Source organism: Echinicola rosea, assembly GCF_005281475.1.
GTDB lineage: Bacteria > Bacteroidota > Bacteroidia > Cytophagales > Cyclobacteriaceae > Echinicola > Echinicola rosea.
The window spans coordinates 5699728-5757398 of sequence record NZ_CP040106.1; the positions used below are offsets into that span (position 1 = coordinate 5699728).

Here is a 57671-nt window from a genome sequence, read left to right on the forward strand (position 1 = left end):
AGTAAGAAAGGAACAAATAATAGTTCGAGGAAAACTATCAAAGGAGCCAGCTTCCTGGAAATCCCGACCGGAAGGGTTTGGTTCTGTATGGCATCTTGAAATTCTCCAAAACCTATCAGCTTTTCCAATCCCGTCATTGTCCATAAAACAACAAATGCAATCACTGCCGCCTGAAATACCCATCGGTTTATATTGATCTTCTTATTAGTTACCATCAAAACACCATCCATCCTTTATGCATCTTCTTATTCGATTTATTGCCCATAAAGTCTAAGGAAATCATTCCTAAACCTGGCCATACATTTGACTTTGTATTTTTGAAGGTAAAACCTAAAACCGATCCTAAAAAAAATTACACCATTGATTTACAATCAATTACCACATAAATCTATTTTCTTGTTTAGAGGGTAAACCATCCCTAATTTGTATTTGAATATTTGAAGGGAAACCTCTCCCTTAGTATTTTGGATATGATTTACTGTTTTGATTTAACAGAATGATGATGATTGTTTCACCTAATTGTTTGCATTATGGGGAAGGTATTGAAGACCGAATTGCTGAAAGAAGCTTTTGACCATTTGATAAAATTACGTCCTGAGATATACAGAAACCTGAGGCCCTATCTTCAGGTCAGCACCTTTCAAAAAGGAGAAATCATTCGTGAGCTGAATGAACCAGAACAATCCGCTCATTTTATTTATACCGGTACAGCTGCCCTGCTTTTTCCTGCCAAGAAAGGACGTGACTACCGAGTAAAGATTTTCATGGAAGGTACTGTGGCCGCTGATCTAAATGCCTATTTTGACCAATCCGATTCTCCTTTCTACCTGAGGGCACTGAGTTACGTTTCTTGCTTTTCATTGAAAAAAGAAGCAGAAATCGCACTTCTAAATGAAATGCCCGAAATCAGCCGCCTAAGCACCTTGATCAACAGGGAATTATTGGAAGAGACCTACAAATACCTAAAATCCTTTCAGCTTCCCATCGATGAGGGCTTCCCATTTTTCTGGGAACAATACAAAGAAGAGAGGGCCTTTCTCTCCAAAAAAGACCTGGCTTTTATATTCAATACTTCCTCAGCCACCATCACCAAGTTGATCAATCAGCTTCCATAAAGCAACACATGTAATGATTGAAGCCCCTACCTGATAAAAAGTCAATTAACCTATTTCTAAAAAAAAATCTATCTTTCACAAAACAGGACTTCACTTATTGTCCTTTATCTCAAAAACAAAAAATCCGCCTTCGAAGGATTTTGCTCCCCTAGTACACGGGGAATCCAAGATGGGAATGGCGTCAGACAATCCTACATCTTGCTGGTGTCCAAAACGACACCCAATAACTTCTTCAAAACCTTGATAATTTCTCTTTGCAATAGCTCTCTTTTGCTTTTTGATGACCGTCAAGACCAAACCTCCCCATTCACTCCTCTTAGATGCCACATAAAAACGGGAAGGAATAAAGGTCAAGGGTGCTGACAGCAGGAAGCATTCATCTCGCCCTTGACCGTTTTCCTGACCGGAATATCTTTGCAGAAAGGGGAAGTGGATACCGATGCAACAGTTATAAAAAACAGCAGATGATCCCCGTTTCTCCTATCCTAGTTTAACTGTTAAAGTTGACTATTTACAAGGATCAGCAACAACGCATTTCACCCATTATGGCCCCGATTTCCTCCCATCAAAAAGCTGCGAGTCCCGAGCACCATTCCCCCGACTTTGAAGGCTGAAAAGAGGGTTTTGTATACAAAACTACATCTTGCTGGCCGCCGGATCGCGGCCCCGGATTGGGACAAACTGGCCTCCGTTTAACAAGTTAAAATGATCGGCCTTTGGAATGCCGAGATCAATTTTCCAAATTCCAAACCCATTGATCAGCTGCCATCACCCAATCACGTAAGGGGCTTCCCGACTCACTTTTCCAGTCCAGTCCCTGATAGTAAAAATAGAATACTTCCGCCTCGGAATCCGGGATGTTCATAAACCGGAAATAGGCCTTCACTTCTTCGATGGTAGGTGGAATTCGGTCGGTAAAATTCGGATGTTCTCTTTGGTCTTTCATGATTGTTTATCGTTTTGGTAAAGTCCAAAGGTGGATCATGAAAGGCTGGAATGGTCACACTGAAAACCGAAGGGGGCAGCACTTAAAGCAAGAATAAAAAAAGGACCTTACAGCCCTCCATCATCTGCAAAGGAATAATATCCTTCGGTTGTGATGATAATATGATCCAATACCGGCAACTCCAATAATTTCCCGGCTTTCACCATTTTTTCCGTTAGTCTTTTATCCTGTTCACTAGGCTTCAAAGTTCCTGAAGGATGATTATGAGCCAGGATCATTCCTGATGCAGATGCTTTCACTGCAGCTCCAAAAATAATTTTCAGGTCTACCACAGTCCCTGCAGATCCACCGGATGAAGCGTTGACAATTCCAAGGACACGGTTAGCCCTATTTAGTAGAATAACCTTAAACTCTTCAATAAATTCTATTTTCGACTCATCCCAGTTGGCCCTTAAAATCCTATTGGCGGTCAAAGAAGAAGTGATTTGGGGCTTTTGGGAAACCTTTGAATTGGCCTTATAACTTAGTACAATTTCTGCTACTTGGCTGGATACGAAGTCTTTGTTGTTGCTATCCATAACATTTCGTTTTTGATGGTTAGAAATTAATTATGGACACCGCCCCGCTTGAGGGCAACCAAAGCCAAGTGGCAACGGAATAAATGAAGGCTTGGCGGGGAGCATGTGTTTATGCCGGACACTCTTGGCTGCCCCGGCTGCCCGAAAGCGAACTTTGTGCAGTGATTAATGAATAATTAAATACCCTCTCCTTTCAAGAATTATCATATGCTTTATTTGAGGAGTGTTAGGTTAAATAACGGCTATCGACAAATCCTCCCATCAAGTCTGGGAATATGCAGCAGGGATAGGAGCGGCATCCCCGGCCTTGCCGGGATACAGCGGATAGCCCGGCCCGTAGGGGCTGCCCAAAACACATTTGATACCTCTCCTCAAATGAATGGTTTAACCGTTCAGCCCAAATTTTAAAAAAATTATCAAGCATGGGATTTCATCAACCAATTGCCATAATTTGAATAAAACTTCAGCAATATCAAAGATAAGCACCAGTCCTACTCCCTTTCTGTGTATGGCTCTCTAGTATGCCAATATTCCATTAGCTATTCCTGTTGGGCAATATTACTTTGGACTCTCCTTTGGATAGCAATTTCAATATAAAAGTCGCTCTGGCCATTATATTTCATTGGCCGATCCTGAAGTGCGAAGCGTATTTTTTTATTAAAAACTTAAATTGGGACAATAGCCTCAAATGATGTCAATTTTATGGCCCTTAGAATTTTTGGATTATTGATTTCCCCAACATTTCGGTTGGCAGAAAAGAAATTACGGAAGACGTATCGAAAAGGCAATCAAGATCATATACCAAATCGTTGCTCATAAGCCAAAACCACTTTAGAAGAGATCCCTTAAACTCCCAACCTATCAATAAGATTCAAATAGTCTTCCATGGTATCTATATCCACTTCACCTTTAGAGAGCGCTAACGTTTCTAAACCTTCAAAATCAGCAAATAATTGTTTGGCTCCCGAATTGCCCTTTAATTCCATTAAGCGTGGGAAACAGCTCCTGTGAAATAGTGCAGGAACTCCTTTCTGGCCGCCATAAAAGCTGGCGACAATCTTTGCCTTTGATTGATATTGGAGATCTATTAAGCCCTTCAAATGCCCACTGGTGACATAGGGTTGGTCACAAAGCATTATTATGGCATATTCTATCGCAGGATAAAGGCTTTGTAGATGGTCTATCCCTATTCTAATAGAAGAAGCAATCCCCTCACTGGAACCAGAATTTAGAGCAATGGAAAGATCCAGTCCCTGTAATTCTTTTTGATGTAAATGGGCCTTTTCCCCCAGCACCACCACAACTTGATCAGGTTTTGCGGCCAAGGCTTTTTTTGAGGATCTCTTGAGTAAAGTTTCCCCTTGGACCCTTAACATTTGTTTGTCCTTTCCAAGCCTGATGGAATTGCCTGCAGCTAAAATAATGATACCGTACTTCCCGGTATTTACATCACAGGATTCTTTATCGGACTTGATTATTTGTTTATTTTTCATTATTTATCTTCAAGTACCTGTTAACACTCCGATAAAATAATCAGGGAAATCAGTTCAGGCAAATCGCACTACACCTATATACCATTTATACTACTGATTTACTTTCCATTGCTCGCTATTGTCATCAAATACTTCTTTGCCCCAAATGGGAAGTTCCGATTTGATCCGTTCCACCAATTCATTGCAGGCCGCTATTGCCGCTTTTCGGTGAGGGGAGGACGTAAATACAAACAAGCAGATCTCGCCCACATTCACTTCTCCCAAGCTATGATAAATATGTAAGCAGGTAAGATCATATTTGGAAAAAGTTTCTTCTCTAATTTCCCTTGCCTTCTCCAATGCCATATCTCTATACGCAGTATATTCAATGGCTACCACCTTCCTACCATTATTTTCATCTGTCCGGATCTGTCCCAAAAATATTGAATGTGCCCCTATGGCTGTTTTGACTCCATGATTGGCTATTGACTTGGCTATTTTATCCGGGGGAATTGCTCCGTTAACAAATATGTCTTTGATATTATTGGCTTTTTCCATTTACTGATTATCTATTTTTTCTCCCAAAGTCAGCTCCTTTTAAGGTGGTGCGACAGCACCGTCTCCAATCCAGGCCAACCAGGCCACTTTAAATTCATCATGGCTGAATGGACTTTACCCATTGTCCAGCCTTCCTTCACTGGCCCAACATTCATGTGTTCTTTCATTCCATATCTTTATGACCATTTTACCCAGTATCCACCAATTGGAGGGTAAGCACTTGTGGTGACTTCCCTTCAAAATCACTATTTGTCCAGTCTTTTTCCTACAACAACTTTCTATCTCCCAACTTCTTAAAAAAGTCCTCCCGATAGTTTCTACTGATAGGATAGAGCTCTTCCCCTATCAATACTTCATTTGATTGGACTTCGTCGATATGCCGCATATTGATTATAAACGACCGGTGAATCCGCACAAACTCACCAGGCAGTGCATTTGCAATGCTGGTCAAAGAGACCAATGACATTACTTTTCTAGTTGGCGTGATGATTTTAATATATTCTCTTTGAGCCTCAATGGCCTGTATTTCTTCAAACAGGAATTTCACAATTCTTGTATCGGTTTTAATAAAAAAGTAATCAAGTATTTCTCTTTTTACCTCGGTAGCGACTTGGACCGAAAGGTATTCTACCGCTTTATCTATTGCTTTTCTGAAGCGTTCGAAAGATACTGGCTTCATCAAATAATCAATCACATCTAATTCATAGCCTTTTACTGCATATTCTTCATAAGCAGTAACAAATATGGTAAGAGGCTTTTCCACCAATTCATCTAGTAAATCCATACCTGTCATCAGGGGCATTCGGATATCCAGCAAAAGAATATCAACAGGCTTCTCCTTCAAAAATACCATAGCCTCCTCTCCGTTGCTGCATACACCTGCCAACTCCAACATTCCGACTTTGGAAACGTAATCTATGAGCAATTTTCTTGCAGGAGGCTCATCGTCTACTATAAGTATTTGGTATTTCATTTTAAATCTATGGTTAGTTTAACTTCAAAGGAAGTAGCGTCCTGATCCAAGATCAGCTCATGCTTTCCTGGATAAATTAGGTTCAATCTTTTTTTCACATTTGACAATCCTACCCCACTTTCCTGTTCTGCAGTCTTACGAGCATCAATTATATCATTCTTAATATAAAAGTGAAGATTCTCTTTTGCATCTATTTCAAGCTTAATATCTATTCTCCCGTCCATGGTGTTTCCATGTTTAAAGGCGTTTTCGAGAAAAACCAGGAAGATCAAATGAGCGATTCTATGTCTGTCTTTGACTCCTTCATGCTTAAAAACAATTATCGGTTTTTCATCCAGCTTTAACCTCCACAGCTCAATGAAATTTTCCATAAAAACAATCTCCCTATTAAGCGAAATAAACCTTCCTTGGTCCTCATATAACATATGACGCATCATTTCGGAAAGCTTCATAATCGCCGATGCAGTATTATGTTCTTTGAAATAAGCCATCGAATAAATATTATTCAATGTATTGAACAGGAAATGAGGGCTCAACTGAAGCTTCAGAAACTTCAACTCTGAGGCCAACTGACTGTTTCGAAGTTCTATTTCTTTTCTCTGCGCCGAGATCATATTGGCAAAAAACCAAATGACCGTGGTGATAAGGTAAAAACCAATAGCCGGAACCGACCTGATAAAATAAGTATAAGTAACGGAGCGGTGGGACATTCCGAGAAGATTTACCCGTAAAAGTACAATGCCCACCACTATTCCAATGGATGCCAAAATATAAGCGCTGTACTTTCCTTTTCTATAAAGCCTCGGCAACAGGACATAATAATTTAAGTAAGCGATGGACGAAGAAGTCAATACATCAGAGATCACTGCGCCCCAAAGTTGCTCAGAAGAATATATCCAACCACTGAGGGCAGCGTATAAAATAGCCCCATAACACAGCCAGAAAAGGAAATGGAGCGCATAGAATGCCGGACGCGATATGAAACTATTTTTCATTTTGGAAATTTAGGCATTTAAATAACATCATATTTCAGCAATCATCCAACTGACAGCTGTGCTCTACGGAAGGCATTTTTTATTCAACAAGTTGTAAATGCAAAAGTCTGAATGTTCCTATCCCTTAGGGGTGTTTTCATTCGTAGATCAAAACAGTTGACTGGGTGAGAGAATCTTGCTGTCTATTGATTTTGTTAAAAATATAGGATTATTATTCGTCTATTGGTAATGTGTCAAAAGGTTAATTGAATACGGGGGAAATAAACCGTAAATCGAAAACCATCAACATAAATTAGGTTCAATTTGCTGAAAGGCTTTGACAAATAAGCACCACAAAAAAAATGAAATGAAAATCGTGAAAAAGCAACTATTTATATTGACCCTCATTATTCTGAGCGCTACTTACTCTTTTGCCCAATCTTCCACTGAGCAGGAAATCAAAAAGCTCTCCATGGACAAGTGGCAATGGATGGCTGATAAAGATGTGGCGAAACTGGAAAAGCTCTTTGACGACAAGGCCAAATTTGTCCACATGAGTGGAAGCTGGAGAAAAGACCGCGAGCTGGAAATCATCGAATCCGGAAGTATATGGTATAAAAATGCAGATGTGCATGACACGGCCCTTGAGATTTCAGGAAATACTGCAGTGGTATGGAACCGAATCACCTTGACTGCTTTCGTAAGAGGCAGCGATGTAACCACTGAGTTTACGGTAACCGAAGTCTACCAAAAGCAGAAAAAAGAATGGAAAATGCTGGCCTTGACATTCAGCAGCGTAAGGGACACTCACGAAATCGAACATTAATCCAAATACCATATTAACCATGCTAAAGACAATTATTGGATGCTTCCTTCTCTTCTTAGCCACAGGAATTAGCTATGCGCAAGACGAGACGAGCAAACAAGAAATCATCGAGCTATCCAAAACCAAATGGCAGTGGATGGCAGACAAGGAAGCTGATAAACTCGCCGAGCTTTTTGACGAAAAAGCTGTTTTCGTCCACATGGGCGGTTCCTGGGGCAAGGAACAAGAAGTGAACATTATCCGCAGTGGTGGGATTTGGTATAAAAAAGCCGATATCCACGAAGTATCCGTGGAGATCATCGATAACACCGCCATCTTGCTGAACCGCATCACCTTGATAGCCGAAGTGGGAGGAAACGAAGTGACCAATCCATTTGAGGTCACGGAAGTGTATATCAAAAAAGCTGAAGGATGGAAGCTCGGGTCTCTCTCCTTCACCAAACTGATGGGATTCGGGGACCAATAAAATTAATTTGCTATGAGATTCTTCCTTCTGTTCATTTTCCTTTTTGGCTCCCTGAGTTGTACCAGCCAGACCCAAACAGAGATCGATGCCAATGCGGTGGAAACAACCCCGGACAAAATCCTCATCGTGTATCTCACACGCACTAAAAACACGAAAGCTGTGGCAAAGATGATTGAGGCAAAAGTGGGAGGCACTTTGGTAAGTCTGGAATTGGAGACTCCCTACCCTGAGGATTATGAAGCCATTGTCGCACAGGTTACAGTGGAAAATGAGACCGGAACACTACCTCCCTTAAAGACCAAAGTTGACCTTTCCCGATACGAAACCATCTTTGTTGGCTTTCCGACTTGGGGCATGCAGCTACCGCCACCGATGAAAACATTCCTAAATGAAAATGATCTCAGTGGGAAAACCGTCATTCCCTTTAATACCAATGCAGGTTACGGAATCGGAAGCAGCTTTGAGACGGTAGCCGAACTCTGCTCGGAAAGCACTATCCTGGAAGGTTACTCTACAAGGGGCGGAATCGAACGCAACGGAGTGTTATTTGTCATGGAAGGAGAAAAAGAGGTGGAAGTGAAAAAAGAAGTCCATGATTGGTTGACCAATTTAGGGTTTTAGTTGTCAGTATTATTTCGTGTAATAAAGAATTATTAAAGCCAATGTTTCAATAAGGACTAAAAACTCAAACGAAGTGCAACAATGAACAACCAATAAATCAGGTAAGACCTTAAATTATAAAATATTGATAGAATAGCTAAAACAGAAGATTATCCAAAAACATGGACTTAATTTTGATTGTAAATGGTGGAGAAAATAGGTAAATTCCATTTTAGGGGCTTCTTCGTTGATAATCTCTATTTTTTAAAATTTCGGATAAAAAATGTGAAACAAATTCATGAAAACCGCTAGCACTAAAATCAACCGTCGTTCATTTTTAAAAGTCACTTCGCTCACTGGAGGAGGAATGCTACTCAGCCTAAATTGGCTAGCGGCCTGCAAACCTAGTCAAGATGAGTCTTTGGGGATGCCCAAGGAATGGTTTCAATTTAATGGATTTATTAAAATCGGTGAAAATGGAAAGGTGACTATTATGTCACCAAATCCAGAAGGTGGACAAAACGTAAAAACGTCCATGCCGATGATCGTAGCAGAGGAACTTGATGTGGATTGGAAGAATGTCATTGTAGAACAAGCAGATTTGGATACCAAGTATTTTACAAGACAGTTTATCGGAGGCAGTCAGGCAATCCGATCTGGATATACCAGCCTAAGAACCGCAGGTGCCACAGCACGTGCAATGTTGGTGGATGCCGCAGCCAAAAGCTGGAATGTTCCCGCAGATGGAATCACGGTGAAATCCAGTACGATCTATCACAAAGCGTCCGATAAATCTGCTAATTTCGGTGAGTTTGCTTCTCTGGCAGCGACGATGCCAGTTCCAGAAGAAGTTCAACTAAAAGCCAACAATAATTTCACTATTATGGGCAGTTCAAAAAAGAATGTCGAAGCAAAAAATATTGTAACCGGAAAACCGCTTTTTGGAATAGACACCCAATGCGAAGGAATGCTAATAGCAATGATCATTCATCCTCCTGCTTTTGGGAAGCAACTAAAATCCTTTGACGATTCCAAGGCCAGAAAAATGCCAGGAATAAAGGATGTTTTTCGAATCAAACCACTTCAAGACGATTACAAAAGAACGTTTTTTGATACCGTTCAATTCACAGACCTAATTGCCATAGTAGGCAACAGCACTTGGGAAGTACTTCAGGCAAAGAAAGTAATCCAGACGGAATGGGAAATTCAGGAAGCCTATGAGGAAAAACGTGATATGTTCGGAAGGGAAGGAACCAGGGTGGTACCAAGGGGATTAGAAAGCACCACTTCCCAAGAGCAAGCAATGAAAAAGGCAGCTAAAACCCCTCGGGTTCAAAGAAAAGATGGGGATCCAGAAACTGCATTCAAGAACGCATCAAAGACTATAGAGAGGACTTACACAGGTCCCTTTTTATCACATAATTGCATGGAACCGATGAATTTCTTTGCCCATGTCCAAGAAGACAAAGTAATCTGCTCCGGTCCTTTGCAAAAACCAGAATTGACAGAAAAGGCACTCTCTTCCAGATTGGGAATCCCCCTTGAAAACATAGAAATTGCTATGACCAGGCTAGGTGGTGGCTATGGACGAAGATCATATGCACACTGGTTAATCGAGGCCGCTGTCATTTCGAAAAAGGTGAATGCGCCAATCAAGCTGATATACACCAGGGAAGATGATATGACAAGCGGTATCTACCGCTCTCGCTACCAGGCAACCTACAGGGCTGCACTGGATGAAAACAATCAATTGGTGGCTTTCCATGTAAATGCCGGCGGGCTTCCCGAGAATCCATTATATCCAAATAGATTTCCTGCCGGAGCTGTGGACAACTATCTGGCAGAAGGTTGGGATGTACCATCCAATATCACTACAGGTTCATTCCGAGCACCTCGTTCCAATTTCATGGCTTGTGTCGAACAATCATTTTTGGATGAAGTGGCCGAGTTGGCAGGAAAAGACCCCATTGATTTCCGTTTGGAACTATTGGAAAAATCAAAGAATAATCCTGTCGGTGAAAGAAATGACTATGACCCTGATCGCTATGAAAAAGTACTCCAACTTGTAAAGGACAAAGCTGATTGGTCCAACCCAACTCCAGGGATATCCAGAGGAGTTTCAGCTTATTTCTGTCACAATAGCTATGCGGCCCAAGTTTTGGATTTGAAGCTGGTAAATGGACAGGTCAAAATAGACAAGGTGACCAATGCCATTGATTGTGGAATTGTCATCAATCCTGATGCTGCCAAAAATCTCTGTGAAGGTGCTGTTGTGGATGGGATAGGAACTGCCATGTTTGGTGAGCTGACATTTGAAAATGGAGTGGTGTCCAAATCCAATTTTGACAGATACAAACAGATTCGAATGGTAGATGCGCCTAAAACCATTGAAACCTATTTCGTGGAAAACGGAAAAGACCCTTCGGGGCTTGGCGAACCTGCCTACCCTCCTGTATTTGCAGCCTTAGCCAATGCGCTATATCAAGCCACAGGAAATCGGTTTTACCATCAACCATTTGTCCATCAACTAAACAGTTAAATGATTATCAAGGCTAATTTGAACAACTAATCACTCAATTATCAAATATTTATGGCTTGAATTTAGTCATTAAAACGAAGTATAAATATTTAGTATAGGCATAAATAAATAAAAAACATATGGCACAGTATAACTTAAACATCAATGGCAAAACACACCAAGTAGATGTGGCTCCTAACACACCTCTTCTTTGGGTATTGAGAGATCATTTAGATTTAGTCGGCACCAAATTCGGCTGTGGAATAGCCCAGTGTGGCGCCTGTACGGTACATGTAGAGGGTAATGCGATAAGATCCTGCTCCTACCCAGTAAGTGCGATAGAAGACAAAAAAGTTATTACTATAGAAGGCCTGTCCGAAAATGGGGATCATCCTGTACAAAAAGCTTGGCTAGAACATGATGTTCCACAATGTGGCTATTGTCAAGCTGGACAAATAATGACTGCAGCTTCGCTATTAGCCAAAACCCCTAATCCAACGGATGAAGAAATTTCTCAAGCCATGAACGGTAATATCTGTCGCTGTGGTACTTATACCCGAATTAAGGCCGCCATTAAAACAGCTTCAAAATCAATTTAACCCACTGCACCATGACATTAATCGAAAAAAAATTAAATAGAAGATCCTTCCTGAAAGTATCTGCCCTGGCTGGAGGTGGGATGATGCTAAGCTTTAGCTGGTTAGCAGGATGTAAACCTACAAATGAGGAAATTTTGACCATGCCTGATGAATGGTTTGAAATTAACAGTTATATAAAAATAGGCGAAAACGGGGCAGTAACCCTCTTCAACCCCAACCCTGAATTTGGGCAGAATGTCAAAACTTCTCTACCCATGATTTTGGCAGAGGAATTGGATATAGATTGGAAAAAAGTGTTTGTGGAGCAGGCAGACTTTTATCCTGATCGTTTTGATAGGCAGTTTACAGGAGGCAGTAATAGTGTCCGGTCAAGTTGGAAACCGCTGCGGACGGCAGGTGCCACTGCCAGACAACTGATTATAAACGCAGCATCCCAAACATGGAATGTACCCGTTGAGGAAATAACTACAAGCATGGGAACTGTGGAGCACAAATCCTCTGGCAAGAAAGCAGGATATGGTGAAATGGCCTCATTAGCGGGAACCTTGGATGCTCCGGATCCAGAAACGGTTAATTTAAAAGAAATACCCGATTTCAAGATTGTTGGTAAATCCAAAAAGAATGTAGATGGAAATAAGATTGTTACCGGAAAGCCACTTTTCGCTCTAGACCATAAGGTGGAAGGAATGAAGTATGCATCTATTGTACATCCTCCGGCCTTTGGAATGAAGCTAAAGTCATTCGACAAAAATTCAGTCACCTCCCTACCAGGGATTCAAGATGCCTTTGAATTGAAAATTTTTAAGGATGACTATGGCAGAAATTTCTTTGACACCACTACTTTTCCAGTCATCATTGCGATCGTAGGCAATTCCACTTGGGAAGTATTACAAGCAAAGAAAAGTCTAAAAGTCGAATGGGAAAAAGCCTCAGACAGTACCTTCCCTATGGCGGGACGAGATGGCCAAAACCGGGAAATCAAGGTACTTGGAGGTTTGGAAAACTCCAGTACACATAAAGAGAAAATGGCCGAATACATTTCCAAACCAGGTAATATCCATAGAAAAGATGGCGATCCGGAAACTGCTTTTAAACAGGCATCCAGGATAATTGAAAGGACTTATTCAGCACCATTTTTGGCACATAATACCATGGAGCCCATGAATGCTTTCGCAGATGTCAAAGATGACCAAGCCATCATCTATGCGCCTACCCAAGCTCCTGAATTAATCAGACAAACCCTTTCCAGTAGTTTGGGCTTACCAGTGGAAAATATACAGATCAACCTTGCCAGAATGGGAGGAGGATTTGGACGTAGAGCTTATAGCCACCATCTGACTGAAGCAGCTTTAATCTCTCAGAAAATAAAGGCTCCTGTAAAAATGGTTTATACCAGGGAAGATGATATGACTGCAGGAGTTTATAGACCTACCTATTCGGCAACTTACAGGGCAGCTTTGGATGAGAACAACAATCTTCTTGGTCTTCATGTGAAGGCGGGAGGAATTCCTGAATCTCCCCTACATGCCAATAGGTTTCCTGCAGGAGCGATAGATAATTACCTGGCAGAAAGCTGGCAAATTGATTCCAATATTACCATTGGTGCTTTTAGGGCTCCTAGATCCAACTTTATCGCTGGTGCAGAACAAAGTTTCTTGGATGAGCTGGCGGAAGAAATGGGGAAAGACCCGATCGAATTCCGCTTGGAACTACTCAAAAGAGCTGAGACCAATCCTGTAGGCGAAAGGAATGACTACGACCCCAAGCGATATGCCGGAGTCTTGGAATTGGTACGCGAAAAGTCTAACTGGTCAAATGTGCCATCCGGTATCGCTAGAGGGGTATCTGCTTATTTCTGTCACAATTCCTATGTCGCAGAAGTAGTGGATATTAGTATTAAAAACAAACAGCCTGTAGTTGAAAGTGTATTTGCAGCAGTTGATTGCGGGATTGTAATAAACCTTGATGCAGCTGCCAATATGGGCGAAGGAGCCATAGTAGATGGAATAGGAAATGCCTTCTTTGGTGAAATGACATTTGAAGATGGTGTTCCTACAAAGAGTAATTTCGATAAATACCGTATGATACGGCATAACGAAGCTCCAAAGAAAATTGAAGTACATTTTGTGGAAAACAATGAGGCCCCCACAGGATTGGGAGAACCACTCTTCCCTCCTATCTTTGCGGCATTAGGTAACTCTCTTTACAAAGCAACTGGCAAGCGCTTGTATGAACAGCCTTTTCAACCACAAATATTACAGATTGAGAACCTGAATATGTAGCCTGATCCAAATTAGAAATGGGAGATGTCCCCGGATTAAGGAGCTTGTCTCCCATGACTTTAGACAAACAATTCCAAGTCTAATCTTTTGATTTATTTGGGAATTTATTCTAAGGGCTGGTTTTGTTCTAATAACAATTGGTATATGACTATATCTATACACTATATTATAGAAATGATGAGCCTTTTTAAATTAATGTAACCTTGAACTCAAATACAAAAATTTATCTAGACTACAACTCTACCACTCCATGCGATGAAAAGGTGGTTGAGGCTATGCTTCCCTATTTTAGTGAGAAATTTGGGAATTCATCTAGCTCAACCCATTCTTTTGGATGGGATGCAGAAGAAGCCGTTGACATTGCCAGAGAACAAATAGCAGAACTGATCAATTCAAAAAGCAATCAACTCTATTTCACCTCTGGAGCAACGGAAGCCATCAACTTAGCACTGATAGGTACTTGTGAGTCCGTCAAATCAAGAGGTAACCATATTATTTCCTGTGCTACAGAGCACAAAGCTGTCCTAAGCACATTACAAGAACTTGAAAAAAGAGGCTTCAACATAACCTTATTGAAGGTAGATGGTAATGGAAATTTAGATTTAGATGCATTTCAAGAAGCCATTCGGCCAGAAACTATCTTGACCTGTATCATGTATGCAAATAATGAAACGGGTATTATTCACCCAATCCAAAAAATTGCGAAAATAGCACATGCTAAGGGTGTTTTGGTCATGAGTGATATTACACAGGCTGTAGGGAAAATACCTTTAGACATAGAAAATTCAGGGATAGATATTGCGACGTTTTCGGCCCATAAGCTTTATGGACCGAAAGGAATCGGCGCCCTGTATATTCGCAATAGGATTCTATTAAATATATCTCCTATCCATTTTGGAGGAGGCCAAGAAAAGGGATTAAGGCCTGGCACCTTGAATGTTCCTTCAATTGTAGGATTTGGCATGGCATGCCAACTATGTATTGAATCAATGTCGCAGGAAAGTCAGCGCCTGAAGAAATTAAGGGATAAGATTGAACAGGAATTATTGACACTTGGTGATATAAAAATCAATTCATTCAACGAACATCGTCTTCCCCATATGTCCAATATGACATTTAAAAGTATCGATGGAAGCAAATTATTACGACAAATGGGCAATTTGGCTATCTCACAGGGCTCTGCCTGCAGTTCTGGAACTATAGAACCTTCACATGTCCTACTAAGCTATGGCCATTCTAAAGAAGCTGCACTATCTTCAATTAGGATATGTTTGGGAAGACCAAGCACCTCCCAAGAGGTTGAGGTAGCAATAAATACCATTAAATCTACCATCAAAAACTTAAGGGAGGTTTTGATATGAGAGAATTGGAACATATATATCTAGCCTATAAAAAAGCAAAAAACAATAGATTGAATTGTGTCCTTGCCACGGTGGTTCATGTAGAAGGCTCTTCCTATAGACGCGCCGGGGCAAGAATGTTAGTGGATGAGCTTGGACAAATGACAGGGGCCATCAGCGGAGGTTGCCTTGAGGGGGACGCCTTAAGGAAATCCCTTCATGCGCTCCATCAAAACCGTAATAAACTCATCACCTATGATACAAGTGATGAATCAGATGCCATAGTTGGAGCCCAGTTAGGCTGTAACGGGATCATACAGATCCTATTTGAACCGATTGACTATAACAATCCGGAAAACCCTGTTGAACTCTTAAAGGAAGTACTGCAAAACAATAATAATTCGGTACTTGTATCCCTATTTAATCTCCAGAAAAACCAGGTACAGATAGGCACTTCCCTTTTATTTAATATTGGAGGAAAAACCTTAGGAGATGGCAGAAGTACTGAGTTTTTACAAAAGATAAAATCCGATGCAAAATTCGCCCTTTCAGCCCATAAATCCTGCTTCAGAACATATCGGTCAAAGAAAGGAGAATTACAGGCTTTCTTCCAGTTTGTTCCACAACCCATCCATCTGGTAATCGTGGGTGCTGGCAATGATGCCCAGATTTTAGCATCTATGGCAGACTCCTTAGGATGGAATATTTCTGTAATTGATGGTCGCGCTACCCATGCAAATAAAGAAAGGTTTCTCGGTTCATGCCAGGTGGTTGTCACAGAGCCAGAAAAAGCATTGGAAGCATTGGATATCAATGATAACACGGTATTTGTCCTAATGACACATAACTACAAATACGACCTTGCCATCCTGGAATTATTGCTACTCAGGGAATCCCTGCTCTATATCGGTATCCTCGGCCCTAAAAAGAAATACAAGCGCATGCTTGAGGATATGGCCGAAAAGGGCATACACCCAAGTGCCGAACAAAAAAACAGGATTTATGCACCAATAGGGTTGGATCTTAATAGTGAAACACCGGCAGAAATAGCACTTTCAATCCTCTCTGAAATCCAAAAAGTCTTTTGTGATTCAAGTGCCGACCATTTGAGGGACAAATTAAACAGGATTCATGTAGATGAGCCCAGTGAATTTCAATTGGTACAATTAGAAAACCAGTAAATAAATGTAAAAACCATTAGAATTTCCAAGCTCGAATACTTATTAAAATATTCAATTATGGATATAACTATTAAATACTTTGGTGCTGTAGCAGAACAGGCCGGTACATCTACAGAATTCCTAACTCTCTCTCAAGCGGAGATTGAATTGGACGATCTCAAAGCCTTATGTTTTAAGAAATACAATATAACCAATATGGGCTCCGTCAAAACGGCTATCAATCGTGAATAAAGGAAACTGGGTATATCAAAAGTGGGGATGAGGTGGCGTTTTTACCGCCATTTGCCGGTGGATAATGAAAACCCATAAGTTGACAGCGCTTAATTTTACATTGAAAACAAAGTTAATTTGAACCGCACAAATTGTTTGTTTTCTAAAAAACACCTTCAATGATTCAAAGGAACAATACATTAATAAAGCCGCAAATAAAGGACCGTTTTGGAAGACCACATACTTATCTGAGGATTTCCCTGACCGATAGGTGTAACCTCAGGTGTTTCTACTGCATGCCTGAAGACCGAATTCAGCTAACAGAAAAAGCCAATATCATGACCCTTGAGGAAATTATCATGATAGCCAAGGTTTATCACACATTGGGCGTTAATACTTTTCGACTAACAGGAGGTGAGCCTCTAGTCCGTAAAAACCTAGATTATCTAATCCGTGAACTCGCAAGTCTCGGCGTGACCCTCAAACTGACAACCAATGGTATACTCTTGGATAAATACCTTGAACTATTTAAAGAGGTGGGGTTAAAACACATCAATATCAGTCTGGATACACTGGATCAAGCAAAGGCACTGTTTATTACCAAGCGTGATTATTACCACAGAATCATGTCAAACATACAGTCAGCAGTTGATCATGGACTAAGGGTAAAATTAAATGTGGTACTCATAAAAGGAGTAAATGATCAAGAGATCAATGATTTTATTGAATTGACTAAAAGCAATCCAATAACGGTTAAGTTTATAGAATTTATGCCCTTCAAAGGGAATAAATGGGATTGGAGTAAGGGAATTGGCCAACAAGAAATCTTGGAAACCATTAATCAAAAATTCAAAGGTATTGAAGCTATTGATAATCCAAAACACAGCACTTCCGTCAATTTTAGAATAAAAGATCACCTAGGGACTTTTGGTATTGTAAGCACAATTACCAACCCATTTTGTTCAGAGTGCAATAGAATCCGACTTACTGCTGATGGAAAAATGAAAAATTGCCTTTTCGCCAATTCAGAAACAGACCTGTTAGGCCCATTACGTGAAAACAAAAATATCAGGGATTTAATCCTTGAAAGCATCAAGACAAAGAAATTCTCACGTGACGGTATGGATGAAGAAATGGAATCTGCCATATATGAAAATAACCGATCGATGATTTCAATCGGTGGTTGAGGGTTTCAAGTTAGATTAGGGCTTATTCTAGTCAAGCTTTTCCATAAATAAGTAAGGACAATAAACCAGAAAGTTTTAACCCAAAACTGGATTGTTTTTAGTATTCTCTTCGAAATAACTCATTCGAATCAAAAGGGCATTTGACCACATTTTTCATTAAGTAATCCATGAATAAAAAAAGCTACAGAAGAAAATCTCCAGTAGCTTCTTAACTACCTAATTTAAATATATAACACTTATAAGTGTTGAGGGGTAGGACGAAACAATAAATCATTGATATCTACATCTTCCGGCTGACAGATGGTAATAGCTACCACTGTGGAAGAGGAATCAGCAGTAATCTTTCCAAATCCGCTACTGGCTCCGGTAGTTACGACAAATTTACATTATATATTTTCCATTTTAAAATACTTTGTATTTATTATCAATTCAGTAAATAGAAAAACAAAAAAGTCGTTTCAACATCCTATTTCAAAGAGGCATTATATTCCCTATCAGAGACTTGGTCCAGCCATTCCGTGGGGCCGCTTCTCCTGCTGGTAATGGCTACTTGGATGAATTGGCTTTCGGCACTTGCACCATGCCAGTGGGGAGTATTTGCTGGACATTTTACAGTCTCCCCTTTCCTTAAGATTCGTTTTGGGCTTCCTTTTTCTTGATAATAACCTTCTCCATCTATCGCCAAAATGATCTGACCATTGGGATGTGAGTGCCAATTGGTCCTTGCTCCGGGTTCAAAGGTGACACTTCCAACTGAATTTTGGTTTATACTATCAGCATCGACCAACATTTCCAGATAGGCTGTTCCTGTGAAATTGCTATTTTTTATTTTCTGCCCTTTGGGGAAAACCAAAGACTGCTGGATTTCAGAGATAGTGGAGTCTTCATTTTTGCAGGCTAATATTGACATTATCATCAAAAAAAGAATTGCTCTAAATTTTAAATTCATCTTTTCGGATTTTACAGGTTATTGGTATAAAATTCCCCCAACTTATCAATAGCTTGATTCACATATTCCGGTTTCCAGTAGGTTTGGATATGGGTTGCACCGTCTATGAGAAACAACTCCTTCGCCTTGGCATTGATCGCCTTTTCGTAAGCTTTATCGGTCATATAATAAGTATCGGCTTTGCTTCCTGCGATCATCAGTAAAGGTTGATCCAAAAGTTCGATTTCATCGGTGGCATCCCAAGTCATCAGGTCCAAGAGACTGCTCATGGTATAGCCTCCCCCCGAATTTGGGTGTGCATGTGTTTTATTGTAATAGATATAGCCTTCCCTGTACAGGTCAAAAGGAAGTGAAGCTATTTGCTCCTTGGTCAAAGATGGTGTACCGCCACCCACATACAAAACCTCTCCTCCATTAGCTTCTTGTGCCCTTGCCTTTGAGGCTTGGTCCAATCGTTCCTGGATAGTGGCTGTTTGTGATTTTAAAAACCCATTTCGCCTGACTTCACCTGAATTGAACATACTCAATGTGGCAATGGCCTCAAAACGCTTGTCGGATTGGGCTGCTTTCAACGAATAACCACCACCGCCACAAATGCCTAACAACCCTATCTTGGCAGTATCAACTCCTTCAAATTGTGAAATAAAATCTGCCATACCGTGAATATCATCCACACGATTTTGAGGTATATCAACGTTTCTTGGTGTTCCGCCACTTGCTCCTTGGTAGGCGGCATCTGCTGCAATTGTTATATAGCCCAGTTCTGCCAAACGTTGTGCGTACAATCCCGCCACTTGTTCTTTCACACCACCATTTGGGTGGGCTATAATTATAGCTGGATACTTTTTATTGACGTCAAAACCTGCTGGTGTATAAACATTGGCGGAAATATCAATACCGTTTAATTTGTAGGTGACCGAATGTATATTTACCATGCCTTTTTCATTTTTAGTAATTGCATTGGCATAAACCAAGGTGAATGGATTTCCATTTTGTACTTGGGCAATTCCTTGGGCTTTTAAATTAAATGTAGCCATTAATGCTATTATCAATATAACTGAATACTTCATTTTGAGACTTCTTATTTTTTTAATTGTTCTGCTACGGCATCGTAATATTCCTGGGTAACCACTTCTGTCCAGGTAGTTGGATTTTCACCTCCGTATAATGCCAAATAGGTTACATCACTCTCCTTGGTAGAAGAATGCCAATGTTCGACGTCTTTTGCACATTTTATCACATCGCCGGCTTTGAGGATTACGGGATCCTTTCCTCTTTCCTGATAATAGCCTTCACCTTCCACGTAGATCAATACCTGTGCTGAGGAATGCTTATGCCAGTCAAGCGTGGAGTTTGCCTTAAACGTTGCTTTGGTGATGCTATAGCCCAATTCACTATCGCCTGTCAACAGCCCATTTAGCCAAGCTTCTCCGATGTAATGGGTGTTAGGCGCTTTAAAGCCTTCGTTCAGGTATGAGGAAACTTCGTAGCCCCCTTGTTGGGCAAAAACACTCACGGGAACGATGAACAATAATGTAATGAGTAAGTTTTTCATATTTTTCAGCTTTTAGTTAAGTCCTTTATCATTAAGCCACCCATTCATTAGGTTGGCAATTTCTGCATTGTTGAGATCTGACATTGGGAAATGGGTATTCCCTTCGATTCCAATTTTCGGTAAGTGTACCACTTTGGCGTCACCCCCATATTTGTTGATAGCTTTCACAAACAATTTTGCCATTGCCAAACGAGGACGCCAATTATCCGTACCATAAAAGCTTTCCTGCGTTTCAGGGATAAAATCACCATAATAAATGATGATCGGAATTTTGGTCAGTTTCAGAAAATCCAGTTTGGAAACTGGCACTGCCTCCAATGTTCCTGCCGAACTCTCCATTGGGTCGGGCACTTCGCCTTCGGGATAAACAAAGCCACTTCCAGGTTCATAAGAAACAATGGCCTTGATATTACTGTTTTTAATGGCGGTGGCCCAACCTTGCCCCCCACTATGGGAATGGGTTATTAGGATACCATCACCGATTTTGTCAAACAGGGCTGATACTGCGTTTGTATTTACTTCAAAATCTATAGCCCCCAGATCCGGACTGATTTGTCTGTAAAATTGATTGAGCGTTTCCGGACTTTTATCAAATTGTACATTGGGCATAAATTCATCCCCTTTGGCAATCCTGAACATTCCCAACCAATACTGTTCATTGGGTGTTGCGGGAATGGAGGATTCTTCTGGCCCTCTTCCGCCTTGCCCCCTACGTGGTTGGTCGATTAGATATACAGAGAAGCCCTTTCTTAGAAAAATTGTCTGAAAACCTTCACGGCCATCGGCCGTTGTCTGCCAGGTTCTTGCTGTTTGGCCGAACCCATGCCAAAATACCAAAGGCAATTTCTTGGCATTGCTCGGTATCTGATACTGCACTGTCGCATGGTCGACATGCAGTGTTTGACCTTCTTTTTGTGGATTGTTTGGGTTATACTCTCCCTCGGCTTTGATGATTACTCCACCGACTGCAAATACACCTTGTTCCTGTAGGCTTATTGGTTTTCTTCCTTCAGTTTGTGCCAATATGCTGCTTATAGATATAAGTGCTAGCAGCGTCAAAATAATCCGTTTCATTTAACTGATTTTTAAATTGTTATTACAAATTTCAGAAAAAAAACAAAGAGTATATGTAGATGAATTACTGAGGTACTTACCAATATTACAGGGATGTTCTATTTTACCCTTTTTTAGGGTAGTTCTGAAATTATTATTTTAGCAGATTTCATTTTCTTTTCGTCTAAATAAAGCCTTAGACTCTCAACTAAAAGATCTAACTGACCTTTGGTAAACCCTTGGTTCAAGCATATTCCCAAATGCCCTCTCAGCATGGGTTCTACATCGCCCATGGCCATCAAAGCCGATATGGTGGTCAATTCTCTTTGCTGATAGGTCAGCACATCCCGCTCAAAAATATCCGCAAAGAGATGCTCCTTTAGGAACCTATCAATTTCGGGGGAAAACTGTTGGTAAGCAGCTTTGGTCTCAGGTAAAGGGCTTTTGATGAGCTCCTCCAATACTTTTTTGCCTCTGTCGTATTTGGGCAGTGTGTCATCAATTGGAGAAGCTTCCTTTCCCCAATTATCGTTGATTCCGTCAGCTTCTCGTTCTTCTAAAACCGAAAGAAAAATGTTTGCAGTCCCATGATGCTTTTAGGAAACCCCACATAAGCGTACAGGTGCACCAATTGCTCCTTTATTTGGTTCACCGTCAATCCATTGTCAAGACCTTTCGATAATTCAGGTTTCAGCCCTTCCCAATCGCTTATTGCCGTAAAGGCCGCTATTGAGGCCATGCTTTTCTGTTCCTTATCGAGTTGCTGTGCTTGAGAGCGGTAACAAACATTGAATAGCAATAGCACAGCTATTATCTTAAACATTCTCATCTGTCTATCATTTTTTGGGCTGCAGCGGAATACCTTTCGCCCACAAGTTGGATATTTTTTAAAGCAGTGGATACCTGGAATAAATCATCATCGGACAGGTTGATTTTTGTACTGCCCACATTTTCTGTCAGACGATGTTGCTTGGTAGTTCCAGGAATTGGGAGAATGAACGGTTTTTGGGCCAATAACCATCCCAAGGCAATTTGGCCGGGAGTGGCCTGCTTTTGTACCGCTATTTTCTTGACCAAATCTACCAATGCCTGGTTTGCCTTTCGGTTTTCCTTTGAAAAGCGAGGTACCGTATTCCTGAAATCATTGGGATCGAATTGGGTGCTTTCTGAAATAGCACCCGTCAAAAAACCTTTGCCCAGAGGGCTGAATGGAACAAAACCTATCCCAAATTCTTCCAATAAGGGAATAATCTCCTTTTCCGGCTCCCTATAAAAGAGCGAATATTCACTTTGCAATGCTGCAAGCGGCTGAATGGCATGCGCTTTCCGGATGGTAGTTGCACCTGCTTCAGACAAGCCCCAGTGTCCTATTTTCCCTTCCTTAATTAGATCACTCATGGTACCCGCCACATCCTCCATTGGAACGGATGGATCCACTCTATGCTGGTAAAAAAGATCTATATGATCTGTGTTCAATCGTCTTAGGGATGATTCGGCGACTTCCCTTATCCTCTTGGGACTGCTATCAAGGCCTTTTTTGGAATCACCGTCCTTAAAGCCAAATTTGGTAGCAATCACTACTTCCTTTCGGAAAGGGGCAATCGCCTCTCCCACCAACTCCTCGTTAGTAAATGGGCCATAGCATTCCGCAGTATCAAAAAAGGTTATGCCCTGCTCAAACGCAGAACGAATCAGTTTGATCGCTGCGTTCTTTTCTGTGGGAGGCCCATAGCCAAAACTCAGGCCCATGCAGCCCAGTCCAAGCGCGGAAACTTTCAATCCCTGATTTCCCAATGTCCTTTTTTCCATGGTTCCTAATATTTTATATATCCAATTTTGTTTCACTCAGCCATTTGACCATTTCTGGGTTTCTATGGTCAAAAAACAAGGTAGATCCTGTATCCAAGGCTGCTATGGAATGCATGTCTTCTTTTGAAATTTCGAAATCGAAAATCCTAAAATTCTCCTCTATCCTTTCCTTATGGACCGATTTTGGAATGGCAATTACATTTCTTTGGATCAGCCAGCGCAGAATCACCTGGGCTATGGATTTGTTGTATTTCCTTCCTATTTCGGACAACACTTCATTTTGGAAGATACCGTTCTTCCCTTCGGCAAATGGGCCCCAAGACTGCATCTGTACATTGTGATCGATCAGAAAATCATGGCTTTCCTGCTGTTGATGAAAAGGGTGTGTTTCGATCTGGTTAATGGCCGGGGCAAACCCACTGTTTATGGTAAGGTCCACAACCCTGTCAGGTTGAAAATTTGCCACTCCTATGGCCTTGATCTTCCCTGCCTGATATAGTTCCTGCATGGCCTTCCAGGAGCCAAAGACGTCCCCATAGGGTTGGTGGATAAGGTAAAGGTCGAGGTAATCGAGCTGTAACCTTTCAAGTGTCCTTCTAAAGGCAGCTTTAGTGCTTTCGTAGCCCATATCCTGCACCCAAAGTTTTGAGGTAATAAACAGTTCCTTTCTGGCTACCCCACTCTTTATTATCGCATTTCCCACCGCCGCTTCGTCCATATATGCAGATGCAGTGTCTATGAGGCGGTAACCTATATTTATGGCATCCATTACTGCCCGTTCACATTCCTTTAAATCAGGTATCTGAAAAACCCCAAATCCCAAGAGGGGCATTTCCAATCCATTGTTCAATTTGATCTTTTTCATAGTTTCCGTGTTATTTTATTTACAAAGGTCCCTGTTTTTTATTCTATTGGGCTTATGCAGGTTACAGGTTTACATACCATTTTCACTGATTCCGATCCAGTAGCACTGAAAGTCCTTCTGACTGCTTTCCTTTTGACTCTCCGTGCTCTTTTTTTCTAAAAGCCTGTATTCTAAGGTAAGTCAAAGAACGCCACAACCATTCCAATGGGCCGTACAAAAAATGCCTGAGCCAATACCTGCTGAGCAGAATTTGCACAGTGTAAATCAAGATCCCCACCAAAAACAATTTGGTCGGGTTTGCCCCACCGAAGAACGGCCCAAATGCCCACATAGAAAAAAGAAAGCACCCTACCGAGCCCTGCATCAGGTAATTGGTAAGCCCCATACGGCCGTAAGGGGACAGGATTTTCAACACACTCCCTCCCACTGTAGTTTGATAAAGGACAATAAAGGCCATCATCAACGCCCCGGAGAAAAATACCAATTCAATATCCTCCAAAGTCTTGACGGCCAAAATCCTGGCAGAAACGACATTTCCTGCAGGATTGAACAGCATACGCGTCTCCACTGAAGGGAACATGCTCTGGACGAGCAAGGTCAGGAGCAAACCCAACAAAAAGCCAAAAAACAACAGAAGGTTACGCCTTTTGTGGACCTGCAAAGATTCAAAGAACCGGAGACGGCCTACTACCAGTCCCATTAGAAAAAGTGCCAAGGTAACATATCCCCTCCCCACCATACCAAACTGGTAATTGAGTTTTCCCATATATCGCTGGTTATAATTATGCTTGGCAGTATTGAAGAATGAAGGATTGACTATATGTTCAGGGGTCCCTTCAGCAACCTCTTGGCTACTCCTATCCACCTGTTCTACAGGAGGATTACCTAATGCATGGTTGTTTATTGTGGCTTGAATGGTTCTAGGGACACCAACCAGTAGTAGACCGGAAAGTAACAACAGCACCCAGTTTTTGGTCTTGTAAAGCGGAATCATTATCAGCCCAAAGACGGCATAGACGGAGATGATTTCGAGGGGATAAAAGGAATGGGCCAATACACCCATAACAAACAAAATGACCATCCTCCATGCAAAGCGCCCTCTAAAATCCACTCCTTTTCGACTCGCACTGTCCATTTGTATAAAGAAACTAAGCCCAAACAAGAATGCGAAAATATTGATAAACCTTCCCATAATTATATGCTGCCCGATCCACTGGACCGTTTCGTCCAAAGGCGGGAACCAAGGGAAGGCCTGCTCACCTGCTCTGGAATAAATCCCAAAATGCTGGAGCATGTGGATTAGAACCACACCCAATAAGGCGAAGCCTCTTAGAGCGTCCAATACGTTGATACGTTTGAGGGGGTTTGATAATGTTTTTGCAGCTTCCATATAGTAAACTTCTTGATTTTAGAGAGGAGAAATTTTCCCATTTAACATTTGTGTTTACAAACATCCCTCTTTTATTCCGTCAAGGGCTTATACAGATTACGGGGACTCCTACCAGTTTTACTGATTTTGATCCTGGTCACTCCACCAACTGGATATAAATCCGTAATATTGAAGCATATAAACCAAGAACGGTCATGGAAAAACTAAGAAGATTTGAAACGGTCAATGACTATAATGTTTTCAACAACAATGAAACCCTTCACCCGTTGGTGAGCATTGTGGATTTGTCAAAAGCAGACCAAAGAAGGGCATCCAACATGTACTTTGGATTCTATACGATATTCCTAAAAGAAGTGAAGTGTGGAAATCTGCGATACGGCCGTCATACCTATGATTATCAAGAAGGGACACTGGTATTTATAGCCCCCGGCCAAGTGGTGAGCGTGGACAATACCGGTGAGCTATACCAACCCCAGGGGAAGGCCCTTATTTTCCATCCCGACCTGATTTTGGGATCTTCCTTGGCCGGCCACATGGACAACTACACGTTCTTCGGTTACCAATCCAATGAAGCCCTCCATTTATCCCAGCGTGAAAGGAATTTGATCTTGGAGTGTTTTTCCAAAATCTCTTACGAGCTGGAGCAGTCCATCGACCATCACAGTAAAAAGTTGATTATTTCAAATATTGAGTTGCTTCTAAATTACTCCGTGCGTTTTTATGACCGCCAGTTTATCACGCGGGAAAATGTCCATCAAGGAACACTGGAAAAATTCGAATCGCTTTTAAATGGCTACTTCAAATCTGATAAGCCTGAAAAATTAGGACTACCTACCGTTACCTATTGTGCAGATGAACTCAACCTATCTTCCAATTATTTTGGAGATTTGATTAAAAAACAAACAGGAAAAAGTGCACAGGAATACATACAGTCCAAATTAATTGCCATAGCTAAAGAAAGAATATTTGATATTGATAAGGGAATCAGTCAGGTGGCCTATGAATTGGGGTTCAAATATCCACAGCATTTCACCAGGCTTTTCAAAAAAGCTGTAGGACAAACTCCAAATGAGTATAGAAACAACCGATTAAATTAAGCAGAAAATATTTTTTCAAGTTAGCCTGAACTAGTCACTGCCATAGTTTATATTACTTCTGTTATTTCTTCTCTTACATATAATTGGTACAAGTAATCTATCATTTCCATTTCTTCCAAAAAAGAGTTCGATCCGCGTACCGCCAGCTCCACCCAATGAGAGTTAGACGATATTTTTGTTTTTTCCAAATTCACTTCAACACATAAACCATTGTTTATCTGACAGATACACTCACCAATAAAATCCATTCTTCCGGTTCGATAAGTTGAATTTGAAAAACCCAGTTATTCCAGACATATCGAACCAGTTAAAGTCAATAATCACAAAACCACTTTATATTACGCCCTTATTGACTCCCACAAATTAGTTCTATTATTAAAACAAGAGTAATTTCACTCTCAACCATATAAATCCTACAGATTTTCTCCTACTGGTTCAATTCTATAACCACGAATTATCCACCTATATAAATATTACCAACATTCATCCATACAACCAGATCCATTCATTGGCAAAAGCCTTCCAATTTTGTATTAAGTTACCATTTCGATGCCTCCAATTGATTTGATTACAGTAAACTAGAAACTCCTCTACCTGCTTCTTACTTGCCCCCTTCTCCATCAGATAAATGGTTACATGTAAATCCGAGGGAGGTATGTTATTTGATAGTCCTCTGTTAAAAGCAAGATCATTCTTTGGTTTGGTGGGCATATTATATTACTGTTTGTTAGCCTCCATCATTTCTTGTATATCCTGAGTGTCATAATAAATCACTCCACCAATTTTAGTGAAAGGCAAGTCTCCATTCAGCCTCATATTTTGTAGTGTACCAGAAGAAACTTGAAGTATTTTTTTTGCTTCCCGAGATTTGACATACCTCTTTTGCGAATGGCTCCTCCTATTATCTAATAAAACTGACAGTTCCTCAATCAGATCAAATTTTAATTGATCCAAATCCTCTTTAGTTATTATATTTACTTCCATAGTAGTTGTTTTTATGTAAATCAATGAAAAACCACCCATTAACATTCACATCAAAATCAGAAGTGGGAAGAGCCTATTTTGTCAATAAATTCTTCAGTACTTTCATATCCTCACTTATTTTTTTCTCAACTACTCGCGCATAAATCTGAGTGGTAGCTATTTTTGTATGTCCCAGCATTTTACTAACTGATTCAATGGGAACACCGTTCATCAATGTAATAGTAGTCGCAAAGGTATGCCTGGCAGTATGGTGTGTAAGTTTTTTTTGGATTTCGCAAAGGTCTCCAATCTCTTTAAGGTAACTGTTCATCTTTTGGTTTGAAATAGGTGGCAGCAATGTGCCGTTAGCTTTGGCCCTCGGGTGATTTTTGTACTTTTCTAAAATTTCAATGGCTTTGGGGAGTAATGGAAGCTTTACCGGTTCATCAGTTTTCTTCCTATGGGAAATAATCCATAATTCCCCGTCAATACCTTTGGCTATATTTGCATGGGTCAAGTTGATAGAGTCAATATAGGACAATCCCGTATAACAACTGAATACGAACAAATCCCTTACCCAGTCCAAACGGGAAATAGAGAATTCCTTTTCTTCAATACGCTTGAGTTCTTCCATTTCTAGGAAATGACGCTCCACCTTCTTGTAACTGAACTTATAATTTAGAAAAGGGTCTTTTTTCATCCATTCCATTTTAAAAGCCAGGGTCATCAACTTCTTTAATCTGATCAAATGTTTCATAACACCATTGTTGGCAACAGGCCTCCTTCGATGGTCCTTTGGCTTGAATGTCCTAAGGTGGTTTTCATAATCAGTAATAAACTTGTAGTCAATTTCCGACAAGGGAATATCAGACTTCCGTTTTCTAGTTTTTAGAAATTCCTGAAGATGTCGTTCAGTAGTCTTATAATTTTTGAGTGTACCTTCAGCAAGAATACCAATGTTATGTTTATTATGAAAATCAACAAGTTCCATCAGTGTATGCTCCTCTTCCTCGATTCCCAAAAACCTATTTTTTATTGCTTCAGGGGTAATATTCCTTTTTTCAATAAATAGTTCTTGATAGCATTCCAGTATTCTAGAGCGCATATAATCCAGGTAGCGATTTGAGGACCTGGACTCTGGGTTATTCCCTTTTACCCTACCTTTTCCAAAATCCCATTCTGATCGGGAAATTACTTTGTTTGCAGAAATCTCAATTCTCTTTCCATTTACAGTAACCCTTGCCACCACGGGAGAAAGCCCTCTTTTGTTCACTTTGGAAGATTTAATAACAAACTGAATACCAAGTGTTTTAGCGTTTTTCATACAATTTCCGGTTAACTTGGAACCATTAAAAAAGGGTCCCAAAATCCAATGTTTTTTAAGCTCAATTCGGCCTAAAAACACCCCAAAATCAAGATCAGAAACAACCTATAGATCAATGACTTAAGGCCTAAAACGGGACCCAAAATAGAAAATTAAATTGGGTCACCGAATAGGTCCCATTTTCTTTGAAATTGTATGTGGTTTTTTGTTGTATAAAAAACAAAAAACCCTCCAAATCATACGATTTGAAGGGTTTTGGTGGGAATTGCACCCCATTTTGTCGTCCTCCCGGGACAATTTTCGAACCATTTTTTGGAAGATTTAAAATTATTAGCCTCGAAAAACGATGCGTAAGTAATTAAAAATCAACCACATATATTGAATTTATTTTTCTTCGTATACAATCAGAAAGAGAAAGATTCGTCTTGGTTCGAACTAACCGGTGCAAAAGTATGAAGAAAATATCGAGAAGCAAGGAGACACCGCTGTTTCTTATCATTTTTATTTTGACAGGCTAAATTTACGCTTCCTTTCAACAAGAGATGTAAAGCTCCAATTATGAGGTTGCAGCAAAAAAAAATCTCCCAACTTGGGTAGAACTTGGGGAAATATTGTGCTCAAAATCATAAAGTTTGTACTTCATTTGGGAATACTTGTCTCTAAAAAGCCTGTAGCCCCATAAAATTGGCGGATATGAAACACGCTCTACAAAACATCATTTTGGAGATACACCAAAAGGAAGACAAGATTTCATCGCAAGGCAAAACATTGATTGATGAGGCCTACGAAATGACACTGTATCTCCAAGACCTACTATTCTCGGCTAAAGGACACATTATCGAGAATGGCTTCTGCAACGATGCTGAAGAAATCAACTTCTTCCGAACGATAAAACCGCAGATACTCGGTAAACTAATCTACTACAACAAGGTTTACCGCATTGAAACAGCCTGCCCCGTGGACAACGGGAAAATGTATTATGGATATTTTTCAACGCAGTTGGCCAACCTAAAACGGGAATACATGGCACATGTCTGTAATACCGATTTTTACCGTTATTACCGCTCAGGACGAACGGATCGTGACGACACCTATTTTAAGCGTGGAAATATCAATTACCACGATGGACTTAACAGTATAGTGTTCGAGATAGATCCGTTATTCTCAACTTTTTTTGATTACAAGATCGCAAGGATCATTGCCAATGAATTGCTTTATTCCTACCTGCTGACCAAAATCAATCCTGAAGAAAACCCGGACACCATATTGCAGAAGCCGGAAAGTTCCAATGACGTTTTCTGGACAGACAGCAAAAACGCGCTCATTGAATTGGTTTATGCACTTCACGCTTCCGGTGTTATTTCACATGGTAAGATCGGCATCCGAAAAATAAGCCTGATGTTCCAGATACTTTTCCGTATTCCTCTCGGAGACCTGCATCACGCTTTTCTCCGGATGAAAACCCGGGCTGGTTCGAGAACCGCATTTCTGGATCAGTTGAAATTATCTCTCGAAGAATACATGGATAAAGATCTTTGACAGCATCCAAAAGGTCAAGTTCAAGGCAGTGCATTTTATGTGCTGCTTTCTTTTTGCCCATATCCGCCAATTGGTAAAATCTCTGTTCCGTTCTCCAACGATATACTCTACAAGAATTAACCCATTGTTTTTCAGCTAATTCTCATTACTGCTAAAATTTTAAAAAAACAGCTAAACCAATTGGCTAGCCTTGGCAGACAAACCCTTCCACACTCCTGAATTTTGTAATGAAACAAAAACGGAGTCCTTATGAATATTGATAAAGTGGAATTTACGGCATGGATGGAACGCATTATGGGGCGCTTTGACATACTTAGCGACCATTTAGAGGATGTGCAGAAAAAACGCAACTGCATAGATGGTGAGGAGTTGCTCGACAATCAGGATCTGCTCCAGATGCTAAAAATAAGTAACCGTTCCCTGCAACGCTACCGCTCCATCGGCAAGTTGCCCTATTACACCATAAGTGGAAAATTGTATTACAAGCTCTCCGACGTCCATCGCTTCATCCGTGAGAGTTTCAGGGCTCCGGTCCCCAAAACGAACGCCAACAAGTGACAAACACTGCCAGTGGATGCCAATTGAAGCAAAACGATGAGTACGTCTTTTACTTTCGGCACTGAACTTTAAAATTTTCAAGCGATGAGTGAGCAAACGTTAGATAAACCACAAGTACCGGAACAACTCTCGGACATATTGCTGGTACTGGATAAGGAGAAAAAGAAAATCCAGGCTGTAAAAAGCATTGACAAAAATGGGAAAATGGAAACGGTTGATCCTACAAGGAAAAACCAGAACCAGTTTATGCGGGTGGACAGACATGGCGATTTCTTTTCCAACTTCTTCTCCAACTTTTTCAGCCAGTTGAAGAACCCCACCAACTTCTCTTTTTTCAAAGTTCCCTCACCTATTGCCATTGATACGGCGGATAAAATGCAAAAGCAGGTAAGCAGTCCAACTCCTGAAGGCGAACACCTACTAAAACAGCACGAGATCAAACCGGAAATAAAAGAGAAACAAAAACAAGAAAATCAAAATGATATGGAAACGACACAGAAAACCCCGGAAACCAGCGAATACCGCTACAAGCTGGAACAGATTGATTGGGAAACCATGAACAATCTTGGATTAGGTAAGGAGCGCCTTGAAAAAATGAACCTCCTTGAACCTTTACTGAAAGGCTATAAGACCAACGAACTTGTACCGGTAAGCCTAAACCTTGGTACTGCGGTAACCCGAATGGACGCCCGCTTATCCCTGCAACCCAATGATGACGGACAGGTGGTGGTTGCCATTCACGGCATCCGTAAAGAGCCAAACCTGAACTTTGAGTTTTTCGGCCATAAGTTTACCGATGAGGACAAGAAAAATCTACTCGAATCAGGAAATATGGGACGTGTGGTTAACCTGACCAATCCCAAAACAGGCGAAACACTTCCGTCCATTGTCAGCGTAGACAGGCTGACCAATGAACTGGTCGCATTACGGACGGATTTTATCAGAATCCCGGATGAGATCAAAGGGGTAAAACTGGGCGATGCGCAAAAACAAGCCTTAATGGAAGGTAAACCGCTTTATCTGGAAGGTATGATTTCCAGGAAAGGAACCGAGTTTGCGGCTATGGTTCAGTTCAACGCGGACAAACGCTATGCGGAGTTTCTTTTTGACAGGAACAATTCCAATCGGCAAACACAGAGCAATGTTCAAAACAATCAGCAAAACCAGCCGCAGGAAGCTCCACGAACATTCCGGGGCAAGGAACTGGACGAAGAGCAATACAATAAGTTCAAAGCCGGTCAAACGGTGTACGTAGATGGCCTGGTGGATAAAAAGGGGCAAAAATATCAGGGATATATCACGCTGAATCAGGAAACAGGCAGAACGGAATTTTCTTTCCGAAATCCTGATAAGCTCAAAGAGCAGGCAAAACCTACCGAACCCCACAAAACCCAAACAGCAGTCAACTCAGAGGGAAAAACCAACGAAGCTACCAAGAATATCAAAGAGCCTTTGAAGACAGCGCAACAAACCCCGAAAGACAAAAAACAGCAGCAACAACAGGAAAAACCCAAAACACCTGCAAAGGCCAGAAGCAGAAAAATGTAGTAAAGTATGAAAACAGTCATTGCAGAAAAACCAAGTGTAGCAAGGGAAATAGCCAGCCTGTTGGGAGCCACCGAAAAGAAGGAAGGTCACCTGACAGGCAACGGCTATTTTGTTACCTGGGCATTCGGACACCTTGTCGGGTTGGGAATGCCCGAAGATTATGGCATAACGGGATTTGACAAAGCAGCTTTGCCGATATTGCCCCATCCGTTTTTACTGGCAGTCCGCAAGGTGAAAAAAGACAAAGGCTACACCACCGACGCAGGAGCGATAAAGCAACTGAAAATCATTGAACAGCTTTTTAACCGAAGTGATGGCATTATCGTAGCGACCGATGCCGGACGTGAGGGCGAGCTCATATTCAGATACATTTACGAGTACCTGAAATGCATCAAGCCCTTTCAGCGACTTTGGATCAGTTCCCTTACGGAAAAAGCCATTAAACAGGGTTTTGACAACCTCAAAGACGGAAAGGAGTTTGACGGACTATACCAAGCGGCACAAGGCAGAAGTCGTGCAGACTGGCTGGTAGGAATCAATGCCACGCAGGCACTCTCCATTGCGGCTGGCAATGGTGTTTATTCGCTTGGACGGGTACAGACGCCAACACTAGCTTTGATATGTAGGCGTTACTTGGAAAACAAAAACTTTTCGGTACAGAAATACTGGCAGATACAGTTGTCGCATACCAAGGAATTCATCGAGTTTAAAAGCCTTTCCAAAAATAAGTGGGATAACCAAAAACTGGCAGAGGACACCTTGGAAATCCATAGAGAGAAACGGGAATACGGCTGCTGTCACATCCGTAGAAACCAAAAACGTTACAGAACAGCCGCCCTTGTTGTTTGACCTGACCGGCTTGCAAAAAGAAGTAAACAAAAAACTGAACCTATCTGCGGAAGAAACCCTCAAAATTGCTCAAAGTCTTTATGAGAAGAAGTTTATCACCTATCCACGTACCGGAAGCAAGTACATACCCGAAGATATGTGGACAGAGATTCCCAATCTCATAAGAGCTTTGCAGGATAGGGACACCTGTAAACAAGCCGTTGCCAAAGTGAAATGGGGACGTTTCAATAAACGCATCGTGAATGACCTGCGCGTGACCGACCACCACGGGTTATTGACTACCGACACAATCCCATCGGCACTGAATGCAAAGGAAAATGCGGTTTATGATATGATTGCCTTTCGACTACTCGAAGCGATTTCCGGTGCCTGCACCAAGGAGGCCACTCATATTACTTTACAGGCATTGCATTACGATTTTACGACAAAGGGCTGCAAGGTGCTCGAACCCGGCTGGCGTTCCATCAAAGGTAACTTCACCGATGATGATGCAGAACCTATAGAGGATCTACCGGACATAAAAGAAGGTGATGTACTCAAAATCAAACAAGCCGCAGTTTTGGAAAAGAAAACCAAGCCTCCCGTATTATACACCGAAGCAGGGCTTTTGTCGGCTATGGAAACGGCGGGAAAGGATATCAAGAACGAGGAAGAACGGAAAGCTTTGCAGAATATCGGTATTGGCACTCCGGCTACAAGAGCCGCAATAATCGAAACCCTGTTTACCCGCAATTATATCCAGCGGGAAAAGAAATCTTTGATTCCTACGGAAAAGGGATTGCAGGTATATGAGTTGGTCAAAGACCGGAAAATTGCAGACGTGGCCATGACCGCCGAATGGGAACTGGCACTTCAGAAAATCGAAACCAGTGAAATGAATGCCATAGCATTCCAAAAGGAAATGGAGGCCTATACCAAATCCATCACCGGAGAACTGTTGCAAACTTCCATTGCCAAGGATAATTCACCCGAACTTGTCTGTCCGAAATGCAAAAATCAAAAACTGCTCATCCGGGATAAAATCGTGAAGTGTCCGGACGAGGCTTGCAATTGGGTCCAGTTTCGCATTGTTTGCGGCGTGCAAATCGGCATTGTTGATATTGAAAGCCTGGTGGATAACGGCAAAACATCGCTTATCAAAGGAATGAAAAGCAAGGCGGGAAAGACGTTCGATGCCTATATCGTCTTGAACGACAAAGCTGAAAGCTCCTTTGAATTTGAGAAGCGGAAAAAGAAATAGTTTATATAAATCTTATTCAACGGCGATAAACGCCGTTATTTTTATTTTATATAAACAAAATATTTACGTATCTTTGTTTTGACGGCGATAAACGCCGCCTAAAATAAATTATGTAAACATGGCATCCAATCCTGAAAGACGACGATTATTGGAACAGATAATACCCGAAAGTATGATTGTAACCCGTAACTGGCTTATGGAAGAGGCTTCTTTGGACAAACATGCCATAGACAACCTGGTAAAAAGCGAACAGTTGAAATTACTGTGGAAAGGGCTATATACAAGGGGGAGTATCCTGCTTTCCTGGCAAAGTATGGTCTATACCTTGCAAACCGTTATGAAAACGGATTATGTGGTAGGTGGGCTGTCGGCTCTTGAATTAAAAGGGTTTTCGCATTACATACCCGTTTCCCAAAAAGAAACCATCCGTCTATACGGTAATGATAAATTACCCTTATGGACGAACGAACTATCGGAAAACATAGCTTTTATACGCCATACCCGGAATGAACTTTTCTCCGGTATGGAAAGAGATATTTCCGGGAAATACACCAGTTCCGTTTCTTGGAAAGAAGGTTTCAAAGACCTGAAAATATCATGCCCGGAAAGAGCCTGCTTGGAAATGCTCAACGACGTTCCCAGAAAAATATCATTTGAACATGCAGATCAGCTCATACAAGGAATGACCTCCCTTTCCCCCCGAACCTTGCAACGATTATTGGAGGCGTGCACAAATGTCAAAGTCAAACGGCTTTTCCTTTGGTTCGCTTCAAGGCATAATTATACATGGTTTTCAAAGCTGGATACGGAACATATAGCCCTTGGGTCCGGCAACCGGGTAATTGCAAAGGAAGGAGAGCTTGATAAAACATATAAAATAACCGTACCCAAGGATTTTCAACCCTAACAGATGAAGAAAGACAGTATTTATTACCGGCAGGTCCAGTTATTGGTACGCATCCTGCCACTTTTGGACAGTGAGAAATGTTTTGCCCTGAAGGGCGGAACCGCCATCAACCTTTTTTACAGGGAACTTCCCAGACTATCAGTTGATATTGATTTGCTCTACCTGCCCTCAGAGGGACGTGAAGAAGCACTCGCTAATATCCGTGAAGCATTATCGAGATTGAGCGAACTGATTAAGAAAACCATTCCGGGCATTCGCATACAGAACACGCACGAACAGGGGAACGCACTCCGTCTTATTCTGCAAGTGGAAGATATACGTGTCAAAGTGGAGTTGTCACCGGTTATCCGGGGATCGGTATTCCCTGAGGTTCGCATGGAAGTTTGTGAAACCGTAGAGCGTGAATTTGGTTACGCCGAAATACAGGTAGCATCATTACCCGATTTATACGCGGGGAAGATTGCCGCGGCATTGGACAGGCAACATCCCCGTGATTTGTTTGATGTAAAGTTTCTGCTCGAAAATGAGGGGTTTACGGAAAATCTACGAAAAACATTTCTTGTGTTCCTGATCAGCCACCAGCGACCAATGGCTGAACTGCTTGCGCCACACCGCAAAGACATACGTGAAATATATGAATCAGAATTCGCACAAATGGCAGAGGTGGATATTTCCGTAGAAGTACTGGAACGGACAAGGGAGCAACTGGTGACCGTTATCAATAAAGAAATGACTCCAGATGAGAGGGCATTTTTGTTGTCTTTTAAAGAACGAAAACCGCAATGGGAGTTATTGGGTCTGCCCAATATGGAGGAAGTCGCTCATTTGCCATCTGTTCAGTGGAAACTGCTCAATCTCTCAAAAATGGACGAAAAGAAACACAGGCAAGCAGCCGAGAAACTGAAAGAGGTACTTTTCAATAACAAAACGTGATATTTTAAAAGCATCCTATTGTTGGCAGGATAATTCAAATTCTTGACAATCCCATAAATGCCCTCCGACATTCCGGAGGGTTTTTGATTTTAATTACTGTCCTGTAAAAAGCAACGATAAGCCAAGTCCTACCCTTCAACGCCAAGCCCTGCCACTTCTATAAAAATCCCTATTTGCTGCTCTAATTTTAGACTTCAAGAAAATTCTAAAGAAAATTAGTATGGATACGCAGCGAAAAGACTTGTCTTATTTCAGGCTACAGCTACAAGAACTATTAAATACCAGCTTTCCCGAAAAAGCTTTTGACACAAAATTTATAGACCAGCGTTCCTCCTGGGCTGCCAATGCCTATGAGGGCGCTTTTATGGCGGGAAATCCCATAGAACAATGCGATGAAATAGCAAATTACATTCTTTTTGAGGGCTTGCATTTTTCCAGATTCGATACCGTTTTCCAAGTGGTCTGCAATGAGTTCGACACCAATATGGCAGATGAGGAGTTGCGACCGTTCGCCCTGAAAATGCTCCCTATTTGTGAACCTGTTTTCGCTCGATATGAACTGACCGATGATTTCGCATACGGGTATGAGTTTGACCTGCTCTATACCGAACTCACCGGAACCATAGCCATCTGGATAGAGGAAAATGGGCTTCAGTAAAAGGCAACATCTCCAACAGAATATTGATGCTTTACGGATTGCTTTTAAACTGGAAAAGGAGAAACGACAAGCCACCGTAGGCGAAAGACTGCTCTTGATGCAATACAGCGGATTTGGCGGTCTTAAATTCGTGCTGAACCCCATAGCAAACGAAACAGACATCAATCATTGGAGAAAAACCGAACACGATCTTTTTCCACTTACGCAGGAACTCCACCAGCTACTCAAAGAAAACTCCCAGGACGATAAGCAATATCGCAGATATGTGGATAGTATGAAAAGCTCCGTACTGACAGCTTTTTATACCCCGCCACAAGTCATTGATGCAATTTCATCAACCTTGCGTGACAGCGGTCTGAAGATGGATAAATTTCTAGAACCCTCCGCAGGAATTGGCTCATTCATCCAGTCCTTTTCAGAAAGCCAAATCCCAAGTATTACCGCTTATGAAAAAGATCTGCTCACCGGCAAGATTCTAAAGCAGCTATATCCCGAAAGTAATATCCGCATCAGCGGTTTTGAGGAAATACCCGAAAGGGAACAGAATACTTATGATGTGGTTGCCAGCAACATCCCGTTCGGCGATACTTCCGTGTTTGACCTTTCCTATTCTAGGAGTAAAGACACGGCAAAAGTACAGGCGGCCCGGAGCGTCCACAATTACTTTTTCCTGAAAGGAACGGATATGCTCCGTGAGGGTGGTGTATTAGCGTATATCACTTCACAGGGGATTCTAAATAGTCCGAAGAACGAGCCAATCCGCCGGGCATTGATGGAGAATAATAACCTGGTTTTAGCCGCTCGATTGCCCAATAACCTGTTTACCGACTATGCCGGAACAGAGGTTGGCAGCGATCTGATTATCCTCCAAAAGAACACGGCAAAGCAAAACCTGAGCGAAGTTGAAGAACGGTTTTGTCAAAGCAGGCAAACAGAATATGGCACCCCGGGTAATGCCATTTTTCAGGACAACACAAGAATTGTACATACCGACTGGAAATTAGACACTGATCCCTACGGACAGCCTGCATTAATCTACACGCATAAAGACGGTACGAATGGTATCGCTAAAGACCTCAAACAAATGCTTTCCTAAGATTTTGGAAAGCACTTGAATTTGAATTTATACAAAGAGGAACGGAACGATCAGTCCTTTATACAAAGTCCTTTCACTCCAACGGTTAATCCTCCGGTTATCGATCCTGTCATCATTAGGCAGGAACCGAAACCCGTACCTGCTGCCTATCAAGAAAGTCCAAAAGAATTAAAACAGCTAAGCATTTTCGACCTGTTTGAAAATACAGACGAACCCGTAACAGTTGCTGCTACATCCAAAGGAACGCTACAACCCAAAAGGCAAACCTCTAAAAAAAGAAGGGCGGCAATAGGTCGCCAGACAAACCTGTTCGGTGGAGTGATGCAACAACCACATACACCACCAAAACCTAACGGAACTGCACAAATAAACGGAAAAAAACAGGAAGCTATCGGTGACCTGTTTTCACAAATAAACGGGAATGGTCAGACTGAAAAGCAAGCCGATTCCAGCATTATTGCTGAACCTGCCCCGTATAGTGGCGAATTGCAACCCTTCCACAGAAACGATTGCCTTGTAGTGGATAAGGGATGGGTGGGTCATTTGCAGGATGTAGATACAGCAGACGGTTCGGCTATTTTCCACCCGTTACAATTACCGCCTTTACAAAAGGCAAGAGCCGAAGCCTATATCGAAGTGCGTGATGTTTACCAAAAGCTCTATATCAAAGAAGCGGAACAACAGCGTGAACATCAAGAAGAAAGGGAAAAGCTTAACCGCCTTTACGACGTCTTTGTCAAAAGGTGTGGCAACCTTAATAGTGCCGAAAATATCAAGCTCATCAAAACAGACAGTTCCGGAAAGGAAATCCCTTATCTGGAGCGTGTTGTTGGCGGGGTGGTGCATAAAGCGGATATATTCCATCGTCCTGTAAGTTTCTCTACCGCAACATTAGCTACCGACAATCCTAAAGAGGCATTGGCGGCTTCGCTCAACAAATACGGAAGCGTGGATCTGGGCTATATGTCCGAAATCAGCGGTATGACCGACGATGCCTTGAAAGAAGCCCTGCATGGTCGTATTTTTTACAACCCACTCCAAAAGGAATACGAAATATCCGAACGCTGGATTGCTGGCAATGTGGTCGAAAAGGCTGGAGAGGTACACGCCTACCTCAAAAACAATCCCGATGATACGGAAGCGAAAGCAAGTCTTACCGTTCTGGAAGAAGCCCGACCAAGGCGTATCGAGTTTGAAGAGCTGGATTTTAACCTCGGTGAACGCTGGATACCCACTGGTATTTACGCCCGTTTTGCTTCGCATTTGTTTGATACGGAAGTGCTGATCCATTATTCCGATAGCACCGATGACTTTTCGCTAAAATGCGACCGGAAGAATGTGCATATATGGGACAAATACGCCGTCAAATCGGAAAGCCGAACCTTTGACGGGATAGCCCTGCTAAAGCATGCATTGGTCAATACTACACCCGATATTACCAAGAAAATTAAGGTCGATGATAAAGAGGTCAAGGTGCGGGATATGGAAGCCATCCAAATGGCGAACACCAAGATTGACGAAATCCGAACCGCTTTTTCCGACTGGCTGCATGCGCAAAACGATGAGTTTAAAAAGCGGCTGACAGACCAATACAACGACACCTTTAACTGTTTTGTCCGCCCAAATTACGACGGAACCCATCAGGACTTTCCGGGATTGGACCGCAAGGGATTAGGTATGCAAGACCTGTATTCCAGCCAGAAAGATACCGTCTGGATGATTAAGCTAAATGGCGGCGCCATTTGTGACCATGAAGTAGGTGCAGGAAAAACACTGGTTATGTGTACCGCTGCACAAGAAATGAAGCGATTGGGATTGGCACACAAACCGATGATTATCGGGCTGAAGAGTAATGTTCACGAAATAGCCGAAGCCTACCGAACTGCCTATCCGCATGCCAAGATATTGTATCCCGGCAAGCAGGATTTTACGCCCAAGAACCGCCTGCGGATTTTCGGGGAGATTAAAAACAACGATTGGGACTGCATAATCCTTACGCACGACCAGTTCGGAATGATACCCCAATCGCCCGAAATGCAAAAAGAGATCCTCGAAATCGAACTGGACAGTGTGGAGCGGAATCTCGATGCGCTCCAAGCCCAGGGGAATGAAGTAACTCGGGGGATGCTTGCCGGAGCAATCAAACAGAAAGAAAACCTTGAAGTCAAGCTAAAGACATTGCAATACGATATCGAAAACCGCAAAGACGATGTCGTGGATTTCAAAATGATGGGCATCGATCATCTATTCATAGATGAAAGCCACCAGTTCAAAAACCTGATGTTCAATACCCGGCATAACCGTGTTGCCGGATTGGGCAATATGGCAGGGAGTCAAAAGGCGATGAACCTGCTCTTTGCCATCCGGACCATTCAGGACAGGAAGGATAGTGACATGGGAGCTACCTTTCTTTCCGGGACAACTATCAGTAATTCGCTGACAGAACTGTACCTGTTGTTTAAGTACCTCCGCCCACGTGCTCTGGAAAAACAGGGCATTAACTGTTTTGATGCCTGGGCTGCCATATATGCAAGGAAAACGACGGACTATGAGTTTTCGGTAGCCAATAACATTGTGGCGAAAGAGCGTTTCCGCTACTTTATCAAAGTGCCGGAGCTGGCTCAATTCTACTCTGAAATCACGGATTACCGAACGGCAAAGGATATAGGTATTGACCGTCCCGAAAAGAACGAGGTATTGTACAATATTCCACCCACACCGGATCAGCAGGTATTTATCCAAAAGCTGATGGAATTTGCCAAAAACGGTAATGCCACTTTGCTTGGGAGGGAACCGTTATCGCAAAGGGAGGAAAAGGCAAAGATGCTCATCGCCACCGATTACGCCCGTAAGATGTCGCTGGATATGCGTATGGTAAGCGGCAGGTACGAAGACCATCCCGACAATAAGGCTTCGCATTGTGCGGTAAACATTGCCAAATATTACAACAGGTACAACACACAGAAAGGAACACAGTTCGTGTTCTCCGACCTGGGCACCTATAAGCCCGGTGAATGGAATGTGTACTCCGAGATCAAACGCAAGCTTGTGGAAGATCACGGCATACCCACACACGAAGTTCGATTCATTCAGGAAGCCAACAATGATAAGAAACGTAAGGAACTCATTAAGGGAATGAACGAAGGTAAAATCCGGGTGCTGTTTGGTTCTACCAGCATGCTGGGTACCGGGGTCAACGCACAGAAAAGAGCCGTTGCCGTGCATCATCTGGACACGCCGTGGAGACCGAGCGACCTTGCCCAACGGGATGGTCGGGCTATCCGCAAAGGCAATGAGATTGCCAAATTCTTCGCCGACAATAAAGTGGATGTTATCATTTATGCGGTAGAAAAATCATTGGACAGTTATAAGTTCAACCTTTTGTACAATAAACAGCTATTTATCGACCAGCTAAAATCCAACAACCTCGGCAAACGTACTATCGACGAAGGCAGTATGGATGAAAAATCGGGAATGAACTTTTCCGAATATGTAGCAATTCTTTCCGGCAATACTGACCTGCTGGACAAAGCCAAGATAGAAAAGCAGATTGCCGGATTGGAAAGCGAAAAACAAGCCTTCAACCGCTCCAAATTCAGTTCCAAGTACAAGCTGGAAGATACTATGGCAATGCTTGAAAGCGCCGAATCCCGCTTGCAGCGGATGAGTCTTGATTGGAATAATCTACAGGAGCGGATACAAAAGCGTTCGGACGGTACTGTTGCAAACCCCGTTCTGCTGGACGGATTATCACCCAATGCGGATATAAAACAAATTGGTGCAAAGCTCAACCAAATTGCTGACAAAGCCCGCACCGGAGGTGATTATCAGGAAATAGGCAGCTTGTATGGCTTTCAATTACTGGTCAAAACCGAAACATCTGAAAAAGAGGGGATGGATATACGGGTAAACCGCTTCTTGGTTCAGGGCGAAGGCAATATCAAATACACCTATAACAACGGTATCATCGCCAAAGACGAAAAGCTGGCCGCAATGAACTTTTTGAATGCCTTGGAAAAACTGCCCGGTTACATGGAGCAGGAACAGAAGAAAATAGCGGAACTTCAAAAAGATCTGCCAGTTCTCAAAGAAGTAGTAAACGGTACATGGGCAAAAGAAAGCAGATTAAGCGAGCTAAAAACCGAGTTGGCAGCTGTTGACCGTAAAATACAGCTATCCATTTCTCCTGAACCCAAGGAAGAGCAAAAAACGGCTGAGGTTATAGAACAAAGCCCTCTGGCAACCGTCGATATGGCTAACTCAAACTTGATGAGGAATGGAATTCACTGATCCCGAGGGCTATAATTTCACCCGTTTTGGGGAAATTAATTTTGCAACAGGAGTTACCCACAGTTACAGTTACACAGTTGTTATTGGGTATTTTTCTTGTCTTCGCCACGCCACTTTTCATTTGTTCTAATATCGGAATATGACACATATTGTCCAGTATTTGGCGCCCAATCAAAGTAAACTGCCTTCCCTAGTTCAATGTCCTTAGTCTGGTCTGTTGTCAGGGACAATTTTTGTTCAAATAATTTCTCCGTTTTATTGTTAGGGGTTTCAGCATATACTTCAAGTCTATATTCTCCAGAAACGAAATTCCATTGTTCATTTTTCGGCAGTAAAAAATGATGATAAACTGATATACCTGTCTTACTTGCAAAAAGTCCGCTACCTCTGACAATCCCATTGTCACCGTAAGCCCAAACATTAAAATTTTGTATTGTCTCAGCCCGGTGAATTTTCACAAACATATTTTGAATGTGTTGCCCTTGGTCAGCAGTCGCATAAAGTAATGTCCGAATAAATATTTTTGGTTCATCATTGCCATTTTGTCCAAGAAAACAGATGATTGAAGGTCGTGTCATTTTTAAACTGCCTTTCCTAATTCTCGTCAACCAAAAAGTTAGTCCAGAAATGATAAGTGATATTATTGAAATTGTCAAAGCCATGTTTTCTGTTGTCAATTGCCTGCACATCGGTTTCTGTTTTAAAAGGCCCTATGCCCCAAATATACGCATTAATCCCCTGTGTACGGAGACCATCGTAGCCCTTCCAACAATCACTTCTCATCCTGTTCATCCATCTTTTTAACAAGGCTTTCCCGCAGGGTGTCGATGAATTTGGTACGGTTGATTTTCCTGCCGCGCAGTTCCAGGTAGGTATGGTAAAAATCCCCTAGGCCAACATTGAACATCTTTTCAATTTTTTTTGTGATGACTTTTATATCAGCGTTTCCTTGGTCAAATACACCCTGAGCATGCATGGCATAGATGAGTTCGATTAAGGCCGTTTTGCTGCTCGTCCAGTTTAGGTTGGGATTTTTCGCCATTCGCTTGTCCAAGTAACGGGAATTATAAAGCTGGTCTTCGATATATACCTGTATCAGATCATTGGCTATAATTTCGGCAACCTTATAGTCGTGGGAGGAGGAAAAGTTGTGATCTGACTGGATATAGTACGGTTCTAAACAGAGTTTGTAATCGTGTTTTCCCCTGACAAAGAGGATTTCATCCAGGTAGGTGTTATTGGTGCGATAATACTTGTAAAACTCAAGATTCTCGTCAAAATACCGCTTGAGTTTGCGCAATTCCCTATTCAGGTACTTTTTAGTCGCTTTTCAACCGTAAGGTTTCTTAGTCTCTATCCTGTAGATTGAGTTATAGAAAATCAGCTTTGAGACGATAATCGGTTTCCTGTGTTTGAAAAACTGAATTTCCTCGTTGGTGTCCTTAAACCCCTTTGTTAAAACATGCTCTTTAACTGTAGCCAGGCATCGAACAATAAGCTCAATTCCAGCCTCGATGCGCTGTATTGAAAAATCAGGTTCGATCTCCAATTCTTTTATTCCTGATTCCAGTTCCAGCAACCTTTGATTGAAAAATTTCTCCATAACGTAATTATGTTTGATGATAAAATTATCTTGAAAGATATGTTTTTCCGGGTATATGAACCTTTTAATACCTTCTTGCCTTAGCATCAGCGTATTATTATAGAGCTACCCGTTATTTTTGTTTTCGCTCTCTTTCACAACAAGATGCTGCAAGCTTGGATCATTTTTGATTCGCTCCAGCTCGTTCCCGACAATACCCAAAATGTCCGATTTTATCTGGCGGTAATTGTTTTCAATCTGTTCTTTCATCTTATCCTCTCCCTGCTCATCAACGAAAGAAAGAATCTGAGGTATCTCCCGATACGCTTTGGTTTCGGCGGCAACCTTTTCATTGTCCACGACAATTTCAGCGTGAAAAATCTTTTGCTCAATGCGTTCATCGTAATTATCCGATACTGATCCCACGAACATCCCCTGCGTAAGCGTTGAGATTTTGGAAGCAGGTATCAAGCTGTCCATTTGAGTGGATATGGAGGTTGATTTGTCGTTTCGATTAATGGTCAGGCTCTGGCGTTTCTGCAATACCTTGCCAAAGCGTTCCGAAAGATTCTTGGCGGTTTCACCAACCACCTGACCACTGAATACATTACCAACGGTATTTTGTATCACTTTGCTTTCCTTATCGCCGTAGTCACGGGTTAGTTGCGAAAAATCCTGAAATCCCAAACATACAGCCACTTTATTACTTCTGGCAGTTGCGATTAAGTTATCCAACCCCCTGAAATAAATCGTGGGCAGCTCATCTATGATCACGGAGCTTTTCAATTGCCCTTTTTTGTTGATAAGCTTGACAATCCTTGAATTGTACAAGCCCAACGCTGCCGAGTAAATATTTTGCCGGTCGGGATTGTTTCCCACACATAGAATTTTTGGCGCTGCCGGATTATTGATGTCCAGCGAAAAATCGTCTCCGGTCATTACCCAATACAACTGCGGACTGATCATCCTTGACAAGGGGATTTTTGCCGAAGCAATCTGCCCTTGTAACTGATCTTGTGCGCCACCTTGCCAGGCATCCATAAAGGGCGATAGATAATTTTCCAGTTCAGGATAGGAAGTCAAGATCGTGAAAACGTCTGCGTATTTTTTATTCAACAACTCGATAGCGTGTGGAAACGTACAGTATTTTCCATTATCATAAATTTTGAGAAACCAGATGATCGCTGCAAGCAATATAATTGGGGATTCCACAAAGAAATCTCCCTGCTTTTGTATCCAGCTACGGTTCAGGTTTAGCATGATGGTATAAGCTGCCTCGTAAGCATCGGATATGTCCGTCATAAAGTCGGGGTTCAACGGATTACAACGATGGCTTCTCCGTGGGTCGTCAAAGTTGATGACGTAAAACTTCGGTTTTACCTTGTACTTATCGCTGTGCTTCAATAAATGGTTGTAGGCAATGGTGGAAAGGTCGTCAAACTTAAAATCATAGATATACAGGGAGAAACCTTTCTCGATCTGCTGCTTGATGTAGTTGTTTACGATGGCATACGATTTTCCTGATCCCGGGGTTCCGAGTACTATCGTAGCCCGAAAAGGATTGACAACATTGATCCAGCCGTTGTGCTGTTTCTTGCTGTACCAGAATTTGGTAGGCAGGTTAATGGAATACTCGTTTTCCATCAATCTGGTTTCCTGCATGAAACTTTCGTTTTCGCTGTTGAACACATCATCCATAAGGTTGTTGTTAAGCAGGCGGTGCATCCAAACACCCGCCATCAATAGGGCAATGTATCCGGCAGCAAGGGTGAGTATATAAAGGGAAGTCCCAGCGACTGGCGATAGCTTCAAGAGTGGCGTATTCAGGAAAAACAATACAAACCCAATTCCCAAAGCAACAAAGATCTTGCTCCAGGTTATCTTCTCGTTCTTGACACCTTTGGTACCCAGACAGCTTAATGCCAGCAAAACCAATGCAAACAGTTTAGTATAAAGGGGATGTGAAAACAAGCCCGCCGTCCGGTTGAAATTTCCTAATATTTTGTTGATGATTTCCAGTATCCAACCATGCTCTGAAAAGAAACCGTAGCAAAACCAATAAAGGTGCATCAACACCAAAAGGATACTTACCGCACGCATAAAAGCCATGATTTTGGCCAGCCCCCGTAAATCGTCTTCTCCCTGCATTTTTTGTAATTAAATGTCCAAACGGAAATTTAAGGGAGAAGAAGACCGGCGATACGAATGTGGCAGTCAGTGGCGGAGCGTGGCAATGTTTGTCCAGATGCTATTGATGACCTCTTCGGCGTTTTTTTCTTTTCTTCATCCTATTAGCAAAAGCCTGTTCCTCATAATCTTCGCCTTGCGCTTCTGGCAGCAATCCACCCAATGCTTCGATTAGGCCACTTTCAGGCTTTTCAGAAGTATTCAAGAAGTTGAACAAGTGGTGCGGTTCTTCGGCAGGAAGAACAGCATCATTTGATGTGGATAGTTTGGATGGTGCCAGGGCAGGCTCTTTTATATCCGGTTTGATATTGTGGTTCCAGTAACCATTAAAGGTGTTGGCAGAAAATTCCTTTCCTAATCGTGAGCCGTTCCAGACCGTCTTGGAATTGTGGTCAATGAACGTCATTCCATAAATACGCCCGGTATCATTTCTCCGTGCCACTACGTTAATGCCCTGTTCAGCTAACTGCTTTTTAAAAGCCTGCTCATCGCTTGTGTTTTTCAGGGCAATGGTAACGGCTGCTTTTAAGGTCTGCTTGCTTGGGTCGTTTTTTAATGCCGTTTTACATTTTGCAAAATGCAATTCCAAAGCCGGAATCCCAGCATTCTTCCCGAAAAGCGAAGCCTTGAACGGATGTCCGGATTTTTCACCTTTTTCATTTAAGGGAATGTACAATAAACCTTGTTGGGGCTTTCCCTGTAATTCGCCCTCCACTTTTTCAGTAGTTATATTGAATAGGGAAAGCAAAGCATTGTATTCTCCCAAAGTCTGGAACTGGTAATAGCTGGGCAAGTGGCGAACAACCGAAGCGATTTGACTTTTTATATCACCTGCTCGGTAGTCCACCGGACGGAAAATCTTTTCGTTCAGCCGTCGTTCCTTATCGGTTGCAGGTATCAGACCGTACTTGCTTTCCAATTCGCGGCATACCTTCATCGACCGCACTTTCTCAAACTTGTCAGAAATCTTTTTGCCCTGCTCGTCCACGCAGACCGATACGATATGGATATGGCTTCGGTCAATATCGGTATGCTTGAATACGACAAAAGGCTGTTCACCGTAACCCATTCCCCGCATATATTCTTCCGCCATCTTCCGGAACTTCTCGTCGCTTACCTTGTCTTTCGGGTCCGGATTAAGGGAAATATGCAGAGTATGTTTTTCGGTATTGCGGTTGGCAATCAGATAAGGAGCAAAAGATTGGGCTAATTGTGGCACGGAATAATGCCCGCTTGCGTTTTCAATCATCTTATTGGCAAACAAAATCTTACCGTTTTCCTGCTCCACTTTAAGCTGATTGTACGCCAATGCCCCATATAAATTTGCGCTTCTACCGATCTTCGCAATCATTTTTACCGCTGTTTTTTCAGATATTTTGCATCAAACTCCGCGCTTATCTGAATGATTTTTTGACAAAGCACCGCCATTTCAGCCGTCTGTTTTTCCAGTTTATACAGATATGCTGCTGCTTTTTTCTCGGAAAAATGACGGTACAGCAGTTTCACCACCTGATTATAATTCACGCCAACGGAGCGGAATTGACTATGAAAGGAAGTCAAACGCATATAAAAATCCACCGTTCCTTTGTCAATTTGAATGGTCTTTACCGTGTTGTTGAAGATACAGGACATTATAAAATGTGCCTTTACCTGCATACTCGATTTGTCAAAAAGAGCAAGAAATCGAGCGTGTCGTTCTTGATTAAAGGAAATGGTGTACCGAATCTTCGCCGGATCCTTTTTTGGCCGGCGTCCGGTCTTTTTCACTTGTTTTTTGTTGTTCTCATTCATCGCTAATCCATTTTAATTACCACAGAAAACCCTGACTTCGGAAGGTGTTTTTAGCTCCCTGCAAGGGCAAGTTGTTTTGAGCATCGGAAATCGTTTGGAGATGCTCAAAACACAACTTGCCGTGTTCCGGTGAACACAAGAATCCGCCCTCCGGGACGGATTAGATATAGCAGGGAAAAACGGCTTTAGGCCGTTCCTGTTACCCCCCCATTTTGTCAAAAGTCCTTTGCATAAATCTGCTATTAAAAATCCTTCTACAAAGTAAAGTCCTATCCATTAGAGCACTGCACTGTTGCGCAGTGCCAAACACTGCCCCTCAACGCCAAACAGTGCCACAGCTACGCCATCGAATAATATTGATGGGTTCTTTGTCCTTGAATGTTGGCAGGAAGACAGACCGTCCGTGCTTCAGGACCAACAGACGGCGTGCATTCAAGATGGCTGGTTATCCAGCCTGCTTGATTTCCGGAATACAAGAAAGCAAGATTGCAGGAAAGCTTGCTATCCATATATCCTGCCCACCTGATGAAATGCTTGAAGGACGGAATGAAAGCAAGACGTCAATCCTGCCTGATGAGCTACCGGAATGAATGCCGTGCTGCCGCACTGCAAGGAAGCAGGTATGATCGCAGGCAAGGCTGATAGCTATCCTGATAGAAAGCGGGAAATCAGAACGGCTTGCCGGAACGCCTGCAAGCCTGCAAACAGTAATTTGAAAACTTTAAATTTTTAAAATATGGACACAAAAAAGAGAACTCTGTTTATCGCCTTTTCTTCTCAAAAAGGAGGGGTTGGCAAAAGCACATTTACGACGCTTGCAGCGAGTACCCTGCACTATCGCTTAGGTTACAATGTAGCCGTATTTGATGCAGATTTTCCGCAGCACAGCCTGATGAAAATGAAGAAAAGGGATTTGGCCATGGTCATGGAAAACGAGGCTTTGAAAATGCTGGCATACAAACAATTTACGACCATCAATAAAAAGGCCTATCCCATTATGCAGCACAGAGCTGACAGTGTGTTGGAAGCGGCTCAGGAGTTTGCAAATACTTCGTCTGTTCCTCTTGATGTGATTTTCTTTGACCTGCCCGGAACGGTCAACACGCCCGGAATCCTGAAGGCATTGGCTGGAATGCACCACATTTTCACCCCCATTACGGCAGACCGTGTGGTAATGGAAAGTACGCTCATCTTCACTCAGCTTTTGCAGGACGTGATTATGAAAAAGGGAGAAACTTCCATCGAAACCATTAACCTCTTCTGGAATCAGGTTGATGGCAGGGAAAGGACGCCGCTATACGCCGTATATCACAATCTCATCCATCAATTAGGGTTGAGTCTGATGCAGAGCCAAGTCAAGAACAGTACACGCTTTCGTAAAGAAAGCGAAGTGAACAGCAAGACCGTTTTCCGCTCTACCGTAATGCCTCCCGATGAACGCTTGATGAAAGCCTGCCAGTTAGACCTGTTCATCAGCGAATTTTTGAAAATCATTCAATTATAGCCTTATGGAGAACGATCATAAAAGAAAAGCCACGCCGGATATTAATGAGGAACTGATGATGAACCTGATGGTCGATGGCGTCAAAAAAGAAGGGATACGGCTTCCTCCTGAACCACCCGAAGTTCGGGAAAAGGAAGTGGCAAAAGAAGGCGTAAAACGGGAAGAATCACCACGGAACAAAGCTGTTCAAAGAGAAAAGAGCCGGGCGAGGAAAAATCTTGACGGAAGTTACGGCGACCATTTTTTGAAAAGCCACGCCATGACAAAGCGCGGTGATAAAAGCATTTATATCCGGCAAGAATACCACGAACGATTATCCCGTATTGTCCGGGTTATTGGAAAAGATGAAATACCCCTGTATGCCTATCTTGACAACATTCTGGAGCATCATTTTGAAATGTTTGAGAAAGCGATTACGGATGATTTCAATGAAAATTTTAAACCCATTTTTTAAAGCATTTGATAATGGAAATAGTAATGGTGATTTGCCTGCTGATAGTCATTGCCCTGCTTTTGCAGGACAAGATTGTCATCAATAAAAGATCAGACCAAAAACCCACGCAGGAAAAAGTGAATCCACACCTGCCTGATATTATGGGGCAACCCAAGCCTGTAAAACGACTTTCGGTGCCAAAGACTGCCAGGGAACGCCAAATTGAGGAACCGGAAGCGAATCCTGATAACTTAGACATCGAATACGACGAGAATGAGCAAGTCGCTATTCAAGTTCCGCAGGAAGAACTGGATGAAGTATTCAGCAATACGCCTGATTTTGAAGAAGAGGAAGAAGAATGGAACAGGTATGGAAATTCCGGAGGCGATAACGGTCTTGCCCAGGGGGTTACCTTCGAGGAACTAAGCACCGTGGGGATGCTGCTGCAAAAAGACATATTGGAGCCATCCCAGAAGGAAACAGCAGTAGCCATAGTTCAGAAAATACAGGGGACCGAATTATTCAGCCTACTGGAAAATTCTATGGAAAGTGCTTCCCAAAAAATAGCCATGCTGTTGGATAAAAGCCTTTCTGCTGAAACGGAAGCCGGTTCTTCCACTTTGCGGACAACTCATCTGGATGATTTTGATATCGGGAAGTTTGTGTAAGCAAGCTCCCTTTTTCACGCGAATAAATAATAGTTAATTTTTTTGTTTTTCAATCATTTATAAAAATCAGTTAAGAACATCTTTTAGGTAAAATTTTCATGCACATGCTCTTGGTGATACTCTTTTGTGCTTAACTGATAAGGTCAGTTTCATTTTCGTGGTTTTCCCAATAGTAAAATTCGACCTTTGTTAAAACTTATGCTACTTGAAAAGCTTCCTCCCCAAGTTGTGCTAATTGCTTTTTGTAATAAGCAACCAGCTTATCTCTCTTAAAATTGTCGAGGTGGTCTGCTCCCAGTTCTTTGTAATCTACCTTGTCCTTGAGTATGTGGTAGGAGGCAATCAGGATTTTATGTCCTAAAGCAATAATGGTTTTCTTTTGCCCCGTCTGCCCACCAAAATTTTGTATTTTGTTTCAAAATAGATGTTTTTTGTCCTGGATGCTGCCCAGCCCAGCTCCACCAGTGTGGAACGTAGGTATTTGTTGCCATAGGTTGGAACCTTCAAGGTTTGGACTACATGGCTACTATCAGGAGATTAGGTTTGATTGCTTACCGAGTTTCCATGATATTTTCCGCTTTGCGGATCATGGAAATGCGCCACATTAAATATGATAAAAATATTGGCGCATTCGACAGCACCACTGGAGAAATATTATCCAATAGCTGTCAAACAGGCGACACTTCCCATAAGCTGATTTGTGAGGAAAGGGATTTTCAAGCTTCGCTTTCAATGGTAAAAGTACTGGTGAAGCATTCCAGTAAAGTGTTTGGAGAACTTCCACAAGAAGAACCCAAACCAAGTAGAATGAATAAGAAGGAGAAGTTTCTGTATGCCTTGCCGCATACATTCAATCGACAGAAGTACCTTGAAGTAGCAAAGTCCATGAGCATTCCGGCAAAGACAGCCGAAGGTTACATTGCCAACTTTGTGAAATCAGGGCTTATTCACCGTGAGGCACATGACCAGTACATGAACACCTCACTTGAGGAATCTCAGGATTCTAAGGAAATCAAGGAAGAATAAGCCCGTTGGGCTTTTCTTCCGAAGATTCGACCAGACCATTGAAATCAAACACCTTTGGTCAAACTAAGGACGAATAATCCTTAGTTTCCTCCATTTCCTCAAAATCCTGAATCTTAAAAAATCAGTCTAACCTCTTTTTTCTTTCTTTTCTTTTCCTATATTGTCCTAAATTTGACAAGTCATAAAATAGCAGATCATGCACTTTGGTGAACGTATTAGAGAGCTGCGAGAAAGCCAGGGGCTTTTGCAGCGACAATTAGCGGCCAATCTTGAAATAGACACTCCCATGTTTAGCAAGATTGAGCGTGGGGAGAGAAATGCAAAGAGAGAACAGGTCATAGCCTTGGCCAAATTACTGAATGCCAATGAAGATGAATTGTTGACAATTTGGCTATCCGATAAAATCATTGAGAACGTTGGGGATGAAACAGCTGCATTGGCAGCACTTAAACATGCCGAACAAGAATTAAAAAAGAAATCGAAATAATTGAGCAATGGCTATAGAAATCAAAAAAAACGGTAACAAGATTTTTGCCCCATTGATCGGCAAAGAATTAATCTGTACCCCGGAAGAAGAAGTCAGACAGGAGTATATCATTCACCTAGTGAATAAATATGGCTATTCCCTAGATCAAATGGCTCAGGAAGTAAAAGTCAATAATTCCAAAAGAGGTCAAGGAAAAGCCAGAGCAGACATCGTCATTTGGAAAACGAAAGAAGATCGCAACTCGGATAACAGTCCGGTGATTGTAATTGAATGTAAGGCCGAACAAATTACAATCCACGAAGAAGATTACTATCAGGGCTACAACTATGCTTCATGGGCAGGTGCAGATTTCTTTGTTACCACCAATCTAAAAGACACCAAATTCTTTAGGGTAGTGAAAGGCAAAATGCCTAAAAAGCTAGAAGAGGTAGTTGAAATTCCAAATGCCACTGAGCTTTTTGATAAAAAGAAAATTGAAGAGCTTTTAACCAAAACAAAGGCATTTACAAGGGACGAGTTTAGTAAGCTGCTTTTCAAATGTCACAACATCATCCGTAACAATGACAAGCTTTCCCCAGAGGCTGCATTTGATGAGATCAGCAAAATTCTCTTCATGAAAATTCGCTACGAAAGAGAACAAGCCAAAACAAAAGCGCTGTTCTCCAGAAAAGAATTTGAAGATTTGAAATCTGCCTATGAAAAAATCACAGGAAAGGATTCCCTTCCCTTCTACCAACACTTTTTCGAAAAGACAAAAGAAGTATTCAAAACAGATGAAATCTTCGACCCTAATGACAGTATAAAAATTAGGGAAACCAGCTTCCTACAAATCGTGAAGGAATTGGAGAAATACAACCTCTCTGATACTTCTGATGACATCAAAGGAATTGCCTTTGAAGAGTTTTTGGGAAGAACCTTCAGAGGTGAGTTAGGTCAATTTTTTACACCACGAACCATTGTGGACTATATGGTTGACGTGCTTGATCCAGAAGAAGGTGAAATTATTTGCGATCCTTGCTGTGGTAGTGGTGGATTCCTCATTAAAGCATTTGAATATGTAAGGGAAAAAATTGAGAGGGATGTTCAAAAACAAAAAGAAAAAATAAAGGAGCTTTACTTTGGTCAAGATTACGAGAAGTTACCAGAAAATAAACAAGAGGAAATTGCAAAGCGTGTAGATGACTTATTTGTCAAGCTCAATTTTGAATTGGATATACACAATCCTAAAGGCCGACTTAAAACGCTTTCTTACGATTGCATTTTTGGAACAGATGCCAACCCAAGAATGGCTCGAACCGCCAAAATGAATATGATTATGCATGGGGATGGTCATGGTGGAGTGCATCATCATGATGGATTACTCAATGTCAACGGCATATTTGATGGACGTTTTGATGTCATACTTACCAATCCTCCTTTTGGTTCCAGAGTCAACAAAACATTGAAAGTAACTCCTTCTGATGTTCCCAATGAGGATAAAATCAGATTTTATGAAGATCGTTACGGAAGTCATTACAGACAGACTGTTGTTAAGCAAATACAAGATTGGGCAACCTATGATAATGGCCACGGTAAAAGCCGAGGAAAAGCCTTATTAGATATTTTTGATGTGGGTGCATGGAGTGGTTTGACAGAAGTGCTATTTATGGAAAGATGCCTCAACCTTCTAAAACCAGGCGGTAGATTGGGTATTGTATTGCCCGAAGGAGTTTTAAACAACAGTGCCCTTCAAAAAATTAGAGAATACATTGAAGGAAAGGCTAAGATTATCAACATCACTTCTATCCCTCAGGATGTATTCATTGCCTCAGGTGCTACGGTAAAACCAAGCTTACTATTCCTTAAAAAGTTCAGTGAAGAAGAGTTGGCTAACTATCAAAAAATCACAGAGGAAACCACCAAAGAGATTAAAGACAAATACCAGCCAAAACTGGATGAATTGAAAGCGACTTTCAAAAAAGAAGAGAAGAAATTGAAAGAAAGTAAATCAGCAAAAGAGCTTCGGGAGTTGAAAAAGAAATATACAGAAGATGTAAGGCAAATTGAAGACCTCATTGCTGCGGAAATTAAACCGCTTGTGAAAGAACGTTTCGATTATCCTATTCCGGTTATTGAAGTAGAAAAGGCAGGTATATCCAGTACAGGTGCGCCCTGCGAAAATGAGTTGGAAGAAGTGGCTGTAGAGTTTAGAGCCTACAGAAAAAAAGCCAAGCTCTGGGCTGAACCTAGAAAAGAAACACAATATCCTGTTGATGATGATGGTAACATTTCAAGACTACAGTTGATTGATGGCAACATTGTAAGTGAACCTGAAATATTTTATGGAGCATATGCGCACTGAGAAAGCCTTTAAATATCTCAATGAAGTACGCTTCATGACCCTCTCCAATTGGAGCGTGGGTTCTATTCTGAGCGACAAAGTTTTTTATAAAGATGGGTTCAAATTGGAACCTATCGGTAATCTCATTTTGCGTAATCGGGACAAAGAAATACTCGAAGACGACAAAGCGTACAAGCAAGTAACCATCAAGTTGTACGGCAAAGGCGTGATACAGCGAGGTGATGAACTGATTTTTGGTAAACACATTGGCACAAAGAATCAGTTCCGCATATCAGAAGGACAATTTATTATGAGCAAGATAGATGCTCGTAATGGAGCATTCGGTATTGTACCCCCTGAACTTGAAGGGGCAATCACAACGCAGGATTTTTTGAGCTACAACATCAATACAGAAAAGATTCTACCCGAATTTTTCAACCTCATCACAGGCACAAAACACTTTGCCGAATTGTGCCAAAAAGCCAGTTCAGGTACTACAGGCCGCCAACGGGTGGATGAAAAAGCTTTTTTAGGATTTAGGATTCCTGTGCCAAATATTGATAAACAAAAGTTGATTATCAATGAGCATCAAAAGCTTATAAACGAAGCAAACACTTTTGAAGAAAGTGCAAAGCATTTAGATGAACAAAAAGATCTCTACTTGATTAACGAACTTGGATTGAGGAAAACTGGAGCCAATAAATCGAAAGAAAGATTCTATACAGTCAATTTCGAAAATTTAGGTCGCTGGGATGTATGGAATTCATCGGTTTCATTTCAGGCTACCAAATATAAATTTCAAGAATTTGGTTCGGTTATATTGGGAAAGCCAAAATATGGAGCAAATACAAAAGCTGTATTGAAAAAGTCGGATGTTCGATATATTAGAATTACTGATATTAATGAGGAGGGGCATTTAAACGAAGAATTCGCTTCAGCTCAGAAAGTAGAAGAACAGTACATACTTGAAGATTTTGATTTTTTAATTGCTAGATCGGGTAATACAGTAGGAAAAACCTTCTTGTATAGAAATGAGATTGGAAAGGCTATTTATGCAGGATACTTGGTGAAATACGTATTGAATCAGGAGTTGGTAGACCCTTACTATATTCTTTACTATACAAAATCAGCACCCTTCAAAGAATGGATAGCTTCAAATCAGAGAATTTCTGCCCAGCCTAATATAAACGGACAAGAATATTTATCAGCCCCCTTCATTATTCCAAACTTGGAGGTGCAAAAAAGAATTGCCTCTGAATTAAGTAGAATTTATGAAGAATCTAGGAATATGAAGGTGGAAGCACTCAAAAGAAGAAAACACGCTCAAGAAGTATTCGAATCAGCAATCTTTAATGTTGACTAAGCATGAATAAATCAGTCATTTCAATATATGGGCCATCGAGTCAGGGGAAATCAGCAACAGTTCGTGAAACAGCTAATTTATTGTTAGCAGCATTTCCAAACCACACACTTCAGGCCATTAACACTGGTGCAGATATTACTTATATCGTTGACATCAATGGTATAAAAATCGGTATAGAAAGCCAGGGAGATCCGAATAGCAGAATGTTTCAGAGTCTTCAAACATTCGTAGCTCAGAGATGCGATATAATTATTTGCTCATGCCGTTCCAGAGGTGCTACGGCAGGTGCGGTAGAAGATTTACACCGCAACCATCAATACGAAATCATTTGGTCAACCAATCACCGCTCATGGCATAAAAACCAAATGCAATTGAATCAAATAGCTGCCAGTGAAATTCTGGAATTAATCAAACTAATTATGAATGGACAGTTATGAAATTACTCAAATTAGATATAAAGAATTTTAAGCTTTTCGAAAATCTCTCAATTGATTTTCAGGATAGTGGTCATATCGCTGTTTTCATAGGTAAAAATGGTTCAGGAAAGACTACCCTAGTAGAAGCAATCACCCAGATATTCTCTGGGCTATTAGGTACAAAGGATTTTAAGTCTCTGGAAAATGAAGAATTTAATTTTCAATTTTCCATTACCTACCTACTGAGAAGAGAAAAAATCACAGAAACATCTATGTATGGTGAATCCTTTGTAAACTACATAGGTGTAGAATTCTCTTATGAAGATAACCTACATGTCAAATTATTTGAGGGGAACGATACTATAGAGGGTTTACCCAAAATAGAGAAGCATTTGCGAAATAAAGGGGAAGAGTTAGCTTACATTCTGCCTGACAACTTTGTAGTTTACTACTCTGGCATCTCCAACAGTATTTTTGAAATCTATAATAAGTTTCAGAGAGAATTAATTACTGGTACACTTACCGGAGAAGTTAAGTTTGATCAGCCTTTTTATTATTTCCTACCTCAGAACTTACCTGCTATTTTGATTGGGCTATTGAGTTATGAGTATGGTGGCGTGCCAGAGACTTTACAAAAGCAATTTGGGATTAGTGGGTTTTCTTCTATTCAACTGAATTTCAAAAAGCCAAGTTGGGCAAAGTCCAAATCCACGCCTGAAGACTTTTGGGGAGCAATGGGAGAACTAAATCAGTTCATGAATATCTTGAAAGGAGCAACTATGACAAAATTTCAGTCAGACTCAATCACCTTTAGTATATCAGATAAATCACAACTCGAAAATATTTGGAGCTTTTACGGTACGGAAAAAAGACTTTTTGAGTACTTGGTTTCTTTGCAATCCAATGATTTTCTTGAAAGCATCGATCTTAACTTGATTAAAAATGGTCGAGAGGTTGGTTACGACAACCTGAGTGAAGGAGAAAAACAGTTACTGATTATTACTGGCTTAAAAGAATTACTTGCTGCTGATAATAGCTTGTTTTTATTGGATGAACCAGACACTTATCTTCATCCGGAATGGAAGCGTGAATTTGTGTACAACCTATTCAAGGAAGAGGAAGATTTATTCAAGAATTTCTCCATCATAACTACCCATTCACCAAATGTACTTTCTGCATTAAAAAAAGGTCAACTGAATGTTCTTGTAAATGAAGATGGCAAATCTAGGATTAAGAATATTTCATTTAATCCTTATGGTAAACCAGTTGACGACATATTAACAGATTTCTTTGATTTAGAAGGATTGCGCTATAAAAAGGTGCAACAGCAGCTAAATGATATTTGGGACTTTATCAGGGCTAATAATTATAAATCAGCAGAGTTCAAGAAACTTTTCACAGAACTAGAAAAAGATCTCGGTAAATCGGATAAGGCACTAACGGATA

Annotated in this window: 53 protein-coding genes and 2 pseudogenes (2 of these 55 only partly in view); 31 read left to right on the top strand and 24 right to left on the bottom strand. The window is 41.5% G+C overall.

Annotation, left to right across the window (positions count from 1 at the left end; translation table 11 throughout):
• Positions 1-215: the 5' portion of a MauE/DoxX family redox-associated membrane protein gene (locus FDP09_RS22140; protein WP_229683483.1), read on the bottom strand. Its footprint begins 223 nt before the window's first position; 215 of the gene's 438 nt are visible here — the first part of the coding sequence; its start codon is at positions 213-215; the stop codon falls past the left edge of the window.
• Between the two features lie 315 nt (positions 216-530).
• Between FDP09_RS22140 and FDP09_RS22145 the strand changes: the two genes are divergently transcribed.
• Positions 531-1115: a Crp/Fnr family transcriptional regulator gene (locus tag FDP09_RS22145; protein WP_137404665.1), complete on the top strand. Its 585-nt coding sequence runs from the start codon at positions 531-533 to the stop codon at positions 1113-1115.
• Positions 1116-1205: 90 nt separating this feature from the next.
• Here FDP09_RS22145 and FDP09_RS22150 read toward each other — a convergent pair whose 3' ends face one another.
• From FDP09_RS22150 to FDP09_RS22180, 7 genes are all read right to left on the bottom strand, one after another.
• Positions 1206-1442 carry a hypothetical protein gene (locus tag FDP09_RS22150; RefSeq protein WP_137404666.1) on the bottom strand — a complete coding sequence of 79 codons (237 nt, stop codon included), beginning with the start codon at positions 1440-1442 and terminating at the stop codon, positions 1206-1208.
• 403 nt (positions 1443-1845) lie between these two features.
• Entirely contained in the window at positions 1846-2061 is a 216-nt protein-coding gene (locus FDP09_RS22155) for a hypothetical protein (RefSeq protein WP_137404667.1), read from the bottom strand.
• A 107-nt stretch (positions 2062-2168) separates the two neighbouring features.
• Positions 2169-2639, bottom strand: a complete 471-nt coding sequence (locus FDP09_RS22160; protein WP_137404668.1) for a JAB domain-containing protein — start codon at positions 2637-2639, stop codon at positions 2169-2171.
• A gap of 845 nt (positions 2640-3484) precedes the next feature.
• Entirely contained in the window at positions 3485-4132 is a 648-nt protein-coding gene (locus tag FDP09_RS22165) for a nucleotidyltransferase family protein (RefSeq protein ID WP_015267890.1), read from the bottom strand.
• Positions 4133-4222: 90 nt separating this feature from the next.
• Positions 4223-4669: a molybdenum cofactor biosynthesis protein MoaE gene (locus FDP09_RS22170; RefSeq protein WP_015267891.1), complete on the bottom strand. Its 447-nt coding sequence runs from the start codon at positions 4667-4669 to the stop codon at positions 4223-4225.
• Between the two features lie 265 nt (positions 4670-4934).
• Positions 4935-5642 carry a LytR/AlgR family response regulator transcription factor gene (locus FDP09_RS22175; RefSeq protein ID WP_137404669.1) on the bottom strand — a complete coding sequence of 236 codons (708 nt, stop codon included), beginning with the start codon at positions 5640-5642 and terminating at the stop codon, positions 4935-4937.
• Complete coding sequence (locus FDP09_RS22180) at positions 5639-6637, bottom strand: sensor histidine kinase (RefSeq protein ID WP_015267893.1); 999 nt, start codon at positions 6635-6637, stop codon at positions 5639-5641. The genes FDP09_RS22175 and FDP09_RS22180 overlap by 4 nt, the downstream gene beginning before the upstream one ends.
• 346 nt (positions 6638-6983) lie before the next feature.
• Here FDP09_RS22180 and FDP09_RS22185 point away from each other — a divergent pair, with 346 nt between their 5' ends.
• The 10 genes from FDP09_RS22185 to moaA all read left to right on the top strand — a co-directional run bounded on the left by FDP09_RS22185 (position 6984) and on the right by moaA (position 17825).
• Positions 6984-7442 (top strand): nuclear transport factor 2 family protein, encoded by a 459-nt coding sequence (locus FDP09_RS22185; RefSeq protein ID WP_015267894.1) that lies wholly within the window; start codon positions 6984-6986, stop codon positions 7440-7442.
• Between the two features lie 19 nt (positions 7443-7461).
• Positions 7462-7908, top strand: coding sequence for a nuclear transport factor 2 family protein (locus tag FDP09_RS22190; protein WP_015267895.1), 447 nt, complete (start codon positions 7462-7464; stop codon positions 7906-7908).
• Between the two features lie 12 nt (positions 7909-7920).
• Positions 7921-8529 (top strand): flavodoxin family protein, encoded by a 609-nt coding sequence (locus FDP09_RS22195; RefSeq protein ID WP_137404670.1) that lies wholly within the window; start codon positions 7921-7923, stop codon positions 8527-8529.
• A 277-nt stretch (positions 8530-8806) separates the two neighbouring features.
• On the top strand, positions 8807-11047 hold the full coding sequence (locus FDP09_RS22200; RefSeq protein ID WP_137404671.1) for a xanthine dehydrogenase family protein molybdopterin-binding subunit: 2241 nt from the start codon (positions 8807-8809) through the stop codon (positions 11045-11047).
• Between the two features lie 119 nt (positions 11048-11166).
• Positions 11167-11625 (top strand): (2Fe-2S)-binding protein, encoded by a 459-nt coding sequence (locus FDP09_RS22205; protein WP_137404672.1) that lies wholly within the window; start codon positions 11167-11169, stop codon positions 11623-11625.
• 11 nt (positions 11626-11636) lie between these two features.
• Entirely contained in the window at positions 11637-13907 is a 2271-nt protein-coding gene (locus FDP09_RS22210; protein ID WP_137404673.1) for a xanthine dehydrogenase family protein molybdopterin-binding subunit, read from the top strand.
• 203 nt (positions 13908-14110) lie between these two features.
• Positions 14111-15268, top strand: a complete 1158-nt coding sequence (locus FDP09_RS22215; RefSeq protein WP_137404674.1) for a cysteine desulfurase family protein — start codon at positions 14111-14113, stop codon at positions 15266-15268.
• Positions 15265-16428, top strand: coding sequence for an XdhC family protein (locus FDP09_RS22220; RefSeq protein WP_137404675.1), 1164 nt, complete (start codon positions 15265-15267; stop codon positions 16426-16428). The genes FDP09_RS22215 and FDP09_RS22220 overlap by 4 nt, the downstream gene beginning before the upstream one ends.
• Before the next feature lie 57 nt (positions 16429-16485).
• Positions 16486-16659 carry a MoaD/ThiS family protein gene (locus FDP09_RS22225; RefSeq protein WP_137404676.1) on the top strand — a complete coding sequence of 58 codons (174 nt, stop codon included), beginning with the start codon at positions 16486-16488 and terminating at the stop codon, positions 16657-16659.
• A gap of 158 nt (positions 16660-16817) precedes the next feature.
• Positions 16818-17825, top strand: coding sequence for a GTP 3',8-cyclase MoaA (moaA, locus tag FDP09_RS22235; protein WP_015267904.1), 1008 nt, complete (start codon positions 16818-16820; stop codon positions 17823-17825).
• A gap of 466 nt (positions 17826-18291) precedes the next feature.
• On the opposite strand, the gene FDP09_RS22240 is transcribed toward moaA, so the two are convergent.
• The 9 genes from FDP09_RS22240 to FDP09_RS22275 form a co-directional block, all read right to left on the bottom strand.
• Positions 18292-18735, bottom strand: coding sequence for a cupin domain-containing protein (locus FDP09_RS22240; RefSeq protein WP_229683484.1), 444 nt, complete (start codon positions 18733-18735; stop codon positions 18292-18294).
• Between the two features lie 50 nt (positions 18736-18785).
• Positions 18786-19844 (bottom strand): alpha/beta hydrolase, encoded by a 1059-nt coding sequence (locus tag FDP09_RS22245; RefSeq protein WP_015267906.1) that lies wholly within the window; start codon positions 19842-19844, stop codon positions 18786-18788.
• An 11-nt stretch (positions 19845-19855) separates the two neighbouring features.
• A complete protein-coding gene (locus tag FDP09_RS22250; RefSeq protein WP_015267907.1) occupies positions 19856-20329 on the bottom strand; it encodes a cupin domain-containing protein in 474 nt (157 codons plus the stop codon).
• A gap of 12 nt (positions 20330-20341) precedes the next feature.
• On the bottom strand, positions 20342-21403 hold the full coding sequence (locus tag FDP09_RS22255) for an alpha/beta hydrolase (protein ID WP_137404677.1): 1062 nt from the start codon (positions 21401-21403) through the stop codon (positions 20342-20344).
• A 113-nt stretch (positions 21404-21516) separates the two neighbouring features.
• Complete coding sequence (locus FDP09_RS24090) at positions 21517-21843, bottom strand: carboxymuconolactone decarboxylase family protein (protein WP_229683486.1); 327 nt, start codon at positions 21841-21843, stop codon at positions 21517-21519.
• Between the two features lie 95 nt (positions 21844-21938).
• Positions 21939-22205 carry a carboxymuconolactone decarboxylase family protein gene (locus FDP09_RS24095; RefSeq protein WP_229683487.1) on the bottom strand — a complete coding sequence of 89 codons (267 nt, stop codon included), beginning with the start codon at positions 22203-22205 and terminating at the stop codon, positions 21939-21941.
• 2 nt (positions 22206-22207) lie between these two features.
• Positions 22208-23191 (bottom strand): aldo/keto reductase, encoded by a 984-nt coding sequence (locus FDP09_RS22265; protein WP_015267910.1) that lies wholly within the window; start codon positions 23189-23191, stop codon positions 22208-22210.
• 13 nt (positions 23192-23204) lie between these two features.
• The gene (locus tag FDP09_RS22270) at positions 23205-24056 is read right to left on the bottom strand and encodes an aldo/keto reductase (RefSeq protein ID WP_137404678.1); all 852 of its coding nucleotides are present in this window, start codon (positions 24054-24056) and stop codon (positions 23205-23207) included.
• An 82-nt stretch (positions 24057-24138) separates the two neighbouring features.
• Complete coding sequence (locus FDP09_RS22275; protein ID WP_137404679.1) at positions 24139-25446, bottom strand: DUF418 domain-containing protein; 1308 nt, start codon at positions 25444-25446, stop codon at positions 24139-24141.
• A 194-nt stretch (positions 25447-25640) separates the two neighbouring features.
• On the opposite strand from FDP09_RS22275, the gene FDP09_RS22280 reads away from it, so the two are divergent.
• On the top strand, positions 25641-26543 hold the full coding sequence (locus FDP09_RS22280; RefSeq protein WP_015267913.1) for a helix-turn-helix domain-containing protein: 903 nt from the start codon (positions 25641-25643) through the stop codon (positions 26541-26543).
• 717 nt (positions 26544-27260) lie between these two features.
• Here the strand turns inward: FDP09_RS22280 and FDP09_RS22285 are convergent.
• Positions 27261-27527 carry a helix-turn-helix domain-containing protein gene (locus tag FDP09_RS22285; protein ID WP_137404680.1) on the bottom strand — a complete coding sequence of 89 codons (267 nt, stop codon included), beginning with the start codon at positions 27525-27527 and terminating at the stop codon, positions 27261-27263.
• 73 nt (positions 27528-27600) lie between these two features.
• Positions 27601-28830 carry a site-specific integrase gene (locus FDP09_RS22290; protein ID WP_137404681.1) on the bottom strand — a complete coding sequence of 410 codons (1230 nt, stop codon included), beginning with the start codon at positions 28828-28830 and terminating at the stop codon, positions 27601-27603.
• 693 nt (positions 28831-29523) lie between these two features.
• Between FDP09_RS22290 and FDP09_RS22295 the strand changes: the two genes are divergently transcribed.
• The 10 genes and pseudogenes from FDP09_RS22295 to FDP09_RS22330 all read left to right on the top strand — a co-directional run bounded on the left by FDP09_RS22295 (position 29524) and on the right by FDP09_RS22330 (position 42448).
• Complete coding sequence (locus FDP09_RS22295; protein ID WP_137404682.1) at positions 29524-30369, top strand: RteC domain-containing protein; 846 nt, start codon at positions 29524-29526, stop codon at positions 30367-30369.
• 249 nt (positions 30370-30618) lie between these two features.
• Complete coding sequence (locus FDP09_RS22300; protein WP_137404683.1) at positions 30619-30927, top strand: helix-turn-helix domain-containing protein; 309 nt, start codon at positions 30619-30621, stop codon at positions 30925-30927.
• An 84-nt stretch (positions 30928-31011) separates the two neighbouring features.
• Positions 31012-32475, top strand: a complete 1464-nt coding sequence (locus tag FDP09_RS22305) for a DUF3945 domain-containing protein (protein WP_137404684.1) — start codon at positions 31012-31014, stop codon at positions 32473-32475.
• Positions 32476-32481: 6 nt separating this feature from the next.
• Positions 32482-34153, top strand: a pseudogene (locus FDP09_RS22310) (DNA topoisomerase); the annotation flags it as partial.
• Between the two features lie 72 nt (positions 34154-34225).
• Positions 34226-34564, top strand: coding sequence for a topoisomerase C-terminal repeat-containing protein (locus FDP09_RS24425; RefSeq protein WP_229683496.1), 339 nt, complete (start codon positions 34226-34228; stop codon positions 34562-34564).
• 118 nt (positions 34565-34682) lie between these two features.
• Entirely contained in the window at positions 34683-35471 is a 789-nt protein-coding gene (locus FDP09_RS22315; protein ID WP_015267010.1) for a type IV toxin-antitoxin system AbiEi family antitoxin, read from the top strand.
• A 3-nt stretch (positions 35472-35474) separates the two neighbouring features.
• Positions 35475-36404: a nucleotidyl transferase AbiEii/AbiGii toxin family protein gene (locus FDP09_RS22320; protein ID WP_015267009.1), complete on the top strand. Its 930-nt coding sequence runs from the start codon at positions 35475-35477 to the stop codon at positions 36402-36404.
• Positions 36405-36624: 220 nt separating this feature from the next.
• Positions 36625-37062, top strand: coding sequence for a DUF1896 domain-containing protein (locus FDP09_RS22325; protein ID WP_137404685.1), 438 nt, complete (start codon positions 36625-36627; stop codon positions 37060-37062).
• Positions 37049-38158, top strand: a complete 1110-nt coding sequence (locus tag FDP09_RS24105) for an N-6 DNA methylase (RefSeq protein WP_229683488.1) — start codon at positions 37049-37051, stop codon at positions 38156-38158. The genes FDP09_RS22325 and FDP09_RS24105 overlap by 14 nt, the downstream gene beginning before the upstream one ends.
• Before the next feature lie 21 nt (positions 38159-38179).
• Positions 38180-42448 carry a helicase-related protein gene (locus tag FDP09_RS22330; protein WP_229683489.1) on the top strand — a complete coding sequence of 1423 codons (4269 nt, stop codon included), beginning with the start codon at positions 38180-38182 and terminating at the stop codon, positions 42446-42448.
• 80 nt (positions 42449-42528) lie between these two features.
• Here the strand turns inward: FDP09_RS22330 and FDP09_RS22335 are convergent, their stop codons facing one another.
• The 5 genes and pseudogenes from FDP09_RS22335 to mobA form a co-directional block, all read right to left on the bottom strand.
• Entirely contained in the window at positions 42529-43110 is a 582-nt protein-coding gene (locus tag FDP09_RS22335) for a hypothetical protein (RefSeq protein ID WP_174316899.1), read from the bottom strand.
• 110 nt (positions 43111-43220) lie between these two features.
• Positions 43221-44138, bottom strand: a pseudogene (locus FDP09_RS22340) (RteC domain-containing protein).
• A gap of 18 nt (positions 44139-44156) precedes the next feature.
• Positions 44157-46178, bottom strand: a complete 2022-nt coding sequence (gene mobC, locus FDP09_RS22345) for a conjugal transfer protein MobC (RefSeq protein ID WP_137404686.1) — start codon at positions 46176-46178, stop codon at positions 44157-44159.
• A gap of 100 nt (positions 46179-46278) precedes the next feature.
• On the bottom strand, positions 46279-47568 hold the full coding sequence (gene mobB / locus FDP09_RS22350) for a conjugal transfer protein MobB (RefSeq protein ID WP_137404687.1): 1290 nt from the start codon (positions 47566-47568) through the stop codon (positions 46279-46281).
• 2 nt (positions 47569-47570) lie between these two features.
• Positions 47571-48008 (bottom strand): conjugal transfer protein MobA, encoded by a 438-nt coding sequence (gene mobA / locus FDP09_RS22355; RefSeq protein WP_015267001.1) that lies wholly within the window; start codon positions 48006-48008, stop codon positions 47571-47573.
• Positions 48009-48744: 736 nt separating this feature from the next.
• Here mobA and FDP09_RS22360 point away from each other — a divergent pair.
• From FDP09_RS22360 to FDP09_RS22400, 9 genes are all read left to right on the top strand, one after another.
• Positions 48745-49512: a ParA family protein gene (locus FDP09_RS22360; RefSeq protein WP_137404688.1), complete on the top strand. Its 768-nt coding sequence runs from the start codon at positions 48745-48747 to the stop codon at positions 49510-49512.
• Positions 49513-49516: 4 nt separating this feature from the next.
• A complete protein-coding gene (locus FDP09_RS22365) occupies positions 49517-49966 on the top strand; it encodes a DUF3408 domain-containing protein (protein WP_015266999.1) in 450 nt (149 codons plus the stop codon).
• 11 nt (positions 49967-49977) lie between these two features.
• Positions 49978-50613, top strand: coding sequence for a hypothetical protein (locus FDP09_RS22370; RefSeq protein ID WP_015266998.1), 636 nt, complete (start codon positions 49978-49980; stop codon positions 50611-50613).
• A gap of 564 nt (positions 50614-51177) precedes the next feature.
• Positions 51178-51639, top strand: coding sequence for a hypothetical protein (locus FDP09_RS22375; protein WP_187328751.1), 462 nt, complete (start codon positions 51178-51180; stop codon positions 51637-51639).
• Positions 51640-51835: 196 nt separating this feature from the next.
• A complete protein-coding gene (locus FDP09_RS22380) occupies positions 51836-52126 on the top strand; it encodes a helix-turn-helix domain-containing protein (protein WP_137404689.1) in 291 nt (96 codons plus the stop codon).
• Between the two features lie 7 nt (positions 52127-52133).
• On the top strand, positions 52134-54467 hold the full coding sequence (locus FDP09_RS22385) for an N-6 DNA methylase (RefSeq protein ID WP_137404690.1): 2334 nt from the start codon (positions 52134-52136) through the stop codon (positions 54465-54467).
• Positions 54448-55809, top strand: coding sequence for a restriction endonuclease subunit S (locus FDP09_RS22390; RefSeq protein WP_137404691.1), 1362 nt, complete (start codon positions 54448-54450; stop codon positions 55807-55809). The genes FDP09_RS22385 and FDP09_RS22390 overlap by 20 nt, the downstream gene beginning before the upstream one ends.
• A 2-nt stretch (positions 55810-55811) precedes the next feature.
• On the top strand, positions 55812-56246 hold the full coding sequence (locus FDP09_RS22395; RefSeq protein WP_137404692.1) for a hypothetical protein: 435 nt from the start codon (positions 55812-55814) through the stop codon (positions 56244-56246).
• Positions 56243-57671, top strand: the 5' portion of a protein-coding gene (locus tag FDP09_RS22400; RefSeq protein ID WP_137404693.1) for an AAA family ATPase. The gene runs 50 nt beyond the window's last position; 1429 of the gene's 1479 nt are visible here — the first part of the coding sequence; it begins with the start codon at positions 56243-56245; its stop codon lies beyond the right edge, outside the window. Before FDP09_RS22395 ends, FDP09_RS22400 begins: the two co-directional genes overlap by 4 nt.

Bases quoted from the DNA above. Each gene is read 5' to 3' on its own strand.
- FDP09_RS22280 (WP_015267913.1), top strand. From the start codon at position 25,641: ATGGAAAAACTAAGAAGATTTGAAACGGTCAATGACTATAATGTTTTC.
- FDP09_RS22275 (WP_137404679.1), bottom strand. From the start codon at position 25,446: ATGGAAGCTGCAAAAACATTATCAAACCCCCTCAAACGTATCAACGTA.
- FDP09_RS22290 (WP_137404681.1), bottom strand. From the start codon at position 28,830: ATGAAAAACGCTAAAACACTTGGTATTCAGTTTGTTATTAAATCTTCC.
- FDP09_RS22220 (WP_137404675.1), top strand. From the start codon at position 15,265: ATGAGAGAATTGGAACATATATATCTAGCCTATAAAAAAGCAAAAAAC.
- FDP09_RS24095 (WP_229683487.1), bottom strand. From the start codon at position 22,205: ATGTTTAAGATAATAGCTGTGCTATTGCTATTCAATGTTTGTTACCGC.
- FDP09_RS22335 (WP_174316899.1), bottom strand. From the start codon at position 43,110: ATGGCTTTGACAATTTCAATAATATCACTTATCATTTCTGGACTAACT.
- FDP09_RS22320 (WP_015267009.1), top strand. From the start codon at position 35,475: ATGAAGAAAGACAGTATTTATTACCGGCAGGTCCAGTTATTGGTACGC.
- FDP09_RS22305 (WP_137404684.1), top strand. From the start codon at position 31,012: ATGAGTGAGCAAACGTTAGATAAACCACAAGTACCGGAACAACTCTCG.
- FDP09_RS22255 (WP_137404677.1), bottom strand. From the start codon at position 21,403: ATGAAACGGATTATTTTGACGCTGCTAGCACTTATATCTATAAGCAGC.
- FDP09_RS22315 (WP_015267010.1), top strand. From the start codon at position 34,683: ATGGCATCCAATCCTGAAAGACGACGATTATTGGAACAGATAATACCC.
- FDP09_RS22185 (WP_015267894.1), top strand. From the start codon at position 6,984: ATGAAAATCGTGAAAAAGCAACTATTTATATTGACCCTCATTATTCTG.
- mobA (WP_015267001.1), bottom strand. From the start codon at position 48,008: ATGAATGAGAACAACAAAAAACAAGTGAAAAAGACCGGACGCCGGCCA.
- FDP09_RS22300 (WP_137404683.1), top strand. From the start codon at position 30,619: ATGAATATTGATAAAGTGGAATTTACGGCATGGATGGAACGCATTATG.
- mobC (WP_137404686.1), bottom strand. From the start codon at position 46,178: ATGCAGGGAGAAGACGATTTACGGGGGCTGGCCAAAATCATGGCTTTT.
- FDP09_RS22155 (WP_137404667.1), bottom strand. From the start codon at position 2,061: ATGAAAGACCAAAGAGAACATCCGAATTTTACCGACCGAATTCCACCT.
- FDP09_RS22390 (WP_137404691.1), top strand. From the start codon at position 54,448: ATGGAGCATATGCGCACTGAGAAAGCCTTTAAATATCTCAATGAAGTA.
- FDP09_RS24425 (WP_229683496.1), top strand. From the start codon at position 34,226: ATGGAGGCCTATACCAAATCCATCACCGGAGAACTGTTGCAAACTTCC.
- FDP09_RS22265 (WP_015267910.1), bottom strand. From the start codon at position 23,191: ATGGAAAAAAGGACATTGGGAAATCAGGGATTGAAAGTTTCCGCGCTT.
- FDP09_RS22325 (WP_137404685.1), top strand. From the start codon at position 36,625: ATGGATACGCAGCGAAAAGACTTGTCTTATTTCAGGCTACAGCTACAA.
- mobB (WP_137404687.1), bottom strand. From the start codon at position 47,568: ATGATTGCGAAGATCGGTAGAAGCGCAAATTTATATGGGGCATTGGCG.
- FDP09_RS22160 (WP_137404668.1), bottom strand. From the start codon at position 2,639: ATGGATAGCAACAACAAAGACTTCGTATCCAGCCAAGTAGCAGAAATT.
- FDP09_RS22370 (WP_015266998.1), top strand. From the start codon at position 49,978: ATGGAAATAGTAATGGTGATTTGCCTGCTGATAGTCATTGCCCTGCTT.
- FDP09_RS22145 (WP_137404665.1), top strand. From the start codon at position 531: ATGGGGAAGGTATTGAAGACCGAATTGCTGAAAGAAGCTTTTGACCAT.
- FDP09_RS24105 (WP_229683488.1), top strand. From the start codon at position 37,049: ATGGGCTTCAGTAAAAGGCAACATCTCCAACAGAATATTGATGCTTTA.
- FDP09_RS22240 (WP_229683484.1), bottom strand. From the start codon at position 18,735: ATGTCAATATTAGCCTGCAAAAATGAAGACTCCACTATCTCTGAAATC.
- FDP09_RS22365 (WP_015266999.1), top strand. From the start codon at position 49,517: ATGGAGAACGATCATAAAAGAAAAGCCACGCCGGATATTAATGAGGAA.
- FDP09_RS22270 (WP_137404678.1), bottom strand. From the start codon at position 24,056: ATGAAAAAGATCAAATTGAACAATGGATTGGAAATGCCCCTCTTGGGA.
- FDP09_RS22360 (WP_137404688.1), top strand. From the start codon at position 48,745: ATGGACACAAAAAAGAGAACTCTGTTTATCGCCTTTTCTTCTCAAAAA.
- FDP09_RS22385 (WP_137404690.1), top strand. From the start codon at position 52,134: ATGGCTATAGAAATCAAAAAAAACGGTAACAAGATTTTTGCCCCATTG.
- FDP09_RS22295 (WP_137404682.1), top strand. From the start codon at position 29,524: ATGAAACACGCTCTACAAAACATCATTTTGGAGATACACCAAAAGGAA.
- FDP09_RS22180 (WP_015267893.1), bottom strand. From the start codon at position 6,637: ATGAAAAATAGTTTCATATCGCGTCCGGCATTCTATGCGCTCCATTTC.
- FDP09_RS22210 (WP_137404673.1), top strand. From the start codon at position 11,637: ATGACATTAATCGAAAAAAAATTAAATAGAAGATCCTTCCTGAAAGTA.
- FDP09_RS22250 (WP_015267907.1), bottom strand. From the start codon at position 20,329: ATGAAAAACTTACTCATTACATTATTGTTCATCGTTCCCGTGAGTGTT.
- FDP09_RS22200 (WP_137404671.1), top strand. From the start codon at position 8,807: ATGAAAACCGCTAGCACTAAAATCAACCGTCGTTCATTTTTAAAAGTC.
- FDP09_RS22225 (WP_137404676.1), top strand. From the start codon at position 16,486: ATGGATATAACTATTAAATACTTTGGTGCTGTAGCAGAACAGGCCGGT.
- FDP09_RS22285 (WP_137404680.1), bottom strand. From the start codon at position 27,527: ATGGAAGTAAATATAATAACTAAAGAGGATTTGGATCAATTAAAATTT.
- FDP09_RS22175 (WP_137404669.1), bottom strand. From the start codon at position 5,642: ATGAAATACCAAATACTTATAGTAGACGATGAGCCTCCTGCAAGAAAA.
- FDP09_RS22245 (WP_015267906.1), bottom strand. From the start codon at position 19,844: ATGAAGTATTCAGTTATATTGATAATAGCATTAATGGCTACATTTAAT.
- FDP09_RS22170 (WP_015267891.1), bottom strand. From the start codon at position 4,669: ATGGAAAAAGCCAATAATATCAAAGACATATTTGTTAACGGAGCAATT.
- FDP09_RS22165 (WP_015267890.1), bottom strand. From the start codon at position 4,132: ATGAAAAATAAACAAATAATCAAGTCCGATAAAGAATCCTGTGATGTA.
- FDP09_RS22205 (WP_137404672.1), top strand. From the start codon at position 11,167: ATGGCACAGTATAACTTAAACATCAATGGCAAAACACACCAAGTAGAT.
- FDP09_RS22380 (WP_137404689.1), top strand. From the start codon at position 51,836: ATGCACTTTGGTGAACGTATTAGAGAGCTGCGAGAAAGCCAGGGGCTT.
- FDP09_RS22190 (WP_015267895.1), top strand. From the start codon at position 7,462: ATGCTAAAGACAATTATTGGATGCTTCCTTCTCTTCTTAGCCACAGGA.
- moaA (WP_015267904.1), top strand. From the start codon at position 16,818: ATGATTCAAAGGAACAATACATTAATAAAGCCGCAAATAAAGGACCGT.
- FDP09_RS22195 (WP_137404670.1), top strand. From the start codon at position 7,921: ATGAGATTCTTCCTTCTGTTCATTTTCCTTTTTGGCTCCCTGAGTTGT.
- FDP09_RS22395 (WP_137404692.1), top strand. From the start codon at position 55,812: ATGAATAAATCAGTCATTTCAATATATGGGCCATCGAGTCAGGGGAAA.
- FDP09_RS22375 (WP_187328751.1), top strand. From the start codon at position 51,178: ATGATATTTTCCGCTTTGCGGATCATGGAAATGCGCCACATTAAATAT.